Annotated in this window: 33 protein-coding genes and 1 pseudogene (2 of these 34 running past the window's edge); 18 read left to right on the top strand and 16 right to left on the bottom strand. The window is 67.1% G+C overall.

The features are described from left to right. The 6 genes from FOB72_RS27310 to FOB72_RS27285 form a co-directional block, all read left to right on the top strand. Window positions 1-566: the 3' portion of a hypothetical protein gene (locus FOB72_RS27310; protein ID WP_150376098.1), read on the top strand. Its footprint begins 256 nt before the window's first position; 566 of the gene's 822 nt are visible here — the last part of the coding sequence; its start codon lies beyond the left edge, outside the window; its stop codon occupies window positions 564-566. Window positions 567-884: 318 nt separating this feature from the next. Continuing rightward, window positions 885-1,520: a response regulator transcription factor gene (locus FOB72_RS27305; protein WP_150376096.1), complete on the top strand. Its 636-nt coding sequence runs from the start codon at window positions 885-887 to the stop codon at window positions 1,518-1,520. 10 nt (window positions 1,521-1,530) lie between these two features. Beyond that, window positions 1,531-1,923, top strand: coding sequence for an Hpt domain-containing protein (locus tag FOB72_RS27300; RefSeq protein ID WP_150376094.1), 393 nt, complete (start codon window positions 1,531-1,533; stop codon window positions 1,921-1,923). 106 nt (window positions 1,924-2,029) lie between these two features. Beyond that, complete coding sequence (locus tag FOB72_RS27295; RefSeq protein WP_150376092.1) at window positions 2,030-3,007, top strand: DedA family protein/thiosulfate sulfurtransferase GlpE; 978 nt, start codon at window positions 2,030-2,032, stop codon at window positions 3,005-3,007. A gap of 120 nt (window positions 3,008-3,127) precedes the next feature. Next, a complete protein-coding gene (locus tag FOB72_RS27290; RefSeq protein WP_150376090.1) occupies window positions 3,128-4,147 on the top strand; it encodes an LLM class flavin-dependent oxidoreductase in 1,020 nt (339 codons plus the stop codon). A gap of 39 nt (window positions 4,148-4,186) precedes the next feature. After that, window positions 4,187-4,936: a lipoyl protein ligase domain-containing protein gene (locus tag FOB72_RS27285; RefSeq protein ID WP_150376088.1), complete on the top strand. Its 750-nt coding sequence runs from the start codon at window positions 4,187-4,189 to the stop codon at window positions 4,934-4,936. Between the two features lie 4 nt (window positions 4,937-4,940). On the opposite strand, the gene FOB72_RS27280 is transcribed toward FOB72_RS27285, so the two are convergent. Beyond that, window positions 4,941-5,690 carry a DUF3047 domain-containing protein gene (locus FOB72_RS27280; RefSeq protein WP_150376086.1) on the bottom strand — a complete coding sequence of 250 codons (750 nt, stop codon included), beginning with the start codon at window positions 5,688-5,690 and terminating at the stop codon, window positions 4,941-4,943. 180 nt (window positions 5,691-5,870) lie between these two features. Between FOB72_RS27280 and fusA the strand changes: the two genes are divergently transcribed. Then, the gene (gene fusA / locus FOB72_RS27275; protein WP_150376084.1) at window positions 5,871-7,976 is read left to right on the top strand and encodes an elongation factor G; all 2,106 of its coding nucleotides are present in this window, start codon (window positions 5,871-5,873) and stop codon (window positions 7,974-7,976) included. Window positions 7,977-8,046: 70 nt separating this feature from the next. Then, entirely contained in the window at window positions 8,047-8,298 is a 252-nt protein-coding gene (locus FOB72_RS27270; RefSeq protein WP_150376082.1) for a GlsB/YeaQ/YmgE family stress response membrane protein, read from the top strand. Between the two features lie 9 nt (window positions 8,299-8,307). On the opposite strand, the gene FOB72_RS27265 is transcribed toward FOB72_RS27270, so the two are convergent. From FOB72_RS27265 to argG, 3 genes are all read right to left on the bottom strand, one after another. After that, a complete protein-coding gene (locus tag FOB72_RS27265) occupies window positions 8,308-11,364 on the bottom strand; it encodes a transglycosylase domain-containing protein (RefSeq protein ID WP_150376080.1) in 3,057 nt (1,018 codons plus the stop codon). 399 nt (window positions 11,365-11,763) lie between these two features. Next, on the bottom strand, window positions 11,764-12,774 hold the full coding sequence (locus tag FOB72_RS27260) for an aldo/keto reductase (RefSeq protein ID WP_150376078.1): 1,011 nt from the start codon (window positions 12,772-12,774) through the stop codon (window positions 11,764-11,766). Between the two features lie 101 nt (window positions 12,775-12,875). Continuing rightward, a complete protein-coding gene (gene argG / locus FOB72_RS27255; protein ID WP_150376076.1) occupies window positions 12,876-14,201 on the bottom strand; it encodes an argininosuccinate synthase in 1,326 nt (441 codons plus the stop codon). 250 nt (window positions 14,202-14,451) lie between these two features. Here argG and FOB72_RS27250 point away from each other — a divergent pair, with 250 nt between their 5' ends. The 3 genes from FOB72_RS27250 (at window position 14,452) to FOB72_RS27240 (ending at window position 15,769) form a co-directional block, all read left to right on the top strand. Next, window positions 14,452-14,886 (top strand): VOC family protein, encoded by a 435-nt coding sequence (locus FOB72_RS27250; RefSeq protein WP_150376074.1) that lies wholly within the window; start codon window positions 14,452-14,454, stop codon window positions 14,884-14,886. Window positions 14,887-14,951: 65 nt separating this feature from the next. Further along, window positions 14,952-15,161, top strand: coding sequence for a SlyX family protein (locus FOB72_RS27245; protein ID WP_150376072.1), 210 nt, complete (start codon window positions 14,952-14,954; stop codon window positions 15,159-15,161). A gap of 50 nt (window positions 15,162-15,211) precedes the next feature. After that, the gene (locus tag FOB72_RS27240; protein ID WP_150376070.1) at window positions 15,212-15,769 is read left to right on the top strand and encodes a DUF1439 domain-containing protein; all 558 of its coding nucleotides are present in this window, start codon (window positions 15,212-15,214) and stop codon (window positions 15,767-15,769) included. Here FOB72_RS27240 and FOB72_RS27235 read toward each other — a convergent pair. The 3 genes from FOB72_RS27235 to FOB72_RS27225 all read right to left on the bottom strand — a co-directional run bounded on the left by FOB72_RS27235 (window position 15,756) and on the right by FOB72_RS27225 (window position 18,242). Beyond that, window positions 15,756-16,622: a DMT family transporter gene (locus tag FOB72_RS27235; RefSeq protein ID WP_191002439.1), complete on the bottom strand. Its 867-nt coding sequence runs from the start codon at window positions 16,620-16,622 to the stop codon at window positions 15,756-15,758. The genes FOB72_RS27240 and FOB72_RS27235 overlap by 14 nt on opposite strands. Before the next feature lie 604 nt (window positions 16,623-17,226). After that, complete coding sequence (locus tag FOB72_RS27230) at window positions 17,227-18,099, bottom strand: NAD-dependent protein deacetylase (RefSeq protein ID WP_411859852.1); 873 nt, start codon at window positions 18,097-18,099, stop codon at window positions 17,227-17,229. After that, complete coding sequence (locus FOB72_RS27225) at window positions 18,054-18,242, bottom strand: oxidoreductase-like domain-containing protein (protein WP_411859851.1); 189 nt, start codon at window positions 18,240-18,242, stop codon at window positions 18,054-18,056. Before FOB72_RS27225 ends, FOB72_RS27230 begins: the two co-directional genes overlap by 46 nt. Window positions 18,243-18,407: 165 nt before the next feature. Between FOB72_RS27225 and FOB72_RS27220 the strand changes: the two genes are divergently transcribed. Beyond that, entirely contained in the window at window positions 18,408-20,639 is a 2,232-nt protein-coding gene (locus FOB72_RS27220; protein ID WP_150376064.1) for a patatin-like phospholipase family protein, read from the top strand. 231 nt (window positions 20,640-20,870) lie between these two features. Then, window positions 20,871-21,719, top strand: coding sequence for an IclR family transcriptional regulator C-terminal domain-containing protein (locus tag FOB72_RS27215; protein WP_150376062.1), 849 nt, complete (start codon window positions 20,871-20,873; stop codon window positions 21,717-21,719). A gap of 15 nt (window positions 21,720-21,734) precedes the next feature. On the opposite strand, the gene FOB72_RS27210 is transcribed toward FOB72_RS27215, so the two are convergent. The 3 genes and pseudogenes from FOB72_RS27210 to FOB72_RS27200 form a co-directional block, all read right to left on the bottom strand. Then, window positions 21,735-22,487 (bottom strand): flagellar brake protein, encoded by a 753-nt coding sequence (locus tag FOB72_RS27210; RefSeq protein WP_411859884.1) that lies wholly within the window; start codon window positions 22,485-22,487, stop codon window positions 21,735-21,737. Window positions 22,488-22,754: 267 nt separating this feature from the next. After that, the gene (locus FOB72_RS27205; protein WP_150377463.1) at window positions 22,755-23,270 is read right to left on the bottom strand and encodes a methylated-DNA--[protein]-cysteine S-methyltransferase; all 516 of its coding nucleotides are present in this window, start codon (window positions 23,268-23,270) and stop codon (window positions 22,755-22,757) included. A gap of 11 nt (window positions 23,271-23,281) precedes the next feature. Further along, window positions 23,282-24,780: pseudogene (locus FOB72_RS27200) on the bottom strand (DNA-3-methyladenine glycosylase 2 family protein). A 156-nt stretch (window positions 24,781-24,936) separates the two neighbouring features. Here FOB72_RS27200 and FOB72_RS27195 point away from each other — a divergent pair. Both FOB72_RS27195 and FOB72_RS27190 read left to right on the top strand, forming a co-directional pair. Then, entirely contained in the window at window positions 24,937-27,783 is a 2,847-nt protein-coding gene (locus tag FOB72_RS27195; RefSeq protein WP_223851592.1) for a M16 family metallopeptidase, read from the top strand. A 189-nt stretch (window positions 27,784-27,972) separates the two neighbouring features. Beyond that, window positions 27,973-28,377 (top strand): PHA-granule associated protein 4, encoded by a 405-nt coding sequence (locus tag FOB72_RS27190; protein ID WP_150376058.1) that lies wholly within the window; start codon window positions 27,973-27,975, stop codon window positions 28,375-28,377. Here the strand turns inward: FOB72_RS27190 and FOB72_RS27185 are convergent. From FOB72_RS27185 to FOB72_RS27175, 3 genes are all read right to left on the bottom strand, one after another. Beyond that, complete coding sequence (locus tag FOB72_RS27185; protein WP_150376056.1) at window positions 28,329-28,904, bottom strand: hypothetical protein; 576 nt, start codon at window positions 28,902-28,904, stop codon at window positions 28,329-28,331. The genes FOB72_RS27190 and FOB72_RS27185 overlap by 49 nt on opposite strands. Window positions 28,905-28,932: 28 nt before the next feature. Continuing rightward, the gene (locus tag FOB72_RS27180) at window positions 28,933-30,090 is read right to left on the bottom strand and encodes an acyl-CoA dehydrogenase family protein (RefSeq protein ID WP_109584836.1); all 1,158 of its coding nucleotides are present in this window, start codon (window positions 30,088-30,090) and stop codon (window positions 28,933-28,935) included. Between the two features lie 136 nt (window positions 30,091-30,226). After that, a complete protein-coding gene (locus FOB72_RS27175) occupies window positions 30,227-30,580 on the bottom strand; it encodes a hypothetical protein (protein ID WP_150376054.1) in 354 nt (117 codons plus the stop codon). Between the two features lie 304 nt (window positions 30,581-30,884). On the opposite strand from FOB72_RS27175, the gene FOB72_RS27170 reads away from it, so the two are divergent. Beyond that, the gene (locus tag FOB72_RS27170; protein ID WP_150376052.1) at window positions 30,885-32,213 is read left to right on the top strand and encodes an MFS family transporter; all 1,329 of its coding nucleotides are present in this window, start codon (window positions 30,885-30,887) and stop codon (window positions 32,211-32,213) included. A gap of 86 nt (window positions 32,214-32,299) precedes the next feature. Beyond that, a complete protein-coding gene (locus FOB72_RS27165) occupies window positions 32,300-33,217 on the top strand; it encodes a LysR family transcriptional regulator (protein WP_150376050.1) in 918 nt (305 codons plus the stop codon). On the opposite strand, the gene eutC is transcribed toward FOB72_RS27165, so the two are convergent. Together eutC and FOB72_RS27155 are read right to left on the bottom strand one after the other, a co-directional pair. Beyond that, window positions 33,203-33,973, bottom strand: coding sequence for an ethanolamine ammonia-lyase subunit EutC (gene eutC / locus FOB72_RS27160; protein ID WP_150376048.1), 771 nt, complete (start codon window positions 33,971-33,973; stop codon window positions 33,203-33,205). The two genes, FOB72_RS27165 and eutC, sit on opposite strands and share 15 nt — an antisense overlap. A gap of 8 nt (window positions 33,974-33,981) precedes the next feature. Next, window positions 33,982-35,364, bottom strand: coding sequence for an ethanolamine ammonia-lyase subunit EutB (locus tag FOB72_RS27155; protein WP_150376046.1), 1,383 nt, complete (start codon window positions 35,362-35,364; stop codon window positions 33,982-33,984). A 163-nt stretch (window positions 35,365-35,527) separates the two neighbouring features. On the opposite strand from FOB72_RS27155, the gene FOB72_RS27150 reads away from it, so the two are divergent. Beyond that, window positions 35,528-36,574: an AI-2E family transporter gene (locus tag FOB72_RS27150; RefSeq protein WP_150376044.1), complete on the top strand. Its 1,047-nt coding sequence runs from the start codon at window positions 35,528-35,530 to the stop codon at window positions 36,572-36,574. A gap of 4 nt (window positions 36,575-36,578) precedes the next feature. On the opposite strand, the gene FOB72_RS27145 is transcribed toward FOB72_RS27150, so the two are convergent. Then, window positions 36,579-42,138: the 3' portion of an autotransporter outer membrane beta-barrel domain-containing protein gene (locus tag FOB72_RS27145; protein ID WP_150376042.1), read on the bottom strand. Its footprint extends 3,641 nt past the window's final position; the window shows 5,560 of its 9,201 coding nt (coding positions 3,642-9,201); its start codon lies beyond the right edge, outside the window; it ends in the stop codon at window positions 36,579-36,581.

The raw sequence follows: 42,138 nt of genomic DNA, 5'->3' as shown, positions 1-42,138 counted from the left end.
AGCGACGGGTGGAACTGGGTGGGCGCCTCGTGCGCCCGAACCTGATTCGCATGCTCGACCATTTCCGGGTACCCGAACTCATCGGCTTGCCCCATGCGGCCGCGCTGTGGAACGAAGGCTTCGAGCGCATCCAGCCGATGGCCCTGCTGCCGTTCGTCACCACGCGGCGCGGCCTCGTGTTCGACGGGCCGTTCGACGAGTTGCTCGACGTGCCGATGTTGCGCGCCACGTTCGAGGAGCAGTTTCTTGCGCGCGCCGGCGACATCGGGCCGCGCGCCCTGTACGTCGCGCTCGGCCGCACGGCCTGGGCCGCACTGCGGCATGCCGCCAGCAATGGCGTGCTGCATCGCGATCAACTGCTCGGGATGATGCCGGTGCCGGCCAAGGCGGGAAGCATGGTGCGCTACTTCCTGCGCGAAATTGCCGAGCGCGATCTGTCGCCGAACGATCCGGTGCGGCATCGCATCGCCTGGCTCGATGCCGCGCATGCGGAAATGGAGGCGGGTGTGCGGCGCCTGCGCGAAGCCGCGGCGGCCAATATCCAGCCCAAACGCCTGATCGCCTGACCTTCTTCGCCAAAATGTGCGGCAATCCCCACCTAAGTGGGGAGAAAGGAAGGGCTCGCGTGACGATAACTCTTCTTGAGGAATCTGACCTCCTCGCATTCCCGATTGGCGGCCCTCCGTTGTGCGCGGTGGGCCGCGATTTTTTTCCGCGTCTTGCGGAAAATTCGCGGTACCAATGCAGAATCCCCACTGGTCCGCTCGCTGCACCCCTTCCCTATACTTCGTGACCATGCGTGACAGCGCGACTTGTCAACATCTTCGGCGTGACAGCCGTCGGGATGCAGTCGTGGCACGATGCTCGAAACGAGGCAGCGAAGCATGACAACGATACTCATCGTCGATGACCATCCACCGGTACGGCTTGCACTGCGCGTGCAGCTGTCGGCATTGGTCGGGCTGGAGAACGTACTGGAAGCGGACAACGGCCAGACGGCGCTGGAGACCGTGCGTGCGCACAAACCCGATCTGGTCGTGCTCGATCTGGACCTGCCCCGCATCGGCGGCCTCGACGTGGCCATGCGCCTGCGCACGACGCAGCCCGACGTTCGCATCCTGGTCATATCGGCGCAGGACCCGAGGCTGTTCGCCGCGCGGGCCTGGTATGCGGGCGCACAGGGATTCTGCAGCAAGACCGAGGACATGACGGGCTTCATGCGCTGCGTGGAGACGGTGCTGACCGGCTACACCGTGTTTCCGTCGGGCGGCCGGCATCCGGTACCGCTGCATGGCGACCTGCTGCCCGTCGAGGAGGATCCCGCACTGAGCCGGCTGTCCGACAAGGAGGTCACGGTGCTGCAGATGCTCGCGCGCGGCATGTCGAACAAGACGATCGCCACGTCCCTGTTCATCAGCAACAAGACCGTCAGCAGCTACAAGACGCGCATCATGGCCAAGCTCCACGTGGAGTCGCTCGTGGACCTCGTGGACTTCGCGCGAGAGCGCGGCCTGGTGTGAGCGGCACGCGATGACGGGCAGGATTGGCGCGAACGATATCGGGCCGGCGCTGGGGGGCATCACGCGCGGCGACGGGGCGCTCTTCCGCGAACTGGTCGATCGGCTGCTCCAGGCCATGGCCGAGGACCTGGCGGGGCTTTCGCGCGCCGTGAACGCCGGGGACTGGCGGGCCGCTGCCTCGCACGTCCATCGCATCAAGGGCAGCGGCGGCCTGACGCGGTATCCGGCCATGGTGGCCGCGGCGGAGGATCTCGAGCAGGCGCTCGGGCGCGCCAGACCCGTCGCCATCCGCCGCCGCATGCCGCGGTTCCTCGAAGCCGCTGGCGCACTCGACGCCGAACTGCGCAGGCTGGCCATCGGGACGGACGCGGGCGACGCGGCATCGAAATCCAGCATCTTTTAACAGCCCGTTTAACGAATCTGAACGCATTATTCACAGGGCATGCGTGCAAGAGACAGATCGGACTGGCACACTGTCGGTCTGTACTGGTTACCGAGGGGTGATTGCCGTGGGCGATTTGCAAGGCCTGCTCGACGGACATGGGGTGACGCTGGTTTTCCTGAGCGTGCTCGCCGAACAGGCGGGACTGCCGGTGCCCGCGTATCCGATGCTGTTCGTCGCCGGCGCGCTATCGATGCAGGTCGATGGACCATCCATCGGCGTGGTGCTGCTCGCCGTCGTGGCCGCCTGCCTGATTGCCGATACCGCCTGGTATTTCGCGGGCCGCCGCCTCGGCCAGCCGATGCTGCGCACGATCTGCCGCGTGTCGATCTCTCCGGATAGCTGCATCCGTCAGACACAGTCGCTGTATCTGCGCGTGGGACCGCGTTCCCTCGTGTTCGCGAAGCTGCTGCCCGGCGCCGGCGCGCTGTCCACGGCAATGGCGGGCATGACCAACACGCCGCTTCACACCTTTTTGTTCTACGACGCGCTCGGCGCGCTGGTATGGGCCGGTGGCGCCCTGCTGGCTGGCGTGGTCTTCAGCGATTTCGTCGATACGATCCTCGAGGCGTTCAGCACCTACGGTCCTATCGCGCTGGCCATGGTAGTCGGGGCGTTCGGCCTGTTTATCGCCTGGCGATTCTGGCAGCGTTTTCGCCTGCTGCGCCGCGCGGGCCGCGTGCCCCGCATGACGGTGATGGATCTGGAAACCCGCCGCGCGAGCGGCACGCTGCCGCTCGTGGTCGATGTGCGCGCCTATGGCGCCTCGCCGATCGAGCGCATTCCAGGCGCGCTGGTCATGGATCTCAAGGCTTCGCTGGATATCCTCGGCGACTACCCGGTATCGGACGACATCGTCATCTACTGTGCCTGTCCGCATGAATATTCCGCCGCGGTGCTGGCCGAACGGCTGCGCGTGGCTGGCTACAAGAACACCTGGGCGCTGGCCGGGGGCTTCGACGAATGGAAGCGTCTGCAGGAGGCGATCGCCGCGCAGCGCCAGGCCAAGGACGACAAGCAGCCACAACCCGCGGCCCAGCAGTAACGCGGTCACCATACGGCCTACAGGGTCTCTCGGGTCGCCAGCACGATCGCGCATCGGTGATTACCATAGCCCGTCTGTAGTCACCGATTCCCGCGACACGCATCGCGCGCCCCCCCCAAAATGACCCCCTACTCCCTGCTCGACCTTTCACCGATCGTGGAAGGCAGCGATGCGGGCCAGGCCATGCGCAACTCGCTGGACCTCGCCCAACACGCGGAACGCCTTGGTTATCGCCGCTTCTGGCTAGCCGAACATCACAACATGCCCGGTATCGCGAGCGCGGCCACGTCGGTGCTTATCGGCTACGTAGCCAATGGCACATCGACGATCCGCGTGGGCTCGGGCGGCATCATGCTGCCCAACCATTCGCCGCTGGTGATCGCCGAGCAGTTCGGCACGCTCGCCTCGCTGTATCCGGGCCGCATCGACCTCGGCCTGGGACGCGCGCCGGGCAGCGACCAGGCCACGGCCCGCGCGCTGCGCCGGCAGTTGAGTCACGACAGCGCCGATACGTTCCCGCAGGACGTCGAGGAACTGCAGGCCTTCTTCGACGACGTGCGCCCCGGCCAGCGGGTGCGCGCGGTGCCTGGCGCCGGGCTCAAGGTGCCGCTGTGGCTGCTCGGCTCCAGTCTGTTCAGCGCGCAGCTGTCCGCCGCGATGGGCTTGCCGTTCGCGTTCGCCTCCCACTTCGCGCCGGGCTTCATGCGGCAGGCCGTGGATCTGTATCGCCGTACGTTCCGGCCTTCGGAGCAGCTCGACCGCCCGCACGTGATGCTGGGGTTGAATGTGTTCGCGGCCGACACCGACGAGGAAGGCCAGCGGCTGTTCAGTTCGCTGCAGCAGCAGTTCCTTGCACTGATCCGGGGCACGCCGGGGCAGCTGAAGCCGCCCGTCGACGACATCACGCGACTGTGGGATGCGAGCGAGGCCGACCATATCCGCCGGTCGCTCGCGTGCTCGGCCGTGGGCAGTGCCGACACTGTGCGGCAGGCCATGCAGCGCTTTGTCGATGATCTGCAGCCCGACGAACTCATGCTGACCGGCATGATCTACGACCATGCCGCGCGGTTGAAGTCGTTCGAGATGGCGGCCGACATTGCGCGGTCGCTGCAATCGCCATCGCGCCCCAGCCTCGACTGAGCGCGTCCGCGGGTCGGCTTCTGAGCGAGAATGCAAGGCATGCCCTTTACCTTCGCGATACCCGATCCGCTGGAAGCCGACCCGCTGCAGGGCGAACTCGCGTTGCTCGACGCGGCCGCGCGCGGTCCGGTGGCGCAGCTCTGGGAAGCACCGCTCGCGCTCGTGATTCCGCGCAGCTATCTGCGCGCCCCTGGCGTCGAGGCGGCCCGCGAGGCCTTCGCCGGTCAGGGATGTCCGGTCTGGCTGCGCATGTCTGGCGGCGGACTGGTGCCGCAGGGCCCGGGCATCCTCAATATCAGCCTGGCCTACATGTTGCCGCGCGGCGCCGCCAGCTGGATGGAGCCCGTGTACATCCAGCTATGCGAGGTGCTGGGCGACGGCCTGCGCGCGGTGGGTGTGGACACGCACTGGCAGGCCGTCGAGGGTTCGTTTTGTGACGGCCGCTACAACCTGGCCTGGGGGCCGATGGACGCAGCCCGCAAGATTGCCGGGACCGCGCAGTACTGGCGGCGCGCGCCCGCGGCGATCCAGTCGGCGGACGGCCAGCGGCATCTGGTGCTTGCCCATGCGGTGCTGCTCGTGACCGCCGATCCCGTCGAGATCAATGCGCGGGCCAATGCGTTCGAGGACGCGATTGGCAGCGGCCGGCACTACGATCCGGCCAAGGTGGTCAGTGTGCGCGAGGCCCTCGGCGCCGCCGCGGACGGCCTCGACGACCGCACGCTGGTCGCGCGCGTGGCGGACGCCCTGCGCGACAGCATCGCGCGCAGCACGCCGCCCGGGCACTGAACCCCTAGTTTGCCTTGAAGGCGATATCGCCGTACCACGCTCGCGTGGTGGCGCCGGTATTGTCGGTATCCGTCAGGATGCCGTAGCCCGTCAGCTTGCCGGGCTTCTCGTGGAAGACCTTTTCGAAGTCGCTGACGACGTTGCGACGCAGCTTGAGCCATTTCCCGGCATCGCCCGGCGCGCCCGAGACGGCGATCATCTGCACGCGGCCGGTGTGCGGGTTCGGAATGACGGTCCCCGGCGGGGCGCTCGCGGTCCAGATATACATCAGCGTGGCATAGGGCAGCTTTTCGCCGCCGATGCTGGCGGCGAGCTGCTCGGCGCGCTCGCCGATGGACAGCTTGTCCGCCTGGCCGTCGAAGAAGAACACTAGCCGGGCCGGGGCATCCTCGCGGTCGCTGACGCTGTTGTCCGCGTTCGGGATCGGCGACGCCTTCCAGCGCCAGGTCACCACCGGCGTCCGGGACAGATCGATGTCCCCCTCGTGCAGCAGCCCCGAGGCCGCCGCCTTCGCGTCCGCCTGGAGCACCGTCTTGCCCTGGTCGGCCACCAGGCTGTACTGGGTCAGCGTCTTGCCGCGTACGACCGGCATGTTCTGCCAGCCGGCCGGCAACGCGCCGCCGGGTTGCGCGGCCGAAAACATGACGCCCGGCGCTGCGGCTGCCTGCGCCCAGGCGCCACCGGCCGCCCAGAATCCCGCCAGGCCGGCGCCGGCGGCCATCGTCGAAACAAGAAAATCCCTGCGACTACCCATGGCATCCGCCTTTCATCTTGTCTTCAATGAAATCACCACGACATTGTAGGGACCCGGCACCGCAACCGCCGTAGGGCGGCGTCCGACAAGGCCGTCCGAGGCGGCCGGCCCGCCGCGCGCGAAAGTCGCGCGTTGGTGCTACGCTAACGGCCCGTGGTGCCCTATCCAGGAGAATTCACCGTGCCCCGCAAGACCCCCATCGAACGCTACCGCAACATCGGTATCAGTGCGCACATCGACGCCGGCAAGACGACGACGACCGAGCGTATCCTGTTCTACACCGGCGTCAACCACAAGCTGGGCGAGGTTCATGACGGTGCGGCGACCATGGACTGGATGGAGCAGGAGCAGGAACGCGGCATCACGATCACGTCCGCCGCGACCACCGCCTTCTGGAAGGGCATGGCCGGCAACTACCCCGAGCACCGCATCAACATCATCGATACGCCGGGACACGTCGACTTCACGATCGAGGTGGAACGCTCGATGCGCGTGCTCGATGGCGCCTGCATGGTGTACGACGCCGTGGGCGGCGTACAGCCGCAGTCGGAAACCGTCTGGCGCCAGGCCAACAAGTACAAGGTGCCGCGCATCGCGTTCGTGAACAAGATGGACCGCGTGGGCGCCGACTTCTTCCGCGTGCAGACGCAGATCGTCGATCGGCTCAAAGGCAATGCCGTGCCGATCCAGATTCCCGTGGGCGCCGAGGACGGCTTCCAGGGCGTGGTCGACCTCGTCAAGATGAAGGCGGTGGTCTGGGACGACGCTTCACAGGGCGTGCGCTTTGAATACCGCGACATTCCGGCCGAGCTCGTGGCGACGGCCGGGGAATGGCGCGAGAAGATGATCGAGGCGGCGGCGGAAGCCAACGAGGATCTGCTCAACGCCTACCTGGGCGGCGAAACGCTGACCGAAGACCAGATCAAGGCCGGTCTGCGCCAGCGTACGATCGCGGGCGAGATCGTGCCGATGCTATGCGGCAGCGCCTTCAAGAACAAGGGCGTGCAGACGATGCTCGACGCCGTGATCGACTACCTGCCGTCGCCTGCCGACGTGCCTGCCATTCTCGGTCACACCGAGGACGACAAGGAAGCCGAGCGCCATCCGAGCGACGACGAACCGTTCTCGGCGCTGGCGTTCAAGATCATGACGGACCCGTTCGTGGGCCAGCTGATCTTCTTCCGCGTCTATTCGGGCGTGGTGGAATCCGGCGATACCGTCTACAACGCGGTGAAGGAGAAGCGCGAACGGCTCGGGCGTATCCTGCAGATGCATGCGAACGTGCGCAACGAGATCAAGGAAGTGCGCGCGGGCGATATCGCCGCGGCCGTGGGCCTCAAGGAAGCGACCACGGGCGACACCCTCTGCGACCCGAACCACGTCATCATCCTCGAGCGCATGAGCTTCCCCGAGCCCGTGATCTCGCAGGCCGTGGAGCCGAAGACCAAGGCCGACCAGGAGAAGATGGGCATCGCGCTCAACCGCCTGGCGCAGGAAGATCCGTCGTTCCGCGTGGCGACGGACGAGGAATCGGGCCAGACCATCATCTCGGGCATGGGCGAGCTGCACCTCGAAATCCTCGTGGATCGCATGCGGCGCGAGTTCAATGTCGAGGCCACGGTCGGCAAGCCGCAGGTGGCGTATCGCGAAACGATCCGCAACGCGGCCAAGGACGTCGAGGGCAAGTTCGTCAAGCAGTCCGGCGGTCGTGGCCAGTACGGCCACGTCGTGCTGAACCTCGAGCCGCTGCAGCAGGGCGGCGGGTACGAGTTCGTCGATGCGATCAAGGGCGGCGTGGTGCCGCGCGAGTTCATCCCGGCCGTGGACAAGGGCATTCGGGAGACGCTGAACACCGGTGTGCTGGCCGGCTATCCGGTCGTCGACGTCAAGGCGACGCTGGTGTTCGGTTCGTACCACGACGTGGACTCGAACGAGAACGCGTTCCGCATGGCCGGGTCGATGGCGTTCAAGGAAGGCATGCGCCGCGCCAAGCCCGTGCTGCTGGAGCCGATGATGGCGGTCGAAGTGGAGACGCCGGAAGAGTTCACGGGTAACGTGATGGGCGATCTGTCTTCGCGGCGCGGTATCGTGCACGGCATGGAGGACATTGCCGGCGGTGGCGGCAAGATCGTGCGCGCGGAGGTGCCGCTCGCGACGATGTTCGGCTACTCGACCTCGCTGCGCTCGCTCACGCAGGGCCGTGCGACGTTCACGATGGAGTTCAAGCACTATGCCGAGGCCCCGGCGAACGTTGCCGAGGCGGTGATCAATTCGCGAAAGACCTGAGGTGTAGGCCCCCCTGCTTCTCTCCCTCTCCCCGAGGGAGAGAGGCGTCATCCGTTACAGGAGTCGCATCATGATGGCATTTCTCGGTACGGTGTTCGTGGGACTGGTCGTCGGCTTGATCGCGCGCGCGATCAAGCCTGGGGATGACAAGATGGGCTGGATCATGACGATCCTGCTCGGCGTGCTCGGTTCGATCGTGGCGGGTTATGTCGGACGCGCCGCTGGCTGGTATCTGCCCGGCGAGCCGGCCGGATGGATTGCGTCGGTGGTGGGCGCGATCGTGCTGCTGTTTCTCTACGACCTCGTCCGGCGCAAACGCTGACGCAACGTTTCAGTTCCGGCAGCGCAGGAGGGTCGCGTCGCTGCCGGGCGTCGCCATCGCGGTGACCTGCGGCGCGAGCGTGCGCAACACCCGGACCGCCAGCGCGCTCGTGAACGCATAGCGCACCGCGTACGGTTCCCGTACGTGAATGGTCACCGTCCCAAAATACCGATCTCCCAGCAGGAATACGAACGTCGCCGAACGATTGACGATGCGCGAGGAAATCACGCGTCCGCCCGGACCGTAGGTCTGAAAGCGCTGGTCGCCCGTCCCCGTCTTGCCTGCGATGGGGAGCGGCATGGCGGGCGGCTGTCCCACCTTGGCCGACGGCACGAACGCCCCGCGGATGGAACGCGCGGTACCGTTCTCGACCACATCGAGCATCGACCGGCGCACGATGGTGGCAATCTCCGGCGCGATCAGCGGCTTGCCCTGTCCCGGCTGCAGCGAATAGTAGGTCGCGTACGGCGTCTCCGCGGCGAAGTCGAGGCGCTGCACCGCGGCCGGCTGCGCGTCGATGCCGCCGTTGAGGATGATGCCCGCGAGCTCCGCCAGCGCGGCCGGGCGATCGCCCGACGCACCGATCGACGTCGCATAGGACGGCGTGAGCGTATCGAACGGATAACCGAGCCGCTGCCAGCGCCTGGCGATGCGATGGAACGCGTCGCGCTCGAGCAGCGTGCGGATACGGGCGTCCTGCCCGAGCTTGCTGCGCGTCTTGAACAGCCATGCGTACACTTCCTGCCGCTGCGAGGCGCTGGCCTCCAGGATCTCCGCAATCGTCGCGTCGGGATGATTGCCGAGATACTCGACCATCCAGAGTTCGAGCGGATGGATGCGCGACAGATAGCCGCGATCGTTGAGGTTGAACTTGTCCTTGCCGTACTTGGCGAACAGCGCCTCCAGTTCCTCGTCGGTGAGCTTGTGCGCCTTGGGCATGCGCGCCTGCACGGTCCGCGCGAACGTGTCGTAGTCGGTGTTCGGCCGCGCGCTCAGCAGCGTGACCGAGAGCCGCACCGCCGTGAGGCGCGGCGTGGGCATCTTCACGCGGTCGAGCAATACCTTGAGCCGTTCGTCGGATGTCTTGCCGCGGTAGCGCTGGTAGAACGCGGTCATGTACGCGCTGCCTTCCTGATCGGCAAAACGCTCGAGCCATACGCGCCGCCCCGGCGAGCTTCGGTCTTCGAGCAGCGTGCCGGCGTCGGGGTGGGTCTGGTAGAGCTCGTAGCGCACGATGTCGCGCATCATGCGAATGAACACGAGGTTGACCGAGAACTGGAAGCCCACGCGCACGGTCATCTGGCGCTCGCCTTCCCAGCGCTCGAAGTTCGTGAATGTCTGCATGCCGCCGCCGGTGTAGAACGACTCTCCCGCGTTACCGGAGTACTTGCGATCCATGGCCGCCTCGAGCATGGCGTCGAGCGAGCGCTCCTGTGGCGTGCGGGCCTTGATCAGGTAATCGACGGCCCAGCGCGTGAGCGCATCCTGCCGCGGCACCTGCAGCGCGGTCAGGGTTTCGCGGCTGGCGTCGGCGTAGCGCGCATGCAGATCTCCGATGACCTCCAGGTACGTCACGAGCGTGCGCAGCTTGGCCGTGGAACCGAGGTTGAGCCGCGCGCCGCTGTTGATGTCGAACGGCTGGTCTACGTTGTCGGCCTGCACACGCACGAGGCTCGTGTTACCCACGCGCTCGAACAGGGTGAAACTCGCCACGAGCCGCGATGGGTCGTCGTTGTCGCGCAGCATGTTCTTGCCATACAGGCCCATCGCGCGTGCATCGGACGGATTGCGCATGCGCACCAGCGTATCCGTGACGATGCGCTGCGCTTCGCGATTGATGCTGCTATCGACGGTCAGATCCAGCCGGTCGAGGTCGTAGCGGCTGGCAATGCCCGTCAGATGCGAGATATCGTTGCGCACCTGGTTGACGGCCTTGCGCGTGATCCATGGTGCCGGGTCGGGGCGTTCCGGCGGCGCGGCCTTGTCCAGCGACGCGGCGATCGCCGCGTCCCGCAACGCGGGCGTGATGATGCCCGCCGCGGCCAGCAGGCGCAGGTAGCTGGCGGTGAGCGCGTCGAGGTTGGTATCGTCGCGGCGCAGATGGAACGACGGGCGGCGCTGCGAGATGATCAGCGACAGCGCGCGTTTGTAGGCCTGCGCCTGCCGCGGCGTGGGGTCGCGCGGATTCATCTGACGCAGCAGCGCATTGACGGTGTTGAAATCCTCGCCGTACCAGACCCACAGGCCGTCGCCCATGCCGCTGACTTCGCCATGGCCCGCGCGCGCGGACAAGGGCACGGTGTTCAGGTAATCGGTAACGATGCGCTCGCGCGCGCGCTGCGTATCGGGGCCGTCCAGATAGGCCCGCAGCGAGGCCGATGCCATCTGCCGGAATTTATCGGGCACCGATTGCGTCTTGCCTTCGGGCGAGTGGCGGTACTTCTCGATCTGCGTGGCGAGCGTGCTGCCGCCCGGCGATTGATGCGAGCTGTTCGCAAGACGGATGCCGCGATCGAGCACCGCGCGCGATAACCGGCGCCAGTCCACGGCGGGGTTCATCATCGGATACTCGGGATGCAGCAGGTTCTGGTTTTCGACGTACAGCAGCGCATCGACAAGGACGCGCGGGATCGCTTCGAAGTCGTCGTATTGCCGTTGCGGATAGCGCTCCAGGGCGAGCGTCAGTGCATTGCAGTCGCGGATGACGAGGCCGGCCTGGTTCTTCTCCCGATACGCGGGGAAGATGCCTTCGTCCATGAGCCGCACCATGTCGGGCGACATGCGGGCCTGCGCAATCGGCACATAGCCGCGCGCTTCGAGGCGCTCGCCGAACTCGGGCAGCCGCTCGTAGCCGAGACGTTCGTCGTAGGGTCCGGAATGGGGAAACCGTATGCTGTCGCTGCGGCCGGGCTGGACTTCAAATGTCAACGACTTGCCGAGGCGGCCAAGGTAGCGCGCCTGCCATTGCGACGTGCGAACCTCGTTCGCGACGATGCTTACGACGATGTAGGCACCGCCACACAAGGCCACCGCCACGCCCGCGAGAATCCAGCCACGTCGTGACACGTTTCGGCATCCGGTTGCGCCGATGCCAGCCGTTTCGGCCGGCATACCGGCTCATATCCCCAGGCAGAACGCGCTTCATCCGAAGCGCGCTGTCTGTTTCTGATATTACTCGGATCGGCGCGGAAACGTAGCGGGGATGTGCCCTGAGGCACGAATTCAAACAGATGGCTGCGGAAGCGCAACACCGAGAACGCACAGGGCAGCGAGCGCGTCACTCGGTCGCTTTTTTTCCGGCCGAGCGTTCGGGGGCCGAGAAGCAAGCAAGACTAGGAACGCGCGCCCGCCGTGTACGAATAGTACACAAGGGTGCGCGTGACGACGTATTGCGCCGCTTATCGGCCGCCGAACTACACAAGGGTGCGCGTGACGACGTGTTGCGCCGCTTATCGGCCGACGAACCTATCGGCCGACGAACGGATAGCTGGGATCGTTGTAGCCGTGTGTCGAGGCGTGGCCCCTCGGCACGAGCGCATCGACCATCGCCTCTTCCTCCGCCGAGATCGCCGCACCCACTGCACCAAAATAGTCCTCGAACTGCGCGAGCGTGCGCGGGCCGGCGATGACCGAGCTCACGAACGCGTTCGCGAGCACCCACGCGGTGGCGAACTGTCCCGCGTTCAGCCCGCGTGCTTCCGCGTGAGCCTTCAGCGTTTGCGCGATCACCAGCGATTCCTCGCGGAACTCGGTTTCCATCATGCGCTTGTCGGCGCGGCCCGCGCGCGAGTTGGCGTCTGGCTGCTGGCCCGGCAGGTACTTGCCCGTCAGCACCCCGCGCGCGATGGGGCTGTACGGCACCACGCCCAATCCGAAGTGGTTGCACGCCGGCAGGATTTCCACTTCGGGCATGCGGTTCAGCAGGTTGTAATACGGCTGACACGCAACCGGCCGGGGCACGCCAAGCTTGTCGCACAGGCCCGCGACCTCGGCGATGCGCCAGCCACGAAAGTTCGACACGGCCCAGTAGCGGATCTTGCCCGCGCGGATCAGGTCGCCCATCGCGCGCACCGGCTCCTCGAGGTTCTCGCCGATGAAATCGCGATGCAGGTACAGGATATCCACATAGTCGGTCGCGAGCCGGCGCAGGCTCGCGTCGATCTCGTTCATGATCCACGTACGCGAGTAGTGCGACTGGTTCGGCGCGCTGCCCATCTGGTTACCGAGCTTCGTCGCGAGAATCCAGTCGGTCCGGTTACCGGCGAGCAGACGCCCGACCATTTCTTCGGAGGCACCCTTGGTGTAGACGTCGGCGGTATCGATGAAATTGACGCCATGATCGCGCGCGCTCGCGACGATCCGGCCCGCTTCGGCCTCGTCGGTCTGGTCCCCGAACATCATGGTGCCCAGGCACAGCGTGGATACCTTGAGATTGCTGGCGCCGAGGCGGCGATACTGCATCGTGAAGTCTGGCATGGCGTGGAGTCTCGCGTTGGTAGGCAACGCGTCATTGTGCCAAAAGAAAAACGCCGCGGCGACGGATGTCGCGGCGGCGTCTTTCGGGGCGGCGGGAAGCGTCAGTCTTCCAGCTTCGGCAGTGCCGGGCTCACGCTCGAGGACAGCAGGCCCGTCTTGGCGTAGGTCTGCAGCTTTTCGCGCGTGTCCACGATGTCGAGCGTGCGCATCGTCAGCTGACCGATACGGTCCAGCGGCGTGAACATCGACTCGCCCTTCTCCATCGTCAGGCGTTCCGGCTTGTAGGTCAGATTCGGCGACGTGGTGTTCAGGATCGAGTAATCGTTGCCGCGGCGCAGTTCGATGGTCACTTCGCCGGTCACGGCACCCGCCACCCAGCGCTGGGCGGTTTCGCGCAGCATGATGGCCTGCGGGTCGAACCAGCGGCCCTGATACAGCAGGCGGCCCAGACGGCGGCCGTTGTCGCGGTACTGCTCGATGGTGTCTTCGTTGTGGATGCCCGTGATCAGGCGCTCGTAGGCGATGAACAGCAGCGCGAGGCCCGGGGCTTCGTAGATGCCGCGGCTCTTGGCCTCGATGATCCGGTTCTCGATCTGGTCGCTCATGCCCAGGCCATGGCGGCCGCCGATGCGGTTGGCTTCCATGAACAGATCGACGCTGTTGGCGAACGTCTTGCCGTTCAGGGCCACGGGCTGGCCTTGCTCGAAGCGCACCGTCACTTCCTCGCGCTTCACTTCCACATCGTCGCGCCAGAACTGCACGCCCATGATCGGCTGCACGATGCGGATGCCGGAGTCCAGATGCTCGAGGTCCTTCGCCTCGTGCGTGGCACCCAGCATGTTCGAATCGGTCGAGTACGCCTTTTCCGCCGACATCTTGTAGTCATGGCCGTTCTGGCGCATGAACTCGGACATCTCGGCGCGGCCGCCCAGTTCGTCGATGAACTGCTGGTCGAGCCACGGCTTGTAGATCTGCAGGCCCGGGTTGGTCAGCAGGCCGTAGCGGTAGAAACGCTCGATGTCGTTGCCCTTGAACGTGCTGCCGTCACCCCAGATGTTGACGCCGTCGTCCTTCATCGCCGCCACGAGCATCGTGCCGGTGACCGCGCGGCCGATGGGGGTGGTGTTGAAATACGTGATGCCGGCCGTCGAGATATGGAACGCGCCGCATTGCAGCGCGGCGATGCCCTCGGCCACCAGTTGCGAGCGGCAGTCCACGAGGCGCGCTTCCTCGGCGCCGTATGCCTTGGCGCGGCGGGGAATGTCGTCGTAGTCCGGCTCGTCGGGCTGGCCGAGGTTGGCGGTGTAGGCGTAGGGAATCGCGCCCTTCTGGCGCATCCAAAGGAGGGCCGCGCTGGTGTCGAGGCCGCCCGAGAAAGCGATACCGACGCGCTGGCCGGAGGGAATGTGCTGCAGGATGGTAGTCATCGCCAGAATCCAGATAAAAAAGGAGCGCCATCAAGGCGGCGCCGTCGTGGAGCGCCGCGCTGATGCGCCGCCGGGTTCACACGGGGCGCGGGCGTCGCTCGACGTCTTGCAAACCGTGAATTGTGACATGCCCGCGCGCCCACGCCAAACATCTGCCGCCGTGACGATGTGGACGTTCCCGATTTTCTTTGCTAGGCTCTTGTGGACGGCGTACACAATTATGGCATGCCGCACCGACAAGGAGATGACGATGGCGCAGATCCAGCCCTACCTGTTCTTCGAGGGTCGCACCGAGGAGGCGATCGAGTTCTACAAGGACGCGCTTGGCGCGCGCGTGGAAATGATGATGCGGTTCCGCGACAACCCGGAACCGCCGTCCGGCGAGGGCGGCTGCGTGCAGAAGCCCGGCAGCGAGGACAAGGTCATGCATGCCGCGTTCTGGGTCGGCGACTCGCTGATCATGGCGTCCGACGGCAATAATGCGGGCAAGGCCGAATTCAAGGGAATTTCCCTGTCGTATTCGGTCTATGACAAGGAGAGCTGCGAAAAGGCGTTCCAGGCGCTATCCGCGGGCGGTCAGGTCGTGATGGCCCCGGCCAAGACGTTCTTCAGCGAATTGTTCGCGATGGTGACCGACCGGTTCGGCGTCACGTGGATGATCCTCGTCGTGCCGAAGATGCCCTGAGGCGACACGTGCGATCGCTCCGCGCTGGCCGTGGCTTACAATGCGCGGCCAACCGGAGAGATGCCATGGAATCCCGCCTGATCGACCTCGAAATCAAGGTCGCCTTTCAGGAAGACCTGATCGAGACCCTGAACCTGACCGTGGCGCGCCAGCAGCAGCAGCTGGATCTGCTGCAGGAGCAGTTTCGCGCGCTGTATCACCAGATGCGCGCCAACGCGGGCGCCGGCACGGCCGCGGAGTCCAACCCGCAGCACGAGATTCCGCCGCATTATTGAGACTGCATCATCGAGACCGCATCCCTGAGACGGTAACACCGAGGGCACCTATGCTTCGCATGCTTCGCGCATCGCTGCTGGCCGCAGGCGTCGCAACGCTCTGTGGCGCGGCACAAGCCGGATACAACATCTGGACCGGCGAATACACGTTCTCCAAGGCCGAACTGCAGACCGCGGTCGACAAGCGCTTTCCGGCCTCGCTGCGCTATGGCGAACTGGTCAGCGTCAAGCTGTCCCATCCGCGCCTGACGCTCGACGGCGAGACCAATCGCGTGACCACGCTCGTCGATGCCGCGCTCACCAATACGATATTGCCCTCGCCGCCCGTCAACGGCTCGCTCGCGGTCAACAGCGGCATCCGCTATGACGCCACGCAGCGCGCGGTACTGCTCGACAATCCGACCGTCGAGCAGGTGCAGGTCCAGGGCATGCCGCAGTACAACGAGCAGTTGAAGGCGATCGGTGCGGTGGTCGCGCAGCAACTGCTCAAGGACTATCCGCTCTACACGTTCAAACCCGACGAGCTCAAGGTGAACGGCACCGAGATCGAACCGGGCGCCATCACCGTGGCGCCCGACGGCATTCGCGTGCAGGTCAAGCAGAAGTAGTACGGCCGGCCGCGCCCGTGCGGAACACGAGCATGAGCCCCGCGAGCACGCCGGCCATGCCAGCCAGCGACGCCAGCGACAGCCGGTTACCGAGCCAGAGGTAATCGAGCAGCGCCGTGCCCGGCGGCACCAGATAGAACAGGCTCGTCACATTGACGAGATTGCCGGCCGCGATCAGGCGGTAGAACAGCAGCGTGGCAATCACCGAGATCACGAGGCCCATATAGACGAGCGGCACGAGAAAACCCGTGGTGACCTCGAACGTGAACGGCTGAAACGGCACGCATACCAGGCATGCGGCAAAGCCGACCGCGTACTGCAGCGGCAGCACGTCGGCGGGCGCCTGCGCGATGCGCTTCTGCAGGATCGCGCCGGACGTCATGCACAGCAGCGCGGCGCCGGCGCACAGCAGCCCGATCCACGAGAAGCGCGCGAGCGCGATGCTGTGCGCGACGATCAGGACCAGCCCACCTAGCGCGAGCGCCAGACCGGCCAGCCGGCTCGGCGATACGCGTCGCTCCACCCAGAGCAGCGTGAGAATCGGCTGCACGCCGAGCAGCGTGGCCAGCACGCCCGGCGTAATGCCGTGCTCGAGCGCGAGCAGGTACGTGATGGTGTAGCCGCCGATCAGCAGCAACCCCGTCGTGGCCACGCGCACACGCGTGCCGCGCGCGGGCAGCAGGCGCCGGCGCACGAGGCCGATGACGACCAGCACGCTCAAGGCCAGCGCGAAGCGGAACGTGAGAAACGCGAAAGGGGAAGCATGCGCGAGGCCAAGGCGGCTGAAGATCGCGCCCGCACTCCAGAGCAGTACGAATAGCGCGGTGGCGCCATGCGAGGCGAAGGCGGCCATCGTGGCCGAACGAGAATCGGCCGCGTCGTGCAAGTGGGTCGCGTGTACATCGGTCGCCGAAGTGCTCGTGCTCGAGCCCGCGGCGACATTTCTGTCGAAAGTCATATTGTGTCCTGTCGAGAACCGAATAGCCTCCGGCACGCGGTGCGATCACTCGCACGCGTCAGGCATTCGATGCGGAAAGCCGGAGGAGTAGGCTGCGGCGGCGGTCAGCCGCGCGGCGGTGCTGTCGGCGGCGAAAGCGGCGGCGAAAGCGGCGGGGACAGCGGGGGCGAGAGGGGCGGCGAGAGAGGCGGCGACAGCGACGGGCTTACGCCAGCCACCACGGCCACCACGGCCACTACGCCCACTACGCCCACGACAGGACGAACGACACCACGACGTGCGTCACGCGTGCGCGCCCGCGGCTGCGCCCGACCGGAGACCGGACGGACAACGACGCGAGCGGAGGCGAGGGACGGCGACATGTGGGGACCCGATTACTGGGGACGCGATTACTGGGGACGCGATTACTGGGGACGCGATAACTGGGGACGCGATAACTGGTGACGCAATCATTGGTTGAAGTGCGACGCGCCGATACTACGCCCGCCGCCGCCGCCCGTCAACGCGCGGGGATGTCGATATGCAACTGCGCGGCGAGCGTCGCGAGCGCAAGGCCGATCGGCGCTTCCACCTTGAGCGACAGCAACGGATCCGCGCGCGTGACGCCGAGGTTCAGCGCCGCGATGGGCTTGCCGGCCTCGTGCGCCCACAGCGCGAACCGATAGCCCGAGCGCACGGTCAGCGATGACCCGATGACGAGCATCGCATCGGCGCGATCGAGCCCGTCCCGCGCGCGATCGACGCGGTCGAGCGGCACCGACTCGCCGAAGAACACGACGTCCGGCTTCAGCATGCCTTCGCAACGCTCGCAGGTGGGCACGCGAAATTCGGCGAACAGCGGGGTTTCGAGTTCGACGTCGCCATCGGCCAGCGGACTCGCGATGACGTCGCGGAGGGCGGCGTTCTGGTCCCATAGCCATTGCTGCACGCCCGCGCGCTCGTACCACGTGCCACAGGACAGGCACACCACGCCGCGCAGGCTGCCGTGCAACTCCACGACGTCGGGACTGCCCGCACGCTGGTGCAGGCCGTCCACGTTCTGGGTCACGAGCGCCGATACCCGCTCCCGCGCGCCGAGAGCGGCCACCACGTGATGGCTGACGTTGGGCGTGGCATTGGCCGCGATGGGCCAGCCGAGCATGCTGCGGGCCCAGTACCGCTGGCGCGCCGCATGGGAGCCGACAAACGCCTGCAGCGTCGTGGGGGGCGAGCGCTGCCACTGGCCCCGTTCGTCGCGGTAACCGGGAATGCCGGAGTCCGTGCTGATGCCCGCGCCGGTCAGCACGAACAGCCGCGGATGCCGCAGCACGAAGTCGAGCAGATCGCTCACGCGCCGGCCTTGTGCTCGCGGGTGGCCTGGCGGGCCTCCCACGCCTTCAGTTCCTGCCGGTAGCGGTCCATCTCGTCGGCGTAGAAATCGAATACGCACGGGTCGCAGCCGCTCCCGCAGCACTCGTTGTCGCCCGGACGCTCGGGCGGCATCGGGCGCGGATCTTCTTCGGAATTCTGTGACACGGAAAAATCTTCGTTTGCAGACACCGCGTCAGTATATTCCTGCGCCGATATGCACGCTTCCGGCGTCCATGCTGAATTGTTTCGACGGGGCCGCTCCGCCGCGTCCAACCGCGCGCCGCGCTGCTAGCCTTGTCCGGGACTTTTCCGTTACCGGGCGAGCCCTTTATGCGCGCATCCACCGTCTGGACACTGCTGGCGACATTGTGGCTACCCTGGGTCGCCGCGACGGGCGCCGCTGCCGCGGACGGCACCCCGCAGGAAGCGCGGCGCGCGCTTGACCGCCCGCGCGTGTGCCTCGTCCTGTCCGGCGGTGGCGCCAGAGGTGCGGCGCATATCGGCGTGCTCAGGGTGCTCGAGGCCATGCGTGTGCCGGTGGACTGCATCGCGGGGACGAGCATGGGTTCGCTCGTGGGCGGCGCCTATGCGGCGGGGATGAGCGTACCCGCCATGGAAACGCTCGTGGCCAGCATCTCCACCGAGGCGCTGTTCAAGGAGCGGCCGCCGCGCCAGGACCTCGCGGTGCGCCGCAAGCTCGACGACCAGACCAACCTGTTCACGCCCGAGATCGGCGTGCGCGCCGATGGCCTGCTGCTGCCCAAGGGCGCGGTGTCGGGCGTGCAGCTGGAAACGGTGCTGCGCAAGCTCTCCAACGTGCCCGGCTATCGCGATTTCGACCAGTTGCCGATTCCCTACCGCGCGGTGGCCACCGATCTCGTCACGGGGAGCGCGGTGGTGTTCCGCGAGGGCGAACTCGCCAACGTCATGCGCGCGAGCATGTCGGTGCCGGGCGCCGTGGCGCCGACCGAGTACCAGGGCAAGCTGCTCGTCGATGGCGGCCTGACCGACAACCTTCCCGTGGATGTGGCGCGCGCCATGGGCGCCGACATCGTCATCGCGGTCAACCTTGGCACGCCGCTGATGAAGCGCGAGAGCCTGACGTCGCTGCTGGGCGTCACGAGCCAGATGCTGAATATCCTGACGGAGCAGAACGTGCGCGCGTCGCTGGCGTCGCTGCGGCCCACGGACATCCTGATCGCGCCCGAGCTCGGCGGCTTCTCGGCGGGGGACTTCGATCATCTGACCAAGACCATTCCGATCGGCGAAGCGGCCGCGCAGAAGGTGGCCGACCGGCTGGCCGCGCTCTCGCTCCCGCCCGATGCGTACGCGCAGCTGCGCGCGTCGCAGCAGGCCTTGCCACCGCCGGACCTGCGTCCCGTCGACGAGATCCGCCTGGCGCCGCTGGAGCGCGTGAGCCCGGACTTCGTGTACGCGACAATGGAGACGAAGCCGCAGGCGCCGATCAGCCAGGACGCGCTCGATCGCGATGTGCGGCGGCTGTTCGGGACGGGCGACTTCGAGCACATCAACTACCGGTTTCTCGAGGAACCCGGCAAGCGCATTCTCTCGGTCGATGCGATCGAGAAATCGTACGGGCCCAACTATCTGCGCTTCGGGCTGGGCTTGAGCTCCGACTTTCGCGGCGACGCGTACTTCAACGTGCTGGCCAGCTACCGGCGCACATGGCTGAACCAGCTCGGCGCCGAGTGGCGCACGGACGTGCAGCTGGGGCAGACATCGAGCCTTACCAGCGAGTTCTACCAGCCGCTCGACACCCGGCAGCTGTTCTTCGTTGCGCCGCGCATCGAGCTCCAGCGGCGCACGATCAATATCTTCAGCGGCGACACGCGGATTGCCGCCTACGATGTGCGCCGCATCGACGCCGCGCTCGACGTGGGCAGCCAGTTCACGAAATACGGCGAGGCACGGCTGGGCATGCTGATCGGCCACGAGAATGCATCGCTGAGCACGGGGCCGGGCACGCTCGATCCCGGGTCGGGTGGCATCGACCGGCGCGCGGTCACGGGCCGGGTGCTCGTGGACCAGCTCGACAGCATCAACTTTCCGCGCGACGGCTACGGGGCCACGCTCAACATCTATGGATCGCAGGCGGGCCTGGGCGCCACCGCGACCTATACCAAGGCCGAGCTGACGGGCACGTACGTCGAATCGTTCGGTCCGCATACGTTCAATCTCGGGTTCCGGTTCGGCGGCAACGTCGGACCGCCGCTGCCGCGCTACGACCTGTTCCAGTGGGGCGGTTTTCTTCAGCAGTCTGGGTTCAGCACGGGGCAGCTGCTGGGGGGCAATATCCAGTTCGGGCGGCTCGTCTACTACAACAAGCTGTTCCGGCAGACGTTGCTCGAAGGCGTCTACGCGGGCGTGTCGCTCGAGGCCGGGCGGGTCGGCTCGCCGCTCGTACCGGGCAGTCCGACCGGGTTGCTGAAATCGGCGGCGATGTTTCTGGGGCTCGACAGCCCGGTCGGGCCGCTTTATCTCGGCTATGGGCGCGCAAGTGGCGGGCAGTATGCCTACTACCTGTTCCTGGGCAAGCCGTAGTGGCGAACAGACGACCCCCACCGAAGTTGTATGTAATGTCTCTGTGAGGCTCTCTATACTTGGACCTGTCGCCGAGACCCCCGTCTTGAACGACGTCCTTCCCAAGGTCGCCGCCTGCATGGTCATCCATGCGCACCAGCGGCGACATTTTTTTTTGCTCCGAAGGGGCGAAGGCGTTTCGCGAGACGTTAAGATGCGCGATTATCGAACGCTCCAGGCCACGCATTTCCCATGGACGCCCCCAATCCGATTCGCCTCCAGACCGCGCATGCCGACACCGTGCGCGCCGCCCGTCCCCCTTCGGACCTGCTGACCGGCTTTGCCGGCGATCCGAACTTCATGCTGTCGCTTGCGCGCGGCCTGACGGTGCTGGAGGCGTTCTCCGAACGCAAGCGGCCGCTGACGATCTCGCAGGTCGCCCAGCGGACCCAGCTATCCCGCGCCTCGGTGCGCCGGTGTCTCTATACGCTCGAGCAACTCGGCTACGTGAGTCAGCAGGACGGCCATTTCGCGCTGCGCCCGCGGGTGCTCCACCTTGGCCATGCCTACTTCTCCTCGACGTCCCTGGTCTCCGCCGCCCAGCCGATTCTGGACACGCTGAGCACGCGCATCCACGAAACGTCGGCGCTGGCGATCCTCGATGGCACCGACATCCTGTATCTGGTGCGGTCCGAGGTGCAGCGCGTGCTCACGCATTCGCTGGGGATGGGGAGCCGCCTCCCGGCCTACTGCACGTCGATTGGCCGGCTGCTGCTGGCCTATCAGCCGGAGGCCGTGCTCGAGGCGTTCTTCGAGCACGCGGAACTGCGGCCGCGCACGCTGCAGACCAAGGTGTCCCGGACCGAGCTCGAGGCCGCCTTCACGCGCGCGCGCGAGGTGGACTACGTGCTGATCGACGAGGAACTGGAACCGGGCCTGCGCGCGATCGCGGTGCCGGTGCGCGCGCTGTCCGGCACCGTGGTGGCTGCCGTCAGTGTGAGCGTCAAGGCGACGCGTGTATCGGAAGCGGAAATGATCGCGCGCCTGCTGACGCCGATGCGCGAAGCGGCGGCGGCCATCGGCAAGCTGATCGCCAGCTGACGGCCGCGCCCCGGGTCAGCCGCGGGCGGCCAGTTCGAGCGCGAATACCAGGCGCTGGAGGAAGTTTTCCATGCGGCCGTCCGGATTCAGGAACGCGCAGCCGTAGTGGTGGACGGTGTTGTCATCGTAACCCACCATCCAGTGGCCGACGACCTGCATGTCCAGTTCCAGCCGGCCGAGTTCGCCGAAGTCGAGCAGGCAGCGCTTGGCCGTGGTACCCACGGGCAGCTGCTCGGCGCCCACCGCGCGCGACCGCAGGCCCACGCCGGACAGCGAGAGATCGGCGATATCCATCTGCAGCACGCGCGTCTCCGCGCCGTCCTCGATGCGGATCTCGCAGCGATACCCCTTGGTCAGCAGCGTACGCGCGCGGAAATGGCGGCGGCGCTGGAAGTGGTAGAGCTTTTCCGGGAAGTCGGCGATAAAGGCCGGGCCGCCCTCGAAGCGGGTCGCGCCCGGTGTGCCGACGAGGAAGTTCACGGGCACGCCGCGCAGCAGGCCCGAAAACGCGTTCTGGTCCGACGCCATCAGTGCCTGGCGCTCGCCATCGGCGCGGCACCAGTCGAAGATAAAGGTGCGCTGGGCCGGATCGACGTGAAGAATCGACGTCACGATCTCCGAGCCGCTGCGCGAACGCACGCTGAGCAGGCATTTCTGCCACGCCAGATCGCGCAGCACCGTGCCGATCTGCGAGACATGTGTCAGGCGGTAGCGTTCGTCCGAGCGCGACGTCTCTTGTTCTTGGTCTTCGTCTTCCCCCTGCGACATCTGGGAAAGGGGTTGTGCCGGGTCGGACCCGCGGGAATCTCGGAGGCTCATGGCATTACGCTACGGGAAATACGCTACGTCTGTGTGGGAATTGCGCCGCGAAAGAGCAGGGTGGCGACCAACGCGGCATGGTACGCGTGGCGGACGGCGCGGCGCAAGCGCTTGCCTTGGCCTTCGGCAAAATGTTGCATAACTTGAGGCACAGACTAACGTGGGGTAGCGACTCGCGCACAACGCCGGGTGACAAGCGCAGTGTACGCCCCGCCCTCAAACGCCCGGAATCCCGGGCACGCCCTCCAGCCCGAGCAGCGCCCGCTTGCGGTCCACGCCGCCGGCATAGCCGGTCAGCGCGCCGCTGACGCCCAGCACGCGATGGCACGGCACGACGACGGACAGCGGATTGCGGCCGACCGCGCCGCCCACGGCGCGCGCGTGCGACGCGGGCAGGCCGAGCGACGCGGCCAGCTCCCCGTACGAGACCGTGCCCCCGAACGCGATATCGCGCAACGCCTGCCAGACCTGGCGCTGGAACGCGCTGCCGGCGAACCGCACGGGGACCGAGAAGGCGTGCAGCGCGCCGGCAAAGTATCCGTCCAGCTCCTCGGCGGTCTGGGCAAGGACGCGGGCGTCGGCTGCCGGGGCGCCACCGGCCCGGACCGCGGCGGCGTCGATATCAGGCGGGAAATACTTCTGCCCCGCAAAGAACAGCCCGGTGAGCGCGCCGTCGGCGGCGCGCAGCACGATATCGCCGAGCGGGCTCTCGACGATGCGGTAGGCGGTCATGGAAGCGGTCGTCATGCTGGTTCCCCGGCGGTGTCGTTGTCGGTTACCGGCTGCAGCTTGCGCTGCTCGTACCGGAACCACAGATGAACGGCGGCATAGGCGCGCCATGGTGCCCACTGGGCGGTGCGCGCGTTGACCTCGCGCGTGGTCTCCACACCCAGCGCCTTGCGCAGCGCGTAATCGGTGGCAGGAAAGGCATCGGGCCAGCCCAGCGCCCGCATGGCGATGTACTGCGCCGTCCAGTCGCCGATGCCTGGCAGCGCGCGCAGCGCGGCGACGGTTTCCCCGGGCGGGGCCTGCGGGTCCAGGCGCAGCGCCCGGGCGTCGATCTGCCCGGCCAGCGCGCGGATGGCGCGCATCTTTCCGGTCGGCACCCCGGCTTCCCGATAGGCGTCGTCGGACAACGCGGCCAGCGCGGCCGCCGTGGGGAACACGTGGGTCAGGGTCGGCAGCGCGGCCTCCGCGGACAACGGCGTGCCGGCGATGGCCACGAGCCGCGCGAGAATCCGCCGCGCATGCACGACGGAGATCAGCTGGCCCACGATCGCGCGCACCGCGATCTCCAGCCCGTCGAACGTGCCGGGCAGGCGGATACCGGGCACCCCGCCACGCTGCGCGTCGGCGAGTTCTCCGAGATGGCGGTCCACCACATCGGGGCGGCAGCCGAGGTCGCACAGCCGCCGGACCTTGCCCAGCGCCTGTGGAATCGCGTGCGCCAGCGAGGCGGACAGCGTGACGCGCAGCACCAGCCGGCGCGGCACGTGCTCGATGCGCACCCAGCCGAGGTGCAGGCGCCCGCCGCTCTCGATCGCCATGGTGCGCTGGTAGGCATCGGCATGCAGTTGCTCGATACCCTCGACCGCGCGCGTGCCCAGAAAGCCCATGAGCACGTGCCATGCATAGGGGGGCCGATAGCCGAGCTCGAATACGAGGCGATCCGCCATGCCGTCGGCCGCGCGCTTGCGCATGGCAAGCGGGGTGAGGCCGTAGCGCGTCTTCAGGACATCGTTGAAGCGGCGCACGCTGCCGAATCCGGCCGCATGGGCGACTTCGGTCACGGGCATGGCGGTATCGGTGAGGAGCCGCTTGGCCAGCAGCAACCGCTGGGTCTGCGCGTATTCGAGCACCGAGACGCCGAACTCGGCATCGAACAGGCGCCGCAGATGGCGCTCGGTCACGCCGATGCGCGCGGCCAGCTGGGCCACGCCGCCGTCGGCCATGAAGCCGTCGTCGATCAGCGTGGCGGCGGCCTGCGCGAGGCGGCCCGAGATATCGGCCAGCCCGTGGCCGGGCGCGAGCTCCGGCCGGCAGCGCAGGCACGGGCGATAGCCATGTTTCTCGGCCGCCGCCGCGGTCTCGTAGAACGAGCAGACTCGCGCCGGGGCGTGCGGACGGCGCAGACCGGCCGGCAATAGACGCCGGTGGACGACACGCCGACGAAGAAACGCCCGTCGAAGCGCCGGTCATGCGACGCAACGGCGCGGTAACAGGTATCGGGATCAAGTTTCATGCGGCGATCGTAGCGCGCGGAGTGCGATGAAATGCGCTGGAATCGGACATTCTCCTCCATTCGGCGAAATGTACGGCCCCGCGCCTTGTTGTCGCCCCCGCCAGCCCCGCCGGCGGCTAGAATCGGGCTCACATCGTGCCCGCTGCGGGAGACTTCATGCTGCCTCGTTTCACCCTGATGCTGGCCGCCGCGCTGACGGCCGCCTCCACGCTTGCGTTCGCGCAGCCGCGGATCGCCGCGACCGTGGCGCCCGTGAGCGCCGCGCCGGTCGTCGCGGCCACGCGCGTCACGGAGGTGGAAGGCATCACCGAGTACCGGCTCGCCAATGGCCTGCGCATTCTGCTGGCGCCCGACGCCGCGCAGCCCACGACCACCGTCAACGTGACCTACCTCGTCGGCAGCCGGCACGAGAACTACGGCGAGACCGGCATGGCTCACCTGCTCGAGCATCTGCTCTTCAAGGGCACGCCATCCCTGCCGGGCCGCACGATCCCGACCGAGTTCGCGCGGCGGGGCATGACCTCCAACGGCACGACCGCGCAGGACCGCACCAACTACTTCGAGACGTTCGCCTACAGCGAGGACAACCTCGACTGGGCGCTGCGCATGGAAGCGGACCGGATGGTCAACAGCGTGATCGCGCGCGCGGACCTCGACAGCGAGATGACGGTCGTGCGCAACGAGATGGAGATCGGCGAGAACAATCCGATGCGCATGCTGATGCAGCAGATGAGCGCGGCAGCCTATCGCTGGCACAACTATGGCAAGGCGCCGATCGGCGCGCGCAGCGACGTGGAGCATGTGGGCATCGAGAACCTGCGCGCGTTCTATCGCCGCTACTACCAGCCGGACAACGCGGTACTCGTGGTGACGGGACAGTTCGACCCGGCGCGTACGCTCGCGCGGATCGAGCAGGCATTCGGCACGATTCCGCGACCGGCGCGCGTGCTGCCGCCCGAGCACACGGTGGAGCCGCCGCAGGAAGGCGCGCGCGAGCTCACGCTGACGCGCCCCGGCGACAGCAGCATTGTCGCGGTGCAATATCACGTCGCGCCGGGCGCGCACCCCGACAGCACGGCGCTGGGGCTGCTTTCGGTGGTCCTCGCGGACACTCCGGGCGGAAGGCTCGAGCAATCGCTGGTGCAGACGCGCAAGGCGGCGTGGCAGAGCTCGTCGCTGGAGGCGCGGTACGACCCCGGCGTGATGATGTTCGCCGCCGGCACGAGCAAGGATCGCCCGATCGAGCCGCTGCGCGCGGCGCTGCTCGCCGAGGTGGAAGGCGTGGCGGCAAGGCCGGTCACGGCCGAGGAGCTCGAGCGTGCCCGCGTACGCATGCGCAATGCCTACGAACATATCCTCAACGACCCGGCGCGCTACGGCGTGGCGCTGTCCGAAGCGATCGCCAAGGGCGACTGGCGGCTGTTCTTCATCGCCCGCGATCGCGTGGAAACGGCCACGCTGGAGGACGTCCAGCGCGTCGCGGAAAACTATCTGCGGCCGTCCAATCGCACGGTGGGCCAGTTCCTGCCCGGCGACAAGCCGCAACTGGCCGCGATGCCCGCCACGCCCGACGTGGCCGCGATGACGCGCGACTATCGGGGCAAACCCGCCGCGGCGGCCGTGGCCACGTTCGATCCGAGCCCCGCGAATATCGATGCGCATACGACGCGGCAGACGCTGCCCAACGGCCTGCAACTGGCGTTGCTGCCGAAGCCGACGCGCGGTGAAGGCGTCAACGGCACGCTGGTGCTGCGCTTCGGCAATGCGGAAGCGCTGCAGGGCAAGCGCGCGGTGGGCACGCTGACCGCGGGCATGCTGCGGCGCGGTGCCGGCGCGTTCGACCGGCAGCAGATCGCGGACCGGCTCGAGGCGCTCAAGGCCAATGTGTCGGTCTCCGGCGGCGCGGAAAGCGTGACCGTCTCGTTCGAGACGCGCCGCCAGTACCTGCCCGACCTGCTGGCGTTGCTGCGCACCGTGCTGCGCATGCCGACCTTCCCGGCCAGCGAGTTCGAGACGCTGCGCGCAAGTTCGATTGCCGGCATCGAGAGCCAGCGCAGCCAGCCGAACGCGCTGGCGCCCAATGCGATCGGCCGCCACGGCAATCCCTACCCTGCCAGCGATCCGCGCTATACGCCGACGTTCGACGAAAGCCTCGCGGAACTGCGCGCGGTGACACCCGCCGATGCGCGGGACTTCCATGCCCGCTTCTACGGGGCGGACCATGCGCAACTGGCGCTCGTGGGCGACTTCGATCCCGACGAAGCCGTGCGGCAGGCGGTCTTTCTGTTTGGGGACTGGCACGCGTCGGTGCCGTTCGCGCGCGTGGACCGTCCATTCATCGCGATTCCGGGCGCGAGCTTCACGCTGGAGACGCCCGGCAAGGCCAACGCGGTGTACATGGCTACGCAACCGCTCGACCTGCTGACGGACTCGCCCGACTATCCGTTGCTGATGATCGCGAGCCGCGTGTTTGGCGGCACCGGCATGCGCAGTCGCATGGCCGACAGGCTACGGCAGCAGGACGGCATCAGCTATGGCGCGTCGAGCTACCTGCAGGTGGGGTCGCTCGATCGCGCGGGCCGCTTCGGCATGTACGCGGTCTACGCGCCGCAGAACCTCGAACGCCTGCGCCGCGCACTCGACGACGAACTCGCGCGCTTCGTGCGCGACGGCATTACCGCCAGCGAACTCGCGGAAGCGCAGAGCGGCCTGCTGCAACAGGCTACCGTCGGTCGATCGCGCGACGGTTCGCTCGCCGGCATGCTCGCGACGCAGCTGTACCTCGGTCGCACGATGGCCTTCACCGCCGAGCTCGACGAGCGCGTGCGGGCGGCCACGCCGGAGGCCGTGAACGATGCCATCCGGCGCTATCTGTCGCCGGGCACGATCACACGTGCCTACGCGGGCGATTTCTCGACGCCGGCACCGGCTGCGCCAGCGCCGGGCGGTGTCCAGGCGGCGTCGGCGGTGCCGGAGCCGGCTCGGCCCGAGACGAGACCCTGACATCAGGGGTCATCAGGCAGACGTGCGTTTTTGAAAGCGCCGTCTGCTGTGACACATAACCGTGACCTGTTCCCGCGTTAGTCTGGCCTTGAAAAGTGGGATTCTGGCTGCACCTCCTCATTGGTGGTGCTTGTAGGTCCACGTCGATCACTGTATATTTGTACAGTGTCGTTGAATCAAGAGGGGTGGATGTCAATCATGCGGGCTGGCAGCAAGGCAGAGGCGTTGCGATTCCTGGCCTCGGGGAATGTGTCCGGAGATATCGCAAAGAAGGTCGGCGCGGCAGTGCGGGCGGTCGAACTCGATTACGAGACGGGCTGGCAGGATGCTGTCGAACTGGGCCGGCTGGGCGAGAAACGCGGCATCAAGGTGCAGTACCGCGGGCAGGAAAGCATCGCGGTGCGATCGCGCGAGGCGCTGCTCGAAGGTCTGGCCACGCCGAAGACCACGTTCCGGCAGCGGAATTTATATTGCCAGTTCGATCTCGGCACACTGGCCGATCACGAACTGGTGGAACTCGAAGCCAAGGCGACGCGCCTGGGCGACTACATCCTCGCGGGCCACTTGCTCCGGGACGTCGACGACGTCTGGTAAGCCGCGGGTGAGGTTATCGAGGTCAGCGACGCCAGCGACGCCATCGTTGGTGACATCGCGCCGTCGATGACGGTGTGACACAAGACCGCCGTCACGAGCGTCTTGCAATCGCCCCGCTCGCCACGGGCCAGCTGCTCGAGCCGGTCCTGCCCTTCTAGCACGATCAGCGCATCGCCTGCGTCAGGGCGCAAATCGAGCGTATAGAGGTGATCGGACTCGCATTGCATGCGCCCGCCCGCCACCGCCACCACAATCGCGCTGGGCAGCGCGAGACCGCACGCCATCACCGAATCTCGCAGGCGCAATAGCTGCGGATCCCGCTGCGGATCCAGGCGCGAATGCAGACACGAATCCGGTTGCCCCGGTTCTGCCTTCCCACACAGACGCATCAGTTCCGCGGGCGATACGGCCAGCGTGAATGCCTGCAATGCCGAACGGTATGTCGCCACCACCGCGCGCAGACGGCAGACGCCGTCCTCCACGCGCTGCGGGACACACGGCGCGCTGATTTGCCGGGCCTCGTTCATGGTTGTCTCCTCCACGCGCCTTCGGCGATCAGTCGCGCAGCAGTTGTTTGGCGATGATCAATTGCTGGATCTGCGTCGTGCCTTCATACAGGCGCAGCAGACGCACGTCGCGATAGAAGCGTTCCGCCTTGTACTCGGCGATATAGCCGGCGCCGCCATGGATCTGCACCGCGCGGTCGGCCACGCGGCCCACCATCTCCGTGCAGAACATCTTCGTGCAGGAGGCCAGCATGCTGACTTCCGGATCGGCCTTGCCCGGCGCCTTGGCGTCGTAGCGCTGCGCGCAGTCGCGCACCATCGACATGCCCGCGTAAAGCTCCGCCTGGCTGTCCGCCAGCATCGCCTGGATCAGCTGGAAATCGCCGATGGGCTTGCCGAACTGCTTGCGTTCGCGCGCATAGGCCACCGCGTCGGTAATCAGGCGATGGGCCATGCCGCACGCGAGCGCCGAAATATGCAGACGGCCCCGATCGAGCACCTTCATCGCGGTCTTGAAGCCGACACCGGGCACGCCACCGATGATGTTGGCGGCCGGCACGCGCACGTTCTCGAGCACCACGTCGCAGGTCTTCGTGCCGCGCTGGCCCATCTTGCGGTCCGGCTTGCCGAGCGTGATGCCCGGGGTATCGGCGGGAACGATAAACGACGAGATGCCCGACGCGCCGGCGTCGCCGGTACGCGCCATCAGCGTGAACGCTCCCGCGCGCGGCGCATTGGTGATGAAACGCTTGGTGCCGTTGATGACGTAGTGATCGCCCTCGAGCACCGCGCGCGTCTGCACCGACGCGGCATCCGAACCGGCCTCCGGTTCGGTCAGCGCGAACGAGATGATCAGGTCGCCGCTGGCAATGCGCGGCAGGTAGGCCTGCTTCTGTTCCTCGGTGCCGTCCATCAGGATGCCCTGCGAGCCGATGCCGACGTTGGTGCCGAACACCGAGCGGAACGCGAACGCCGTATGGCCGAGGTCATAGACCACTTCGCATTCCTGCGACATCGACAGGCCGATGCCACCGTATTCCTCGGGGATGGAGATACCGAACAGCCCCATCTCCTTCATATCGGCCACGATATCGGCCGGCACGTCGTCGAGTTCCTCGAGCGTGTCCTCGGCGGGCTTCAGGCGTTCTTCGATAAAGCGCTGCACCGAGGCGCGCAGCAGCGAGAAGGATTCGGCATCGAGGGCCATGGGGTGTCTCCTTTGGATCAGGCCGTTCATCCTACGCCCAACCGCCGATTTGACAATCCCCTCCCGCTTGGACAGATATGAAAGTTTTATTTGACAGTCTTATTGGATTGTCGCAATGCGGCATGGGCCCAGGGCATCAGCCGCCCTTGCCCGTGTTCTGCCAGTCGTCGCATTTCTTGCGCGCGAGCGACTCCCGCGTGTAACCACGCCCGACGCGCAACTGGTGCTCGACCGCTTCGGCCTGGTCCATGCACGCGAACACGAGATCGTCGCGTGTCCGCTGCGAAACGCCCTTGAGGTCGGGCGCCTCGTAGGCAAGCCGCCGCGCGCGGCAACGGAGGAACAGCAGGGTCTCTTCCGACGCGATGCGCAACTGCGCCGCGTCCACACGCTCGCAGTGCGCGATATCGGGTTCGGCGAACGACGTGCCCGGCATGCAGAGCAACAAGCCGTACGACAAGCCGAACAGGAATCGGGAGGCGGCGCGCATGGTGGCGATATCGGACAGTGACGGATTCGGTCTGCATCATTGCAAAGCCATGTGAACAGTGCAAGTCCTGCATCGGCGCGAACGGCAGCGCGGTTCCCGGAACACTCTATCCATGTTTCCGAACAATCGGCGGCCAGTCCCGGCACCGCCGCGCACCGTCCTCAGGTACGCAGAAATATCCGACCGGGCATACTGGGCAAGGGCAGGCGCCACGTGTAGCCTGTGCGGGCGCGAGCGCCGCGCCCGCGCACCCTCGGCAGCACAATCAACGGCACTCGACTGCCGCCATGACCAGAACATACACATGACCGACCTCTCCTCTTCCACAAACTCCGCACCGCCCGATATCGGCGCGCCACCCACGCCCGAGGAAACACGCAAGCGCGTATTCGCCATCGTTGCCGCGTCGTCAGGCAACCTCGTGGAGTGGTTCGATTTCTATATCTACGCGTTCTGTGCGATCTATTTCGCGCCGTCGTTCTTTCCGAAAGCGGACCCCACCGCGCAGCTGCTGAATACGGCCGGCGTGTTCGCGGCCGGCTTCCTGATGCGTCCGATCGGCGGCTGGCTGTTCGGCCGCATCGCCGACCGCAGCGGTCGCAAGAACTCGATGCTGATCTCGGTGATCATGATGTGTTGCGGCTCGCTGCTGATCGCGGCGCTGCCGACGTACGCGACGATCGGCAACCTCGCGCCGGCGCTGCTGCTGCTCGCGCGGCTGGTCCAGGGCCTGTCCGTGGGCGGGGAGTACGGCACCACGGCGACCTATATGAGCGAAGTGGCGCTGAAGGGCCGCCGGGGCTTCTTCTCGTCGTTCCAGTACGTCACGCTGATCGGCGGCCAGCTCCTCGCCGTGCTCGTGGTCGTGATCCTGCAGCAACTGCTCGACGAAGCCGAGCTCAAGGCATGGGGCTGGCGTATTCCGTTCGTCATCGGCGCGATCACGGCCGTCGTGGCGCTGTTGCTGCGCCGCACGCTGCACGAAACGTCCACCGCGGCCACGCGCAGCTCGAAGGAAGCGGGCACCATCGCGGGCCTGTTCCGGCATCACAAGGCCGCGTTCTTCACGGTGCTCGGCTACACGGCCGGTGGTTCGCTGATCTTCTACACGTTCACGACCTACATGCAGAAGTACCTCGTCAACTCGGCCGGCATGTCGATCAAGACCGCCAGCTACGTGATGACGGGCTGCCTGTTCGTTTATATGTGCATGCAGCCGGTTTTCGGCGCGCTGTCGGACCGCATCGGTCGCCGCAGCAACATGCTGCTGTTCGGCGCGCTGGGCACGCTGTTCACGGTGCCGATCCTGACCGCGCTGGGGTCGGTGTCGAGCCCCGAGATCGCCTTCGTGCTGATCTGCGCGGCCCTGGCGATCGTCAGCTTCTACACGTCGGTGAGCGGCATCGTGAAGGCCGAGATGTTCCCGCCCGAAGTGCGCGCGCTCGGCGTCGGCCTCGCCTATGCGGTGGCCAACGCGATCTTTGGCGGCTCCGCCGAGTACGTCGCGCTCGGCCTCAAGTCGATGGGGCACGAGAGCGCGTTCTACTGGTACGTCACGGTGATGATGGCGATTGCCTTCCTCGTCGCGCTGCGCCTGCCGCGGCAGGCAAAGTACCTGCATCACGAGCATTGATCCCGGCCTCGCGCCGAGATCCGTGCCTTGCGCATACACTAAGGGGCCTTCGGGCCCCTTTTTGCGTTTACACACCTGCCGTCGCCATGGATCTCAACGCCCTGCGTCTGTTCGTCGATATCGTCGATGCCGGCAACCTCAGTGCCGCCGCGCGCAAGCTCCGGATGACGCGCGCCAATGTCAGCTATCACCTGAAGGCGCTCGAATCCGAGCTCGGCGTGCAGTTGTTGCGCCGGACCACGCGGCACGTGGAGCCCACGCCTGTCGGCGCCGGTCTCTATGAGCACGGCCGCAATATCCTCGGCGAAGTCGCCGCGGCCAACGCGCTCATCAGCAGCATGGGCAAGAGCCTGCACGGGCATGTGCGGCTGTCGGTGCCGACAGGGCTCGGCCATGCCCTGTTGTCGCCGCTGCTCGTACAGTTCAAGCAGCGCTACCCCGACATCACGCTCGATGTCGTCTTCGACAACCGCATCCATAACCTCGTGGCCGAGGACGTGGAGGTGGCGCTGCGCATCATCTCGAACCCGCCGGACGCGGTGGTCGCCACCGAGATCGGCGCGGTGGATTGGGTCGTGTGCGCGGCGCCGTCCTACCTGCGGGACCGCCCCGCGCCCGCGGAACTGGCCGACCTGGCCACGCATGCCATCTGCTGCGCGGCACCGATCGGCCAGAAACTGAAGGCATCGGGCATTCGCGAGGGCGCGGCGACGCGCGAGCAGGTAGTGCTGACGCCGACGCTGAGTTCGGAGAACTTCGCGTTTCTCAAGGATGCCGTGGTCGGTGGCCTCGGCATCGGCATTTTCCCGATGTACGCGATCGGCGACGAGATCTGCAAAGGCCAGCTCGTACCGCTGCTGCCCGATTACCGCATCAGCGTGTTCGGCAGCAAGCTGTATCTGCTTACGATGCCGAACCGCTACCAGACGATGGCGACGCGCTACCTGCTGACGTTTCTGAAGACCGAGTTGCAGGCAATCTGGCCGCGCCTACGCAAGGACTGAGCCGCCATCGCCGCTGTCGTCCTTGAGGTCCACACCGGACCGGCCGAGCGCGAGCGCCCCGCGCAGCAGGAACACGAGCCGGTCCGCCGCCTGCGCGTACGGCAGCCCTTCGGGGCGCACGTTGGAGATGCAGTTTCGTTCCGCGTCCGTGCGGCCCGGCCGTGGATCGTAGGTCAGGTAGATGCCGAGGCTGTCCGGCGAACTGAGTCCCGGGCGCTCGCCGATCAGCATCACCACCTGCCGCGCGCCGAGACGCGCGCCGATATCGTCGCCGAGTGCCACGCGCGACTGCTGCGCGACGACCACCGGGCCGATCGCCAGACCGCGCAGGCGCGCGCACGTCGCCTCGAGCAGCGGCAGCGCGTGGCGCTGCGCGGCCAGCGCCGACAGACCGTCGGCGACGACAAACACCACGTCCGGCTTGCCCGCGTTGCCCCGCGCATCGAGCCGCGCGGCGCTCTCGTCATCGAGCACGCGTCCGAGGTCGGGGCGGCGCAGGTAGTGCGCGCGATCGGTCGCCGCGCTGTGCACGCGCACGCAGTCGTGGCCCGCCGCACGCATGCCAGCATCGAGCGCGTCGACATCGAGCGGCGTATGCACGGCGTCGCGTGCCTGCGCATGAGCGAGGCCGAAGGCCAGAATCGTCTCCGTGGTCTGCGCGTGGCCCGCGCGTCCCAGCGCGATGCGCGCGCGCGTGAAGGCGCGCAGCCGCGTCCACGGATCCGTCTGCACGATGGGAGAAGGCTTGTCGTTCATCGGCGTGCTCACAGTCCCTGGGCCATGGCCAGCAGCGGCTGCCGCGCCGTGGGCGCGAGCAGCCGTCCCCCCGTATCGACGATACCGCTCCGCTGCAGCCATGCCTCGAACTCCGGCGCCGGGCGCAGGCCCATCACCTCGCGCAGATAGAGCGCATCGTGGAATGCCGTGCTCTGGTAGTTCAGCATGATGTCGTCGGCGCCCGGCACGCCCATGATGAAATTGATACCCGCCACGCCGAACAGCGTCAGCAGATTGTCCATGTCGTCCTGATCGGCTTCCGCGTGATTCGTGTAGCAGACGTCGCAGCCCATCGGCACGCCGATGAGCTTGCCGCAGAAATGGTCCTCGAGCCCGGCGCGGACGATCTGCTTGCCATCGTAGAGATATTCGGGACCGATAAAACCCACGACCGTATTGACGAGCAGCGGCGAGAACGCGCGCGCCACGCCATGCGCGCGGGCCTCCATGGTCTGCTGATCGACGCCATGATGCGCGTTGGCCGACAGCGCGCTGCCCTGCCCCGTTTCGAAATACATCACGTTATCGCCCACGGTGCCACGCCCGAGAGAGAGCGCGGCCGCGCGCGCCTCGGCCAGCAACGCGAGGTCGATGCCGAACGCGGCGTTGGCCTGCTCGCTGCCCGCGACCGACTGAAACACCAGATCGACGGGCGCCCCGGCCTCGATCGCGCGCAGCGTGTTGGTAACGTGCGTCAGCACGCACGACTGCGTGGGCACGTCATGGCGTACCCGCACCTCGTCGATCAGCCGCAGCAGCGCGACGATGGCGCCCAGGTTGTCGCTTGCCGGATTCACACCGATGGTCGCGTCACCGCAGCCATAGAGCAGCCCATCGATGATCGAGGCGGCGATACCGCGCGGATCGTCGGTCGGATGATTGGGTTGCAGGCGTATGGACAACCGCCCCGGCAGGCCGATCGTATTGCGGAAGCGCGTCACCACGCGGCATTTGCGCGCGACGGCGATCAGGTCCTGATTGCGCATGAGCTTGCTGACCGCCGCGGCCATCTCCGGCGTGATGCCGGGCGCGACGCGCGCCAGCACGGCCTCGTCGGTCTCGTGCAACAGCAGCCAGTTACGGAAATCGCCGACCGTAAGACTGGCAATCTCGGCGAACGCCGCGGCGTCGTGGCCATCGACGATCAGCCGCGTGACTTCGTCCCGTTCGTAGGGAATCAATGCCTCGGAAAGAAAACGCGCGAGCGGAACCTCGGCCAGCGCCATGCGCGCGGCCATGCGTTCTTCCTCGCTGCCGGCCGCCACGCGCGCGAGCGCGTCGCCGGAGCGGGCGGGACTGGCCTTTGCCAGCAGCGTGCGAAGATCCGCGAAGTTATGCCGCCGCGCGCCGACCGTATGCGTGAATGCCATGAACGCGATCTCCTTGAAGGGCCGCCTGCCGATCAATCCTCACTATAGGCGACGATGATGGCAAATTGACGCAAGTTTCGCGCCCGGGCGTGGGCCGCTTGCCAACCCACCGCATGTTGCAGACAATCGTGCGCCAGAGACACCTTCACCCCCCACACACTCCATGCACGCGCCGGAACCTGACCACCTGCCATCCTCCCCGCAGCCGGGCACGCCCCGCTGGTTCAATGTCACGGCGGTGTCGTTCGTGCTGACCGCGGCGGCGTTGTTGCTCGTCATGCAGGCAAACCTCGTGGCGGCGCTGTTGTCCGGACTGCTGCTCTATTCGCTCGTCGATGTGCTGGCGCCACGCCTCGTGCGCGTGCATTCGCGCCACGACGCGCTGGCGGTGGCCATCCTGTCCGTCACGACACTGCTGGTGCTGACGGTGGGCATCTGGGCGCTGGTGCGATTCGTCAGCGGCGATGGCAATACGCTCGAACGGCTGCTCGATCATGTGGCCGACATCATCGACCGGTCACGCAACCAGATGCCGGGCTGGCTCAGCGATTCGCTGCCCAACGGCGTGGAGGAGCTGGCCACGGCACTGATCGCCGCGCTGCGTACCCATGCGCAGATGGCGCAGAAGCTCGGCACGGAGATCGTCCGCGCGCTGCTGCATATCCTGCTCGGCTTCGTCATCGGCGCGATGGTGGCACTGTATCGCGCGACGTCCCGGCCTAATCGCCGCCCGCTCGCGGCGGCGCTCGTCACGCGCGCGCGCACGCTGCAGACCGCGTTCGCCCAGTTCATCTTCGCGCAGATCCAGATCTCGTCGATCAACACGATGCTGACCGCCGTCTACCTGCTGGTGGTGCTGCCGCTGTTCGGCCAGCACCTGCCGCTGTCCAAGACACTGGTCGCGGTCACGTTCGTCGCGGGGCTGCTGCCGGTGCTCGGCAACCTGATCTCGAACACGGCGATCGTGGTCTCGTCGCTATCGGTATCGCTGCCGATCGCCGTGGTCTCGCTGCTCTATCTGGTGGTCATCCACAAGCTCGAGTACTTCCTGAACGCGCGTATCATCGGCGCGCGCATTCAGGCGGCGGCGTGGGAATTGCTGACCGTGATGCTGATCATGGAAACGCTGTACGGCATTCCGGGCGTGATCGCCGGGCCGATCTTCTATGCGTACGTGAAGCGCGAACTGGTCGCGGCCGGGATGGTGTAGGGACTCACCACAGGTATTTCACGCCGATTTGTCCCTGCAGGCTCGAATACGAATGCGAGCCGATCTGAAACCCGATATCGCCCCAGCCGTGCCATTGCCGGCTGAAACGGACCCGCGCACCGAACTTCGTCTCGAAGCGATCTTTCGGTGTACCGTCCGCCACCGTCACGCCCGCCATGACCACCGAGCCCTGATGCTGGGCGTGCCACCAGTTCAGGGTCATGTACGGCTGGGCCGTCTGCCCGCCAGCGAGATCGCCCTGTCCGAACACCGTGGCGCCCAGCCGGGCGAGCCAGCCGCCGACATCGCGCGTCTGCACGCGTGTGCCATTGGCTTCGACGATGTCGCCCTGGCTGTAGCTGCTGTAGAGCAGTTGCAGCTGAGGCTGCAGATAGACCCGGCTCCGCTGCCGCTCGCCCAGCAGGATCGTGTAGCCGCCCTCCAGCGAGCCCGTCCAGTTGTGGCTCGCGTACCGCACGGTCGGCAGCATGCTTCCGCGCGTCTCGTTGTCGTACCAGCCGTACTGCAGCCAGCTGTCGAGGTAGGGCCCGGTACGCCTGTCGTCGTTGCGGAACCATGTCCCATAGACACCAACGCCGTACGCGTCGACCGCCCCGTTGGCCGTCGCCGCAAGACCCTGCACCGATGAAGAACTGGTGATCCGGCCCGCGGCGCCCATCACCCCTGCGTGGAAACGCGACGGCTGGCCGGTCCCCTGCCAGCGGATGAGATCTCCGCCGAATTGCGCAAAGCCGCCCCGTGTCGATTGATCGATCCTGCCGCCGGCGGCGGTGGCGTCCGTGGACGTGCCAGCAAGGCGGACCCAGCCGCTGGCCGCGCGCGCGCGCTCGTCCCGGCTGTCCTCGGCAAAGTTCGGTTCCCCAAGCCGGTCATGCAGCGTGTGGACGAACAGCGCGTTGGCGGCGCTCTGGTTGGCGAGGTAGGAACCGGCTTCGGGGCGGATCTGCGGCGTCGGCGCGGGCGCGGGCGTGGTGTCGATGGACGTCAGGTACCAGTTGCCATTGTTGCCGGCGGGCGTGCCCTGTGTGAGCCGATACTCGTAGGGCCCGGCCACCACCCGCCCCTGCAGCGCGAACAGGCCGGCCGACGTCCCTTGCACGCGCACGACTTCGATACCGTTGACGGTCTGCGCACCGGTGCCGCCGCTGTTGTTGACGACCACGCGTGTGCTGCCCGATGTGCTGCCTTCCACCACCATCCTGTCGGTCGGCGATTGATCCCCGCCAAGCGTCGTGCTCAGCGTCAGCAGGCCGTTGTTGCCCACGTAGTCGCCCCGAACGGTCAGCGTACTGGCGGGCACGGGACTGGCCATGCGGATCTCTCCGGCATTGGTCAGCGAACCGCCGACGATGAACTGCCCGGCCGGACCATTCGCAAAGCCCGGCGCGGCGTCGGCGACGGCGAGCAGGCCCTGGTTGACGACATTGCCCATCACGCCGCCGTAGCCGCCGAGCGTGGCCGCCGCCGCCACCGTGACCGGCTGCGTGCTGGCCAGCTGTGCATTGCCGACCAGCGTGAGCGCGCCCGCGTTGACCAGCGTCGGGCCCGTGTACGTCTGCGACTGCGAAAGGATGAGGTCTCCCACGCCCTCTTTCACGAGACTGCCATTGCCGCTGACCACTCCGTCATAGGCGTAGGTATTGCCGCGATTGACGACGAGGCTCCCCTGATTCGCGATATTGCCCGTGACGCTGCCCGTTGCGCCGCCATTGCCCAGTTGCAGAACGCCCTGCTCGATCGTCGTGCCGCCGGCATAGCGGTTATCGCCCGAGAGGATCAGCGTCGCGCCGCCCGTCTTGAGCAGGCTGCCGGCGCCCGCGATAACGCCCGAGAATTCGCTGTCCGAAGTATTGGCCGCCGACAGCACCGCCGCACCGAGGGCAACCGTTCCTGCGCCCGAGAGGTTGTTGACGCGCTGATCGAAACCGTTGAGGTCGAACGTCGCGCCGGTGGCCACCTGCATGCGTTCGCTGGCGGCAATCGCGTTGACGACCCCCGCGCGCAGTGTGCCGCCGTCGATCAGCGTCGCGCCGGTATAAGTGTTCGCCTTCGACAGCTGCAGCGTGCCTTCGCCGGCCTTGGTCAAGGTGCGGCCATCCCATGCGGTGGCGGAATCTGGAGGCCGATCGGCCAGCACCGCGTCCATGTCGAACGCGCTGCCGGCCCCGACAAGCGTGAAGGTACCGTGCGCTTGTTGCGGGGTCGTCGACGCGCCCGCGTACCAGCTCAGCGCCAGGCCGACGTCATAGTCCTGCGGCCCATAGGCACTCGTCGCTGTCAGGTAGTCCACGGAACTCGACGCACCGCCGAGGTCGATACGGGCGAACGTGCCTGTCAGGCCGCCCGACTGCGTGGTGTGGAGCACGTTGTAGCGGGTGAACGCCAGATCCGACGCGGTGGCGGTTGCCGGCGCGCTGTAGCCCGCGAGGCGATAGACAGCACCCGTGCCAAGCGCGATCGTGGCGGCGGTGATCGCCGGCTGCCCAGGGCCCGCCACATCGGCGAGCCTGCCGTCGATCGCCGCGTTGCCGCCGATGTTCAGCGTGGCGGCGGACGTCAGCGCGGTCGTGGCGCCAGATGCCGTGACATGATTGCCCGTGACGTTGAAGGCGCCGGTCTGGCCGAACCTGAGCGTACCTTCGCCGACGGTCACGTTGCCCTGGGTGCCGCCCGCCGTCAGCATTGCGACGCCGGCGCCCGTCTTGTTCAGCGTCCCGCTCCCCGCCATCGCGTTGGCCAGCGTCTCGTCCGAAGCGAATGCAAGCTGCAACGTGCCCGCATTCCCGATCGGTCCGCTTCCGAGTGCCGCGGCATGCGGGACGACGAGCGTGCCGGCCGCGATGGTGGTACCCGCGGCATAGGTATTGGCACCGCTCAGCGTGAGGGTGCCCGGTCCGCTCTTGACGAGGCCGCCCGCGCCGGCGATCGTCCCGCTGAACGTCGTATCGGAGGCCTGCGCGGCGTCGAGGGTCGCGCTGCCCAGCACGATACTTCCCGCGCCGGAGAGGTTGGCCGCGCGCTGATCGAAGCCGCCGAGGTCCAGCACCGCCCCCGACGCCACACCGACATTCGCGCTCGATGCGAATGCGTTGACCACGGAGGTCCTGAGCGTGCCGGCTTCGATGCGCGTATCGCCGGTGTACGCCTGGGTTGCGGAGAGAACCAGCGTGCCGGCGCCTGCCTTGGTCAGCGCCTTGCCATCCCACCCGCTCGCGAACGTTCCGGTCTGATCGGCGAGGGCGACATCGACGTCGAAAGTATCCGCGACGCCGGCCAGCGTGAAACGGCCATTGCCACGCGCGGCGCCCGACGTCCACGTCAGGCCGAAGCCGACGTCGTAGTCGGTGCCGCCGACCACCTTGCCGCCGATCACGAGGTAATCGAGCTGGCTGGCGCGATCGAGCGTCACGCCACTGAAATCGCCCGTGATGCCGCCCGTGGTGTGCAGGATCCTGAAGTCGGTGCTCGTGAGCGCGCTCGCCGTGTTCGGCGCACCGGCCGTAAAGCCCGTGACGTTGAGGTTCCCGTCGAGCGTCGCCGTGGTCGCGGCGATCACCGGTTGCACGCTGCCCACCGTGATGTCCAGCGTCGCCCCCGCTGCCTGCTCGAGATTGCCCGCGACCGCCAGCGACGCCTCGCCCCCCATCGCGGTCCGTGCGCCGCTTGCGGTGGTATAGCTGGCGACGCCGAATGCACCAGCCTGCGCAAGGCGGAGCGTGCCCGCCTCCGCCACCACATCGCCCTGTGTGGAACCGGCTGCCGTCAGCGTGGCCACGCCCGCGCCCGCCTTGTGCAGCGATCCGGTGCCCGACAACTCGTTGGCGAGCGTGCCGTCGGCGGCAAAGTCGAGCCGCAGGACGGCCCGATTCGCAATGCCTGCCGTGCCGGCCGCATTGCCATGCGGCAGCGTGAGGGAGCCCGACTGGATGGAGGTACCGCCGGCGTAGTTGTTGTTTCCCGACAGCGTGAGATTGCCCGTGCCCGCCTGCGTCACCGTGCCGCTGCCCGAGATCGTGGCCGCATGCGCGTAGTCATCGTCGCGCGCGAAGGCGAGCGTGCCGTTGTCGTCGATGTTGCCGGCATAGCTGCCGCCCGCGCCGATGCGCATTTCGCCCCCGGCGGCGATCGTCGTGCCGCCCGTGAAGCTGCTGGTGCCGGTCAATGTCAGCGTGCCGCCGTTGACATGCAGGCCGCCTGCCGTACCGTCGATCGCGCCACTGAAAGCACCGCCGCCGGCGATGGCAAGGGAACCCGCGCTCATATGCAGGTTGCCCGCGCCCGAAAGCGCGCCGATGGACTGCGTCCTGCCGCCGAGATCCGCGGCGGCACCGCTGGCAATGTCGAGCGAGGCCGTCTGTCCGAGCGCCGCGTCGCTGCCCAGCCGCAGTGTGCCCGTGGCCACCTGGGTCGCCCCGCTATAGTCATTGGCGGCGTTCGCGAGCGTGATGGTACCGGCGGCTTCGATGCGCAGGGCGCCGCTCCCCGTGAGCTTCGCGTGCAGTTCGTCGCCGCCGGGCGGGCTTGTGGTGTCTCCCGACAAGGTGAGCGTCTGCCCCGATTGCAGGCTGAGCTGGCTCAGCGTGAACGCGGCATACAGGCCATCGTTGGCACCGCCGGTCGTCAGCGCGTAGCGATAGGTCCCCGCGGCGACGATATTGCCGCCCTGCACGATATTCGCGGTGCTCGTCGTCAATGGCACGCCACCGGCATCCGCGAGCCCGATCGACGTGGCGGCGCCCGTTACGCTGCCGGCACGAATCAGTGGCCGGCTCACGCCTTCATCCTGCGCGAGCAGCGTGCCGGTGGTGGCGGTGGATGCGGGATCGATGCGCACCGTGCCGCCGCTCAGCGCAAGCGCGCCGGTGGACACGATGTCCGCGGCGGAAGCACCGTAGGCAAGCGTGCCGCCATTGAGCGCAAGATTGCCCACCGCCTGCACACCGGTACCGACGGTCGTGACGTTGCCCGTATCGAGCCGCAATGTCGCCGCGGCCAGCGTCGCGGCATTGGTGCCGGACAGGCCGAAAGTGCCCGTGCCCAGCGCCACCGTGCCGGCAAACGCGCTCCCCACGCTGCTGTCGAACGCGAATGCGTCGGCGGCCGCGCCAAGCGACACGTGCAGTGTGCCTGCGCCCGTCAATGCCTTGCCGAAGATGTAGCTGCCGCCGGCGGGAGTATCGATGAACAACGTGGCGCCAGCCGCGATCGAGGCCGCGCCGCCACCGAGCGTGCCCGAGCCCGTCAGGCGCAGCGTGCCGGCGTTGACGGCCGTGGCGCCCGCATAAGTATTGGCGGCCGTCAGGGAGAGCGTACCGAGGTCGGTCTTGTCGAGCCCGCCCGTGCCCTGAATCACGGCATCGATGGTCGCAGCCATGGCGGCGCCCGCCTGTGTGCCATCGCCGACCCGCACGATGGTATCGGCGGTATCGGTCGTCAGCGGCTGCCCGGCAAGCCGGTATCCATCGACCGCGAACTGCGCGCCACCGAACGAGACCGCGCCCGCGCCGTTGTCCACCGTGACCACGCCGGGCGTACCCTGGAAG

The sequence above is a fragment of the Cupriavidus pauculus genome (assembly GCF_008693385.1).
Lineage (GTDB): Bacteria > Pseudomonadota > Gammaproteobacteria > Burkholderiales > Burkholderiaceae > Cupriavidus > Cupriavidus pauculus_D.
Note: the sequence above shows the minus strand (reverse complement) of the source record. Positions and strands in the feature narration are given on the sequence as shown.

Coding starts and splice junctions, on each gene's coding strand:
- FOB72_RS27305 (WP_150376096.1), top strand. CDS start 885: ATGACAACGATACTCATCGTCGATGACCATCCACCGGTACGGCTTGCA.
- FOB72_RS27300 (WP_150376094.1), top strand. CDS start 1,531: ATGACGGGCAGGATTGGCGCGAACGATATCGGGCCGGCGCTGGGGGGC.
- FOB72_RS27290 (WP_150376090.1), top strand. CDS start 3,128: ATGACCCCCTACTCCCTGCTCGACCTTTCACCGATCGTGGAAGGCAGC.
- FOB72_RS27285 (WP_150376088.1), top strand. CDS start 4,187: ATGCCCTTTACCTTCGCGATACCCGATCCGCTGGAAGCCGACCCGCTG.
- FOB72_RS27280 (WP_150376086.1), bottom strand. CDS start 5,690: ATGGGTAGTCGCAGGGATTTTCTTGTTTCGACGATGGCCGCCGGCGCC.
- FOB72_RS27270 (WP_150376082.1), top strand. CDS start 8,047: ATGATGGCATTTCTCGGTACGGTGTTCGTGGGACTGGTCGTCGGCTTG.
- FOB72_RS27260 (WP_150376078.1), bottom strand. CDS start 12,774: ATGCCAGACTTCACGATGCAGTATCGCCGCCTCGGCGCCAGCAATCTC.
- argG (WP_150376076.1), bottom strand. CDS start 14,201: ATGACTACCATCCTGCAGCACATTCCCTCCGGCCAGCGCGTCGGTATC.
- FOB72_RS27250 (WP_150376074.1), top strand. CDS start 14,452: ATGGCGCAGATCCAGCCCTACCTGTTCTTCGAGGGTCGCACCGAGGAG.
- FOB72_RS27245 (WP_150376072.1), top strand. CDS start 14,952: ATGGAATCCCGCCTGATCGACCTCGAAATCAAGGTCGCCTTTCAGGAA.
- FOB72_RS27240 (WP_150376070.1), top strand. CDS start 15,212: ATGCTTCGCATGCTTCGCGCATCGCTGCTGGCCGCAGGCGTCGCAACG.
- FOB72_RS27235 (WP_191002439.1), bottom strand. CDS start 16,622: ATGGCCGCCTTCGCCTCGCATGGCGCCACCGCGCTATTCGTACTGCTC.
- FOB72_RS27220 (WP_150376064.1), top strand. CDS start 18,408: ATGCGCGCATCCACCGTCTGGACACTGCTGGCGACATTGTGGCTACCC.
- FOB72_RS27215 (WP_150376062.1), top strand. CDS start 20,871: ATGGACGCCCCCAATCCGATTCGCCTCCAGACCGCGCATGCCGACACC.
- FOB72_RS27210 (WP_411859884.1), bottom strand. CDS start 22,487: ATGTCGCAGGGGGAAGACGAAGACCAAGAACAAGAGACGTCGCGCTCG.
- FOB72_RS27205 (WP_150377463.1), bottom strand. CDS start 23,270: ATGACCGCCTACCGCATCGTCGAGAGCCCGCTCGGCGATATCGTGCTG.
- FOB72_RS27195 (WP_223851592.1), top strand. CDS start 24,937: ATGCTGCCTCGTTTCACCCTGATGCTGGCCGCCGCGCTGACGGCCGCC.
- FOB72_RS27190 (WP_150376058.1), top strand. CDS start 27,973: ATGTCAATCATGCGGGCTGGCAGCAAGGCAGAGGCGTTGCGATTCCTG.
- FOB72_RS27185 (WP_150376056.1), bottom strand. CDS start 28,904: ATGAACGAGGCCCGGCAAATCAGCGCGCCGTGTGTCCCGCAGCGCGTG.
- FOB72_RS27180 (WP_109584836.1), bottom strand. CDS start 30,090: ATGGCCCTCGATGCCGAATCCTTCTCGCTGCTGCGCGCCTCGGTGCAG.
- FOB72_RS27175 (WP_150376054.1), bottom strand. CDS start 30,580: ATGCGCGCCGCCTCCCGATTCCTGTTCGGCTTGTCGTACGGCTTGTTG.
- FOB72_RS27170 (WP_150376052.1), top strand. CDS start 30,885: ATGACCGACCTCTCCTCTTCCACAAACTCCGCACCGCCCGATATCGGC.
- FOB72_RS27165 (WP_150376050.1), top strand. CDS start 32,300: ATGGATCTCAACGCCCTGCGTCTGTTCGTCGATATCGTCGATGCCGGC.
- eutC (WP_150376048.1), bottom strand. CDS start 33,973: ATGAACGACAAGCCTTCTCCCATCGTGCAGACGGATCCGTGGACGCGG.
- FOB72_RS27155 (WP_150376046.1), bottom strand. CDS start 35,364: ATGGCATTCACGCATACGGTCGGCGCGCGGCGGCATAACTTCGCGGAT.
- FOB72_RS27150 (WP_150376044.1), top strand. CDS start 35,528: ATGCACGCGCCGGAACCTGACCACCTGCCATCCTCCCCGCAGCCGGGC.